General features: G+C 70.0%; 36 protein-coding genes and 1 pseudogene. 17 read left to right on the top strand and 20 right to left on the bottom strand.

Features of this window, described 5'->3' with window-relative positions:
* Both ACWD02_RS41765 and fdxA read left to right on the top strand, forming a co-directional pair.
* A pseudogene (locus ACWD02_RS41765) lies at window positions 1–226 on the top strand (2-oxoacid:ferredoxin oxidoreductase subunit beta); the annotation flags it as partial.
* The gene (gene fdxA, locus ACWD02_RS41760; RefSeq protein WP_451221827.1) at window positions 223–543 is read left to right on the top strand and encodes a ferredoxin; all 321 of its coding nucleotides are present in this window, start codon (window positions 223–225) and stop codon (window positions 541–543) included. The pseudogene ACWD02_RS41765 and the gene fdxA, both read left to right, overlap by 4 nt.
* A gap of 5 nt (window positions 544–548) precedes the next feature.
* Here fdxA and ACWD02_RS41755 read toward each other — a convergent pair whose 3' ends face one another.
* The 4 genes from ACWD02_RS41755 to ACWD02_RS41740 form a co-directional block, all read right to left on the bottom strand.
* Window positions 549–1274 (bottom strand): class I SAM-dependent methyltransferase, encoded by a 726-nt coding sequence (locus tag ACWD02_RS41755; protein ID WP_451221824.1) that lies wholly within the window; start codon window positions 1272–1274, stop codon window positions 549–551.
* A 171-nt stretch (window positions 1275–1445) separates the two neighbouring features.
* Window positions 1446–3872, bottom strand: a complete 2427-nt coding sequence (locus tag ACWD02_RS41750; protein WP_451221821.1) for a SpoIIE family protein phosphatase — start codon at window positions 3870–3872, stop codon at window positions 1446–1448.
* A 173-nt stretch (window positions 3873–4045) separates the two neighbouring features.
* Entirely contained in the window at window positions 4046–6457 is a 2412-nt protein-coding gene (locus ACWD02_RS41745) for an MFS transporter (protein WP_451221818.1), read from the bottom strand.
* Window positions 6458–6674: 217 nt separating this feature from the next.
* Window positions 6675–7118 carry an SRPBCC family protein gene (locus ACWD02_RS41740; RefSeq protein ID WP_451221815.1) on the bottom strand — a complete coding sequence of 148 codons (444 nt, stop codon included), beginning with the start codon at window positions 7116–7118 and terminating at the stop codon, window positions 6675–6677.
* 153 nt (window positions 7119–7271) lie between these two features.
* Here ACWD02_RS41740 and ACWD02_RS41735 point away from each other — a divergent pair, with 153 nt between their 5' ends.
* Entirely contained in the window at window positions 7272–8306 is a 1035-nt protein-coding gene (locus ACWD02_RS41735) for an Rv2578c family radical SAM protein (protein ID WP_451221812.1), read from the top strand.
* 22 nt (window positions 8307–8328) lie between these two features.
* On the top strand, window positions 8329–8721 hold the full coding sequence (locus tag ACWD02_RS41730; protein WP_451221809.1) for a RidA family protein: 393 nt from the start codon (window positions 8329–8331) through the stop codon (window positions 8719–8721).
* Here the strand turns inward: ACWD02_RS41730 and ACWD02_RS41725 are convergent.
* The gene (locus tag ACWD02_RS41725) at window positions 8718–9287 is read right to left on the bottom strand and encodes an adenylosuccinate lyase (RefSeq protein ID WP_451221806.1); all 570 of its coding nucleotides are present in this window, start codon (window positions 9285–9287) and stop codon (window positions 8718–8720) included. The genes ACWD02_RS41730 and ACWD02_RS41725 overlap by 4 nt on opposite strands.
* A gap of 350 nt (window positions 9288–9637) precedes the next feature.
* Between ACWD02_RS41725 and ACWD02_RS41720 the strand changes: the two genes are divergently transcribed.
* From ACWD02_RS41720 to pssA, 9 genes are all read left to right on the top strand, one after another.
* Window positions 9638–11419: a 3-hydroxyacyl-CoA dehydrogenase family protein gene (locus tag ACWD02_RS41720; RefSeq protein ID WP_451221803.1), complete on the top strand. Its 1782-nt coding sequence runs from the start codon at window positions 9638–9640 to the stop codon at window positions 11417–11419.
* A 145-nt stretch (window positions 11420–11564) separates the two neighbouring features.
* The gene (locus tag ACWD02_RS41715; protein WP_451221800.1) at window positions 11565–12368 is read left to right on the top strand and encodes a TetR family transcriptional regulator; all 804 of its coding nucleotides are present in this window, start codon (window positions 11565–11567) and stop codon (window positions 12366–12368) included.
* A 402-nt stretch (window positions 12369–12770) separates the two neighbouring features.
* Window positions 12771–14108, top strand: a complete 1338-nt coding sequence (ccrA, locus tag ACWD02_RS41710; protein ID WP_451221797.1) for a crotonyl-CoA carboxylase/reductase — start codon at window positions 12771–12773, stop codon at window positions 14106–14108.
* A gap of 17 nt (window positions 14109–14125) precedes the next feature.
* A complete protein-coding gene (locus tag ACWD02_RS41705) occupies window positions 14126–16153 on the top strand; it encodes a protein meaA (RefSeq protein ID WP_451221794.1) in 2028 nt (675 codons plus the stop codon).
* Complete coding sequence (locus ACWD02_RS41700) at window positions 16150–17115, top strand: HpcH/HpaI aldolase/citrate lyase family protein (protein WP_363209448.1); 966 nt, start codon at window positions 16150–16152, stop codon at window positions 17113–17115. Before ACWD02_RS41705 ends, ACWD02_RS41700 begins: the two co-directional genes overlap by 4 nt.
* Before the next feature lies 1 nt (window position 17116).
* The gene (locus ACWD02_RS41695; protein WP_451221791.1) at window positions 17117–17644 is read left to right on the top strand and encodes a MaoC family dehydratase; all 528 of its coding nucleotides are present in this window, start codon (window positions 17117–17119) and stop codon (window positions 17642–17644) included.
* A gap of 2 nt (window positions 17645–17646) precedes the next feature.
* On the top strand, window positions 17647–18852 hold the full coding sequence (locus ACWD02_RS41690; RefSeq protein ID WP_160508249.1) for an acyl-CoA dehydrogenase family protein: 1206 nt from the start codon (window positions 17647–17649) through the stop codon (window positions 18850–18852).
* A gap of 169 nt (window positions 18853–19021) precedes the next feature.
* On the top strand, window positions 19022–19678 hold the full coding sequence (locus ACWD02_RS41685; RefSeq protein WP_451221787.1) for a phosphatidylserine decarboxylase: 657 nt from the start codon (window positions 19022–19024) through the stop codon (window positions 19676–19678).
* Entirely contained in the window at window positions 19665–20519 is an 855-nt protein-coding gene (gene pssA / locus ACWD02_RS41680) for a CDP-diacylglycerol--serine O-phosphatidyltransferase (protein WP_451221784.1), read from the top strand. Before ACWD02_RS41685 ends, pssA begins: the two co-directional genes overlap by 14 nt.
* A 71-nt stretch (window positions 20520–20590) precedes the next feature.
* On the opposite strand, the gene ACWD02_RS41675 is transcribed toward pssA, so the two are convergent.
* Genes ACWD02_RS41675 through ACWD02_RS41655 form a run of 5 tightly spaced genes read right to left on the bottom strand, consistent with a single transcriptional unit; the run spans window position 20591 to window position 25478 of the window.
* Window positions 20591–21856 carry an ABC transporter substrate-binding protein gene (locus tag ACWD02_RS41675; protein ID WP_451221781.1) on the bottom strand — a complete coding sequence of 422 codons (1266 nt, stop codon included), beginning with the start codon at window positions 21854–21856 and terminating at the stop codon, window positions 20591–20593.
* Window positions 21853–22971 carry a branched-chain amino acid ABC transporter permease gene (locus tag ACWD02_RS41670; RefSeq protein ID WP_451221778.1) on the bottom strand — a complete coding sequence of 373 codons (1119 nt, stop codon included), beginning with the start codon at window positions 22969–22971 and terminating at the stop codon, window positions 21853–21855. The genes ACWD02_RS41675 and ACWD02_RS41670 overlap by 4 nt, the downstream gene beginning before the upstream one ends.
* The gene (locus ACWD02_RS41665; protein WP_451221775.1) at window positions 22964–23854 is read right to left on the bottom strand and encodes a branched-chain amino acid ABC transporter permease; all 891 of its coding nucleotides are present in this window, start codon (window positions 23852–23854) and stop codon (window positions 22964–22966) included. The genes ACWD02_RS41670 and ACWD02_RS41665 overlap by 8 nt, the downstream gene beginning before the upstream one ends.
* Window positions 23851–24669: an ABC transporter ATP-binding protein gene (locus ACWD02_RS41660; protein WP_451221772.1), complete on the bottom strand. Its 819-nt coding sequence runs from the start codon at window positions 24667–24669 to the stop codon at window positions 23851–23853. The genes ACWD02_RS41665 and ACWD02_RS41660 overlap by 4 nt, the downstream gene beginning before the upstream one ends.
* The gene (locus ACWD02_RS41655; protein WP_451221769.1) at window positions 24666–25478 is read right to left on the bottom strand and encodes an ABC transporter ATP-binding protein; all 813 of its coding nucleotides are present in this window, start codon (window positions 25476–25478) and stop codon (window positions 24666–24668) included. The genes ACWD02_RS41660 and ACWD02_RS41655 overlap by 4 nt, the downstream gene beginning before the upstream one ends.
* Before the next feature lie 264 nt (window positions 25479–25742).
* Between ACWD02_RS41655 and ACWD02_RS41650 the strand changes: the two genes are divergently transcribed.
* Complete coding sequence (locus ACWD02_RS41650; RefSeq protein ID WP_451221766.1) at window positions 25743–26942, top strand: PucR family transcriptional regulator; 1200 nt, start codon at window positions 25743–25745, stop codon at window positions 26940–26942.
* A gap of 180 nt (window positions 26943–27122) precedes the next feature.
* Here the strand turns inward: ACWD02_RS41650 and ACWD02_RS41645 are convergent, their stop codons facing one another.
* The gene (locus ACWD02_RS41645; RefSeq protein WP_451221763.1) at window positions 27123–28274 is read right to left on the bottom strand and encodes a glycerate kinase; all 1152 of its coding nucleotides are present in this window, start codon (window positions 28272–28274) and stop codon (window positions 27123–27125) included.
* A gap of 283 nt (window positions 28275–28557) precedes the next feature.
* Between ACWD02_RS41645 and ACWD02_RS41640 the strand changes: the two genes are divergently transcribed.
* Window positions 28558–29619: an ADP-ribosylglycohydrolase family protein gene (locus tag ACWD02_RS41640; protein WP_451221760.1), complete on the top strand. Its 1062-nt coding sequence runs from the start codon at window positions 28558–28560 to the stop codon at window positions 29617–29619.
* Between the two features lie 63 nt (window positions 29620–29682).
* A complete protein-coding gene (locus ACWD02_RS41635; RefSeq protein ID WP_451221757.1) occupies window positions 29683–30174 on the top strand; it encodes an NUDIX domain-containing protein in 492 nt (163 codons plus the stop codon).
* Between the two features lie 21 nt (window positions 30175–30195).
* Here ACWD02_RS41635 and ACWD02_RS41630 read toward each other — a convergent pair whose 3' ends face one another.
* The 9 genes from ACWD02_RS41630 to ACWD02_RS41590 all read right to left on the bottom strand — a co-directional run bounded on the left by ACWD02_RS41630 (window position 30196) and on the right by ACWD02_RS41590 (window position 43889).
* On the bottom strand, window positions 30196–30699 hold the full coding sequence (locus ACWD02_RS41630) for a methylated-DNA--[protein]-cysteine S-methyltransferase (RefSeq protein WP_451221754.1): 504 nt from the start codon (window positions 30697–30699) through the stop codon (window positions 30196–30198).
* A 24-nt stretch (window positions 30700–30723) separates the two neighbouring features.
* Window positions 30724–32196, bottom strand: a complete 1473-nt coding sequence (locus ACWD02_RS41625) for an AlkA N-terminal domain-containing protein (RefSeq protein WP_451221833.1) — start codon at window positions 32194–32196, stop codon at window positions 30724–30726.
* A 139-nt stretch (window positions 32197–32335) separates the two neighbouring features.
* Window positions 32336–33664, bottom strand: a complete 1329-nt coding sequence (locus ACWD02_RS41620; RefSeq protein WP_451221751.1) for a cation:proton antiporter — start codon at window positions 33662–33664, stop codon at window positions 32336–32338.
* A 2-nt stretch (window positions 33665–33666) separates the two neighbouring features.
* Window positions 33667–35016 carry an NAD(P)/FAD-dependent oxidoreductase gene (locus ACWD02_RS41615; protein WP_451221748.1) on the bottom strand — a complete coding sequence of 450 codons (1350 nt, stop codon included), beginning with the start codon at window positions 35014–35016 and terminating at the stop codon, window positions 33667–33669.
* A 212-nt stretch (window positions 35017–35228) separates the two neighbouring features.
* Window positions 35229–37523, bottom strand: a complete 2295-nt coding sequence (locus ACWD02_RS41610) for an MMPL family transporter (protein WP_451221830.1) — start codon at window positions 37521–37523, stop codon at window positions 35229–35231.
* Window positions 37524–37692: 169 nt separating this feature from the next.
* Window positions 37693–39180 (bottom strand): AMP-binding protein, encoded by a 1488-nt coding sequence (locus ACWD02_RS41605; RefSeq protein WP_451221745.1) that lies wholly within the window; start codon window positions 39178–39180, stop codon window positions 37693–37695.
* A gap of 46 nt (window positions 39181–39226) precedes the next feature.
* The gene (locus ACWD02_RS41600; protein ID WP_451221742.1) at window positions 39227–39739 is read right to left on the bottom strand and encodes a flavin reductase family protein; all 513 of its coding nucleotides are present in this window, start codon (window positions 39737–39739) and stop codon (window positions 39227–39229) included.
* A 36-nt stretch (window positions 39740–39775) separates the two neighbouring features.
* A complete protein-coding gene (locus tag ACWD02_RS41595; RefSeq protein ID WP_451221739.1) occupies window positions 39776–40834 on the bottom strand; it encodes an LLM class flavin-dependent oxidoreductase in 1059 nt (352 codons plus the stop codon).
* Window positions 40835–41078: 244 nt separating this feature from the next.
* Window positions 41079–43889 (bottom strand): helix-turn-helix transcriptional regulator, encoded by a 2811-nt coding sequence (locus ACWD02_RS41590; protein ID WP_451221736.1) that lies wholly within the window; start codon window positions 43887–43889, stop codon window positions 41079–41081.
* A gap of 478 nt (window positions 43890–44367) precedes the next feature.
* Between ACWD02_RS41590 and ACWD02_RS41585 the strand changes: the two genes are divergently transcribed.
* Window positions 44368–44835 carry a DUF1579 family protein gene (locus ACWD02_RS41585; protein WP_451221733.1) on the top strand — a complete coding sequence of 156 codons (468 nt, stop codon included), beginning with the start codon at window positions 44368–44370 and terminating at the stop codon, window positions 44833–44835.
* Window positions 44836–44969: the final 134 nt, after the last annotated feature.

Genomic DNA, 44969 nt, shown 5'->3' with positions numbered 1-44969 from the left:
CGACGCGCACTCGACCTCGCCGACGCTGGCCTTCGCGCTCTCCCGCCTCGCCGATCCGGACACCCTGCACCACACCCCGATCGGCGTCTTCCGCAACGTCGAACGCCCCGTCTACGACACCCTGATGTCCGACCAGCTCGACACCGCCATCGAGCAGAACGGCAAAGGCGACCTGACCGCCCTCCTCACCGGCAACGACACCTGGACCGTGGAGCGATCCTCATGACCTACGTCATCGCCCAGCCCTGCGTCGACCTCAAGGACAAGGCCTGCGTCGACGAATGTCCCGTCGACTGCATCTATGAGGGCGCGCGGAAGATGTACATCCAGCCCGACGAATGCGTCGACTGCGGTGCCTGCGAACCCGTCTGCCCGGTCGAGGCCATCTTCTTCGAGGACGACACTCCCGACGAGTGGCAGGACTACCGGAAGACGGACCTCGAGTTCTTCGCCGAGCTCGGCTCCCCGGGCGGTGCATCGCAGCTCGGGTCGCTCGACCGCGACCACCCGGTCGTCGCCGCGCTGCCCGCCCCGCCCCTCTGACAGGCTCAGCCCGCCCGCCCCACCACCAGCCACTTCGACGGCAGTTCGATCCGTGTGCCGTCCGGGGTGAACTCGGTTGTTGTCAGCGGGAGTTCGCCTTTCGCGAACACCGTGAGGCCCGCCGCGGCGACGTACTTCGGCACCGCGGCGTCGGCGACCTCGCCCGGCGCGATGCCGTGCGCGAACACCGGCGCCAGCTTCGGTGGCGGGCCCTCGGGGCTCTGGGCGAGGCCCCGCAGGATCGGCCCCGCGGCCTCGGCGAGCTCCACGACGAAACCTCTGCCGCGCTCGCCGAGCAGCGTCGCGATGCCGTTCACGAGTGGCTGGCGGTCGTCGGGATCGCACTGGTGGAGCACGCCGCGCATGTAGACGTTCGCGTCGCCGATCTCCGCGTGCAGCTGCTCGGCCTCGGCCTTCTCCACTGCGTCGACCTGCCGGAACTCCACCTGCCCCGCCGGGTCGGCGTCCCGCGCGTGACGCAGCGCGGCGGCGGACAGGTCGGCGCCGAGGACGCGCGGGTAGCGGTCGGCGATGAAGCGCGTCTGGGTGCCGTTGCCGCAGCCGAGGTCCAGGACGGGCAGGCCCGCCGCCACCATGTGCGGTTCGAAGAGGGCGAGGTGGATGCCTGCGGTGAGCACGGGTTCCGCGTCCCAGAAGACGGCTCCCGCTTCGCCGGGGGCGTCCCGCCAGAACCCCTCCCAGGCATCCCTGTACCGACTCGTGACGCTCATGCCCAGCTCCCCAGGATCGCGACGACGACCGCCGAAGCCGACGGCAAGATCGGTCTATCGCGCCCGGGGTGCACGGACAAGTCACCGGCGCAACCAATCCCGCGCCTTCGACACCTTTCCGCCGTGCGTACGCCCCCGCGGAGCGCCCGGAGCCCTTACCCGCCGGGCCCCTCAAGCGCGCGGCGGTCCCAGCTCGAACCACACGGTCTTGCCGGAGGCCGTGCGGCTGGTTCCCCACTCCTTGGCAAGCACGCTGACGACCCGCAGCCCGCGCCCGAACTCGTCGCCGGGGCCCGCGTTCAGCAAGGTGGGCAGGGTGTGGTCGTCGTCCTCGACCTCGCAGATCAGCGTGGCCCCGGAGCGGACGAGTCGGAGCTCGACGCCGCCGCCGCGCGCGTGCCGTACGGCGTTGGTGACGAGCTCGCTGACCAGGAGCTCGGTGGTCTCGGCGAGGGCGTCGCGTGACCAGCCGCGCAGCTGGTCGCGGACCAGGTCGCGGGCCCTGCTCACCTCGCTCGGGTCGAGTGCGAGCCGCCAGCTCGCGACGTCCTCGTCCGCGATGCCGTTCAGGCGTGCCATCAGGAGGGCCACGTCGTCCTTGCGCCCGCCGCGCGTGTTGAGCGCGCGGATGATGGTGTCGCAGGCGGCGTCCATGGAGGCGGCCGGGTGGGCCGCGGACTCGGTGAGCGTGGCGAGGCCGACGCCGATGTCCTCGCCGCGGACCTCGACGAGGCCGTCGGTGCACATCAGGAGCCGGTCGCCGGGCGCCACGCGTACGGTGACCGCCTCGAAGGGCACACCTCCCACGCCGATGGGCGCCCCCGTCGGCAGTTCGAGGAGTTCGCTGCGGCCGTCCTCGGCGCGGACGAGCACGGGCGGGATGTGGCCCGCGTTGGCGAGGTGCAGCTCGCTCGCGATGGGATCGTAGACCGCGTACAGGCAGGTCGCGAGGTAGTGCTCGCCGAGCCGCTGCGCCAGGTCGTCGAGGTTGCGCAGGAGCTGGGCGGGCGGCAGGTCCAGGGCGGCCATGGTCTGTACGGCGGTGCGCAACTGGCCCATCATCGCCGCCGAGTTGAGTCCGTGGCCCATCACGTCGCCGACGACGAGCGCGGTGCGCGATCCGGGCAGCTTCACGGAGTCGAACCAGTCGCCGCCGACCCGGCCGAGGAGCGTGCCCGGCAGATAGCGGGTGGCGATGTCGCAGCCGGTCATGCGCGGCTCGATGTGCGGCAGCATGCTGTCCTGGAGGGTGTCGGCGACGCTCTCCTGGTAGGTGTACATGCGGGCGTTGTCGAGCACGAGGCCCGCCCGGGCGGCGAGTTCGGCGCCGGTGACGCGGTCCATGTCGTTGAAGACGGGCCGCTCCCGGTGGCGCAGCAGGATCATGAATCCGAGCACCACATTGCGGGCCTTCAGGGGTACGACGAGCATCGAGCGGTGGTTGATGAGCGGGCGGATGTCGCGCTTCTCGAACTGCGAGGCGATGGCGTTGCCCATCTCCTCGGTGATGCGCGGCACGAGGACCGGATCGCCCGAGGTCATGCACTGGAAGAACGGGGTGTGCGACGGGAAGGGCATGGATTCGCCGACGGGTACGACGTCGTCCCAGCGGCCCGGCTCGTCCGTGTGCTCCACGGCGACCCTGTGCCACATCGTGGTCTCGTCCGGTGGCCCCTCGGGGAAGCCCTCGCCCGCGACGACCTGTTCGCGCAGATACGTGCCCGCGACGTCCGTGAACCGGGGCACGACGGCGCGGCTGACCTCGATGATGGTGCGCGAGAGGTCGAGCGAGGAGCCGATGCGTCCGCTGACCTCGTTCAGGAACTCCAGGTGTTCGCGTACCGCCGCGTACTCGAGGTCCTCGCCCTCGTCGCTGGTGCCGGGCTCCGGCGTGCGGCCGTCGGCGGCGGCCTGCTGTGCGCGCAGCCTGCGGGCCTTGCGCTCGGCCCGCCGTGGCACGCCCCAGTCGGGCGTGACGGGCACGCGGTCGTGCTTGCTGAACTCCAGGACGGGATAGCCCAGTTCGAGGATCTGCGCCACGATGCGGGAGCTCTCGCCCACGCTCATGCTGGGCAGGATCTCGGGCAGCCGCCCGGCCAGCTCGTCCGCTCCGGGGAAGTCCGTGTGCAGGGCGAAGCCCGGCGCGATCCGCTCGACCTGCCCCGGCTCGGGATCGTCCTCGTCGGCCAGCCGGTCGGCGTCCGCCGCGAGGACGAGCAGCCGTTCCGGCCCGGGGCCGATGAGGGGGTACGCCCACCACAGGACGTCCACCCTGTGGTCTTCGCCGCCGGGCACGGAGAGCCGCGCGCGCCCGGCTGCGGGGTACGAGATGCGTCCGTCGAGGGAGGTCTCCAGGTCGGGGCCCAGGCCGTCGTACTCGCCGTAGTCGGCGTGGCCCGCGGGGATCGCGCCCGCCACCGGGAGCAGGTCGCCCGCCGGGCTGCCGACCGCCACCTCTTTCGCGTACCCGAAAAGTCTGCGCGCGCCGGTGCTCCAGTGCGACACGAGGCCCGCGCCGTCGATGACGACCACGGCGAGTGGGATCCGGCCGGCCACGGCATGCTGCGCCACCGGCCCGTCCGGGGTGCCGTATTCCATGGCCAACGCTCCTTCCGGCGGCACCGCGAAGGCCTGCGCCGCCCCAACCACCGTACGACCGGCACAGGTTGCCGTGCGGTGCAATAAGGGAATTGGGCCTCACGGGGGCGCCTCCGGCGGGTATTTTCTCTCCCTCCCGCCGGAAGGGCCCTTTCCCTCCCGTCAGAGGGGCCCTAGTCCTCGTGGCCCAGCTGGAGATCCCGTTCCGTGCGTCCCCCGCCCGCGACCTGGAGCACGGTCGCCACCGGCGGATAGCCCGCGGCGATGACCGTGTACTCGCCGGACGACAGGTCGATGAACCGGAAGGTGCCGTCCTCCCTGGTCGTGAGGGTGTCCACGACGTTGCCCGCCGCGTCGAGCAGCGTCACGCGGGCGTCCTCCACGGGGCGGCCGCCGGTGGCCCGCACGGTGCCGCGCAGGACGGCACCGCCTGCGAGCTCGACGTCCTGCCGCGTCTCGCGCGAGGCCTGCACGCTGACGGGCAGGGCCGCCGGGCGGAAGGCGGGTGCGCTGGCGGCCAGGGTGTACTCGCCGGCCACCAGCTCCGTGATCACATAGCCGCCTTCGCGCCCGCTGCGGGTGGTGGCGACGACCTCACCGCGGACGTCGGTGAGGGTCACCGCGGCGTCCCTGACCGGGGTTCCGTCGGCGGTGACCACGCTGCCCGCCAGGCGTCCCGCGCCGCCGAGCACCACGTCGAGCTCCACGGGACGCTCGCCGACGGTGACGGTGACCGCCTGCGGCTGATGGCCGCCCGCGGCCGCGATCAGGACGAACGATCCCGAGCCCGGCGTGGAGAGCGCGTAGCGCCCGTCGTCGCCGCTCGCGCCGCGGCCGATCTGCCGGCCCCCGACGTCGATGAGGGTCAGGGCGGCGCGGGGCACGACGGTGCCGTCCGGATGCTGCACGGTGCCGCAGACGGGTACTCCGGCGGCGTAGGAGGTACGGGCCTGGGGGACGGGTGTGGCTTCGGCGGTGGGGGCGTCCTGGGACGCTGCGCTGGACAACAGGGGGGTCTCCTTGAGGAAGAAGGTGATCAGCATGCCGAGGGCGAGCACCGGCACCAGGTACAGGAAGATGCGGGGCATCGCGTCGGCGTACGCCTGGATGTAGCCCTCGCGCAGCGGGGCGGGCATCGCGTGGACGAGCTGCGGGGTGATGGCCTCGGGGTCCGGAAGGCCGGCCCCGGCCGGGAGGCGGTCGGCGAGCGAGTCCGCGAGGCGGTCGGCGAAGAGCGTGCCGAAGATGGCGGCGCCGACACTGCCGCCGATCTGCCGGAAGTAGTTGTTGGCGCTGGTGGCCGTGCCCAGGTCGGAGGGGCGTACGGCGTTCTGCACGGCGAGGATGAGCACCGGCATGACCAGGCCGACGCCCGCGCCCAGAACGGCCATCCAGATGCTGTAGTGCAGTCGGGGCGTGTCGGCTTCGAGCCGGGAGAGCAGGTACATGCCGATGACGGAGAGGATGCCGCCGATGACCGGGTAGATCTTGTAGCGCCCGGTGTGGCTGATGAGCTGGCCGGAGAGGATCGAGGCGCCGACCACGCCGCCCATCATCGGCAGCATGAGCAGTCCGGACTCGGTGGCGCTCGCCCCGTCGACCATCTGCAGGAAGGTCGGCAGGTAACTGGCCGCCCCGAAGAGGGCGATGCCCACGACCATGCCGACCAGCGCGGTGATGTTGAAGACCGGGTCGCGGAACAGGCGCAGCGGGATGATCGGTTCTGCGGCGAAGCTTTCGGCGACCACGAAGAGCACGATCGAGGCGAGGGCCCCCGCCGCGAGACCCAGGATGACGCGTGAGCCCCACTCGTACTCGGTGCCGCCCCAACTGGTCAGGAGCACCAGGCAGGTGGAGGCGGAGGCGAGCAACAGCGCGCCGAGCACGTCGAGTCGGGCCTTGACCGCGCGCTTGGGCAGCTTGAGCCCGAAGCTGACGACGAGGAGGGTGACGAGCCCGAAGGGCACGTTGAAGTAGAAGCACCAGCGCCAGGTGACGTGGTCGGTGAAGAAGCCGCCGAGCAGTGGTCCCGCGACCGACGCGAGGCCGAAGGCGGCGCCGATCAGGCCCATGTAGCGGCCGCGTTCGCGGGGCGGGACGATGTCCGCGATGATCGCCTGCACGCCGATCATGAGTCCGCCCGCGCCGATGCCCTGGATGGCGCGGAAGGCGATGAGCTGGTCCATCGTGCGCGACCAGCCGGCGAGCGCGGATCCGACGATGAAGACGACGATCGCGAACTGGAAGACGCCCTTGCGTCCGAAGAGGTCGCCGAGCTTGCCGTAGATGGGCAGGCCGATCGTGGACGTCAGCAGGTAGGCGGTGATCGCCCAGGACATCTTGTCCAGGCCGTGCAGCTCACCGACGATCTTCGGAAGCGCGGTGGCGACGATCATCTGCTCGAGCGCGGCGAGCAGCAGGGCGAGCATGAGCCCGACGAAGACCATCCGGACACGGCCGGGACTGAGTCCCGCCGTCGCCGACACGTGCTCCTGGGGTGGTGGCGGCTCCTCGACGCCCGGAGGCACCGCCACCACCGACAAGTCCCCCTGCTCGGCGCCCTTCACCAGCGTCGTGCCGCCCACGTCCTGCTCCCCTCGTCTGCGCCTGCGCCGCATTTCTCGCATTACGCGACAACTGCGAGCAAGCGCGACGAGTCGCCCCTGTCGGGGGTCCGGCACACGTATGCGCCGGTCGGAGCCCTACGCCGTACAATTGGCCCGAACAGAAAACCACTCGAAACGGTGAGCGTGACAACAACCCTGTTGGGCTACCGGAGTTGAGGTCCGGCCTGACGCCGTCCTACTTCTCGACCTCGGCGGCGAGCTTGCCGAGCACCTCGTCGTAGATCCGCCCGAGGCCCTTGGGCGCGAAGGTCTTCTCGAAGAAGCCGCCGATGCCGCCCGCGCCGTTCCACACGGTGGAGACGACCACGCGCGCCTTGCCCTCCCCCGCCGGGGTCACGGTCCAGGTGGTGACCATGGAGGAGTTGCGGTCCTTCTCGACGAGCTCCCCGTCGGTCGGCTCGCTGACCTCCAGGAGGCAGTCCCGGATGCGCTTGCTGGTGGCCTGCAGCTTCCAGTGGACGAGCGTCCCCTCGCCGTCGCCGCCCTCGCGCACCTCGAACTCGCTGAAGTGCTCCGACAGGATCTTCGGACGCGTGCCTTCGTAGTCGGCGAGCGCGTCGAAGACGTCCTCCGGCTGCGCCGCGATGATCCGCTCCGTGGTCGCCTCGACCTGCGCCATGGCACTTCCTCCAGCACTCGGTTGTTCAGGGTGATCCCCGGAAGCCAACCACCCTGCGTACCGGGCCCCCAAATCGGGGTCGCCGAGGTATCCCCTCGCACGATCAAGGGAACATGTGTTCTATTCTGTGGTCAGTGCTACCGAGGAGGCGTCATGCGCTGGGAGAACCTCGCCGACGGGCCGTCACGAGGTGTCGCGGATGCCGCGCTGTTCGGCGCGGACGCGGTCACCACGAGGACCTTCGACACCCCCGAGTTCCGTGGGATCACGTTCCACGAGATCCGGGCCAGAACGATCGTGAACCGGGTGCCCGGGGCGTCCCGCATGCCGTTCGAGTGGACGGTCAATCCGTACCGGGGCTGTTCGCACGCCTGCGTCTACTGCTTCGCGCGCAAGACGCACAGCTATCTGGACCTGGACACGGGGCTCGGCTTCGACAGCCAGATCGTGGTCAAGGTCAATGCCCCCGATCTGCTGCGGCGCCGGCTCGCCTCGCCCCGCTGGCTCGGCGAGCACATAGCGATGGGCACAAACGTCGACTGCTATCAGCGGGCGGAGGGGCGCTATGGCCTGATGCCCGGGATCATCGCCGCCCTGCGCGATCACGCGAACCCCTTCTCCATCCTCACGAAGGGCACGCTGATCCTGCGGGACCTCGACCTGCTGCGGCAGGCCGCCGACGTCACCGACGTCGGGATCTCGGTGTCCGTCGGCTTCGTCGACCAGGAACTGTGGCGCACCGTGGAGCCGGGCACGCCCGCCCCACAGAGGCGTCTGGACGTCGTACGGACGCTGACCGAGCACGGCATCGGGTGCGGGGTGCTGATGGCGCCGGTCATCCCCTTCCTCGGGGACCGGTCCGAGCAACTGCGGGCGACCGTGCGGGCCATCGCCGCCTCGGGGGCGACCTCGGTGACCCCGCTGGTGCTGCACCTGCGGCCCGGGGCGCGCGAGTGGTTCATGACCTGGCTGCAGCGGCACCACCCATACCTCGTGCGGCGCTACGAACGGCTGTACGCGGAAGGCGCCTACGCACCCAAGTGGTACCAGCGGCGCATCACCCGCCAAGTGCACGAACTGGCCGAGGAGTTCGGCATCGGCCCCACACGCGCGGAGGCCACCCGCCGCATCCGCACCCCCGAACCCGAGCCCGCCACACCCGGCGGCACGCAGCTCACGCTGCTGTGAACCCATGCTCCAGGATGGGCACATGAGCCGACTGACCCACATCAACGCCCCCGAGGGCGTCTTCCCCGCCACCGCGTACACGCACGTCGTCATGGGCACCGGCCGCTTCGTCGCGATCTCCGGCCAGCTCCCCCTCGACCAGGACGGAGAGCTGGTCGGCGAGGGCGATCCGGCCGCCCAGGCGCGGCAGGTCTTCGACAATCTGCGGCGCTGCCTGCTGGCAGCGGGCGGCGGCTTCGACGACGTCGTGAAACTGACGTACTACGTCACGGACATGGCGCACATGCCCGCGATCCGGGCCGCGCGAGACGTCCACATGGATGCGGCGCGACTTCCGGCGTCCTCCGCGGTGCAAGTCGCCGGGCTTGTCTCGCCGCGGTTTTTGATGGAGATCGAGGCGTACGCCGTCCTCTAGTCCGGCAGTCGGGCGAGGGCCGCGGACGCCGCTGCCGCGAGCCGCGGGTAGCCGCATGCCTGTGTCAGGACGGGCCGGGCCCGCGGGTCCCCCAGCGCCCCCAGGCCCTCCACGCACGCCAGCGCGATTTTCCCGTACGGGTCGTGCGGGGCGAGCCTGCGCTTCAGCGTGGTGATGAGGGCGGGTGCGGATTCGGGCGCGCGCAGCTCGGTGAGCAGACGCACGGGGTACAGGGCGTAGGCGACGCGCAGCTCATTGGTGGCCAGGGCGGCTGCCGCCCGTGCCGTACGAGGATCGCCCAGCCTGGCGAGGGCGTACGCGGCGGCCGCGCACCGCGAGGGGTCCCGGTGGTTGAGGAGCAGCACGAGGGACTCGAAGGCCCGGCTGTCCCCCGCGGTACCGAGCCGGACCGCCGCGAGCTCCCGTGCCCACAGTGGCTGACCCGCCGCGGCGAGCACCTCAGCCAGTTCCTCCACGTCGCCGGTCGCGACCAGCCTCTCGTAACTCTCCGAGACTCCCGCCTCGCGGCGTAAGCGTTCCGTCACCGTGCGCAACTCCACGTCCATGACGGGGAGCCTATCCGCGATGCAGATCACAAACCCTGGGGACTGGCGCGCTCGTTACTCGCCGGTTAATCTCATGTGAGCGGGGCACACTCCCCGTCAGCAGTATCTGAATCTCGCAGCGGCCTGGTGACGCAGCCGGTGCGAGCGAGTGTTTGTCGGTTCGGTGCCTCGAGCACCTCAGCTCCACCCAGTACGACGTGGCTCCGGGACAGAGCCGGTCGACTCCTCACGGGCGTGTGCGTCATGCCGCCCGGTCACGACACACAGCAGCTCACCCTCCGTACGCCGCGCCGCCGTTGCCGCGCACCGCGTGCACCCCTCAGTCGTCACTCACTTCCTGGAGTCCACGCATGGACACTCCCCTGAACACTGTCGCCGTGATCGGTCTCGGCACCATGGGCACCGGTATCGCCGAAGTCCTGGCCCGCGCGGGACGCGAGGTCATCGGCATCGACATCAGCGAGGCCGCGGGCGCCCAGGCCGTCGCCGCCATCGAGTCGTCCACCGCGCGGGCCGTGCGCCGTGAGCAGCTCACCGAGGACGAGCGGCGTGACGCGCTCGCCCGCATCCGCACCTTCACCGACCTGCAGGCCGCGGCGGACGCCGACCTGGTCATCGAGGTCGCCCCGGAGTCGTACGAGATCAAGCAGCAGATCATCCGGGAGCTCGACGGTGTCGTGCGCCCCGGGACGATCATCGCGACCGGCACGAACGCGCTGTCCGTGACCCGCCTGGCCGCCGAGTCGCAGCGCCCCGAGCGCGTCCTCGGCCTGCACTTCTTCAACCCGGCCCCGGCGATGAAGCTGGTCGAGGTCGTCTCGTCCGTGCTGACCGCGCCCGCGGCCGTCGCCTCCGTCACCGACCTGGCGTACGCCCTCGGCAAGGAGCCCGTCGCGGTCGGCGACCGGCCGGGATTCGTCGCCGACGGCCTGCTGTTCGGCTACCTCAACCAGGCCGCGGCGATGTACGAGGCGAAGTACGCCTCCCGCGAGGACATCGACGCGGCGATGCGTCTCGGCTGCGGCCTTCCGATGGGGCCGCTCGCCCTGCTGGACCTGATCGGCGTGGACACCGCCCGCACGGTCCTGGACGCGATGTACTCCGAGTCCCACGACCGTCTGCACGCACCCGCGCCGATCCTCAAGCAGCTCAGCGAGGCGGGCCTGACCGGCCGCAAGGCGGGTCGCGGCTTCTACTCGTACGAGGCGCCCGGCAGTTCGGCCGTCGTGCGGGACGTGCTGACCCCGCCGGAGGACGGGCGCCACGGCGGTGGGCGCACCATCCGCTCGGTCGGTGTCGCGGGGTCGGGGACGATGGCCTCCGGGATCGCCGAGGTCTTCGCCAAGGCCGGTTACGACGTGGTGCTCGCCGCGCGCAGCGAGGAGAAGGCGGAGAAGGCCAAGTCCCGTATCTCCAAGTCGCTTTCGCGCTCCGTCGACAAGGGGCGGATGACGGCGGAGACCGCGGCCAAGACCCTGGACCGCATCACGCCGGCGGGTACCTACGACGCGTTCGCCGACGTGGACCTGGCGCTCGAGGCGGTCGCCGAGGACCTGGAGATCAAGCAGCAGCTGTTCGCCGCCTTCGACAAGGTCTGCAAGCCGGGCGCGATCCTCGCGACCACGACCTCGTCCCTGCCGGTCGTCGCCTGTGCCCGTGCCACCTCGCGTCCCGGCGACGTGATCGGCATGCACTTCTTCAACCCGGCACCGGCGATGAAGCTGGTCGAGGTGGTCCGCACCGTCCTCACGGACGACGACGTGCACGCGACGGTCCGGCAGGTCTGCTCGACGATCAAGAAGCACCCGGTGGACTGCGGCGACCGCGCCGGTTTCATCGTGAACGCGCTCCTATTCCCGTACCTCAACAACGCGGTCAAGATGGTCCAGGAGCACTACGCGACGCTCGACGACATCGACGCCGCGATGAAGCTCGGCGGCGGCTACCCCATGGGCCCCTTCGAGCTCCTGGACGTCGTCGGCCTCGATGTCTCGCTGGCCATCGAGAAGGTCCTGCACCGCGAGTTCCGCGACCCGGGCCTGGCCCCCGCTCCCCTGCTCGAACACCTGGTGGCCGCGGGCTGCCTCGGCCGCAAGACCGGCCGCGGCTTCCGCGAATATGCCCGACGGTAGGCCGGAAGCGGACGGGGGCGCGCCTGACGGCAGAGCGCACACGGACTGGGGCGGGCTGCTCGAACCCTCGGGCGGCCCCGTCCCGCCGTCGCTCGGCCCCGTCCCGCCAGAGCACTCGGCTGCGCATATGCAGTACGTTCGGGTCATGCCCAAGGCCGCCAAGTCCTCACGTACGCCCGCTACGCCCGACGCTCCGGAGAGCGCGGCGGGCAGCCGCGCCGCCGCCCAACGCCTCAAGATGCGCCGGGAGCTGGCGGCCGCCGCGATGGAGCTCTTCGCGTCCAAGGGGTACGAGGCGACGACGGTCGACGAGATCGCCGCGCAGGCCGGGGTCGCACGCCGGACCTTCTTCCGGCACTTCCGCTCCAAGGAAGAGGCGATCTTCCCGGACCACGACGACACGTTGATCCGGGCGGAGGCGGTCCTGAACGCGGCGCCGCCGCACGAGCACCCGCTCGACACGGTGTGCCGGGGCATCAAGGAAGTCATGAAGATGTACGCGGCGTCGCCCGCCGTGTCCGTCGAGCGCTATCGCCTGACGCGTGAGGTGCCCACGCTGCGCGAGCGGGAGATCGCCTCGGTGGCTCGCTACGAACGGCTCTTCACGCGCTATCTCCTGGGCCACTTCGACGAGCACGCCCACCACGACGGCAACGACGATCCGCTGCTCGCGGAGGTCGCGGCGTCGGCGGTGGTGACCGCGCACAACCACGTCCTCCGCCGCTGGCTCCGCGCGGGCGGCCAGGGCGACGTGGAGACCCAGCTGGACCATGCCTTCGCCATCGTCCGCAGGACCTTCGGTTCGGGCATCGGGGCGGGGCGTGACACCACCACCACTCCGGCGGCCTCGGTGAGCACCGGCGGCGATGTCCTGGTCACCGTGGCCCGGACGGACGCACCGCTGGACGAGATCATGCGGACGATCGAGAAGGCTCTGCGGGAGTCGTAGGTCCCACTTTCCACCCTTTTGCCCTCGCCTTCCGAAGGGGCGCTACCCGCCGGTAGCGCCCCTTCTGTCATGCCGCCACACCCTCTGACCTGCACTGATCGATCATCGCTCAAAAATTGATGGCACTCAGTGTCTTGCCCCCTGGCACGCGGTGTCATACGTTGATGTTGTCCGGGCGGCCGGCGTGCAGAGAACCTTCGTACGCCGGCTGTCCCCACAAGCCACGGCTCGTGCGCCCGGACGCCTGCGTCACAGGCAACCTCCCGCGCCACACCAAGCGCTGCCGAGTCACACCCTTCGCCGAACCGACGGCACACCCTCACAAGCACCAGCAGCACCCGACGTAACCCTCAAGAGCGTGTTCCCCTCAAAGGGGGCACGAACTTCGCCGGAGGCATCACCGTGAAGGAAATCCTGGACGCGATCCAGTCGCCGGACTCCACTCCCGCCGACTTCGCCGCTCTTCCGCTCCCCGAGTCCTACCGCGCGATCACCGTGCACAAGGACGAGGCGGAGATGTTCGCCGGGCTCGAGACCCGCGACAAGGACCCCCGCAAGTCGATCCACCTGGACGACGTGCCGGTCCCCGAACTCGGCCCGGGCGAGGCCCTGGTGGCCGTGATGGCCTCCTCGGTCAACTACAACTCCGTGTGGACCTCGATCTTCGAGCCCGTGTCCACGTTCAGCTTCCTTGAGCGCTACGGCCGGCTGAGCGAGCTCACCAAGCGCCACGACCTGCCGTACCACATCATCGGCTCCGACCTGGCGGGCGTCGTCCTGCGCACCGGCCCCGGCGTGAACGCCTGGAACCCGGGCGACGAGGTCGTCGCGCACTGCCTGAGCGTCGAGCTGGAGTCGAGCGACGGCCACAACGACACGATGCTCGACCCCGAGCAGCGCATCTGGGGCTTCGAGACCAACTTCGGCGGACTCGCCGAGATCGCCCTGGTCAAGTCCAACCAGCTCATGCCCAAGCCGGACCACCTGAGCTGGGAGGAGGCCGCTTCCCCCGGCCTGGTGAACTCCACCGCCTACCGCCAGCTCGTCTCGCGCAACGGCGCCGGCATGAAGCAGGGCGACAACGTGCTGATCTGGGGCGCGAGCGGCGGGCTCGGCTCGTATGCCACCCAGTTCGCGCTCGCCGGCGGCGCCAACCCCATCTGTGTCGTCTCCAGCCCGGAGAAGGCGGCCATCTGCGAGGCCATGGGCGCCGAGGCGGTCATCGACCGCAACGCCGAGGGCTACAAGTTCTGGAAGAACGAGCACGAGCAGGACCCCCGCGAGTGGAAGCGGTTCGGCAAGCGCATCCGCGAGCTCACCGGCGGCGAGGACGTGGACATCGTCTTCGAGCACCCGGGCCGCGAGACCTTCGGCGCCTCCGTCTACGTCACGCGCAAGGGCGGCACGATCGTCACCTGCGCCTCGACGTCGGGCTACAACCACGAGTACGACAACCGCTACCTGTGGATGTCCCTGAAGCGGATCATCGGCTCGCACTTCGCGAACTACCGCGAGGCCTGGGAGGCCAACCGCCTCATCGCCAAGGGCAAGATCCACCCCACCCTCTCCCGCGTCTACTCCCTCGAGGACACCGGACAGGCCGCCTACGACGTGCACCGCAACCTCCACCAGGGCAAGGTCGGCGTGCTCGCCCTCGCACCCCAGGAGGGTCTCGGCGTGCGCGACCCGGAGATGCGGGCCAAGCACATCGACGCGATCAACCGCTTCCGGAACGTCTGAGGGCTGAGGGTTCGCACATGACAGAGCGTCAGAAGGACCGGCCGTGGCTCATGCGGACCTATGCCGGCCACTCCACGGCCGAGGCGTCCAACGAGCTGTACCGGCGCAACCTCGCCAAGGGTCAGACGGGCCTCTCGGTCGCGTTCGACCTGCCCACGCAGACCGGCTACGACCCGGACCACATCCTCGCCCGCGGTGAGGTCGGCCGGGTCGGGGTCCCCGTCTCGCACGTCGGCGACATGCGGCGCCTGTTCCAGGACATCCCCCTGGACCAGATGAACACCTCGATGACGATCAACGCCACGGCCATGTGGCTTCTGGCGCTCTATCAGGTGGTCGCGGAGGAGCAGGGCGTGGACATCACGCAGCTCCAGGGGACGACGCAGAACGACATCGTCAAGGAGTACCTCTCGCGCGGGACGCACGTCTTCCCGCCGGGCCCCTCCCTCCGCCTGACCACCGACATGATCACGTACACGGTGGCGCACATCCCCAAGTGGAACCCGATCAACATCTGCAGCTACCACCTGCAGGAGGCCGGGGCCACTCCGGTGCAGGAGATCGCGTACGCGATGTCCACCGCCGTCGCCGTCCTGGATGCCGTGCGCGACTCCGGCCAGGTGCCGGAGGAGAAGTTCGGTGATGTCGTCGCCCGTATCTCCTTCTTCGTGAACGCGGGCGTCCGCTTCGTCGAGGAGATGTGCAAGATGCGGGCGTTCGGCCGCATCTGGGACCGGATAACCCGCGAGCGGTACGGCATCACCAACCCCAAGCAGCGCCGGTTCCGCTACGGCGTGCAGGTCAACTCGCTCGGCCTGACCGAGGCGCAGCCCGAGAACAACGTCCAGCGCATCGTCCTGGAGATGCTGGCCGTCACGCTGTCCAAGGACGCACGCGCGCGTGCCGTGCAGCTGCCCGCATGGAACGAGGCCCTGGGACTGCCGCGGCCGTGGGACCAGCAGTGGTCGCTGCGCATCCAGCAGGTGCTCGCCCTGGAGAGCGACCTCCTGGAGTACGAGGACATCTTCGAGGGCTCGCACGTCATCGAGGCCAAGGTGGAGTCCCTCGTCGAGGAGTCGCTCGCCGAGATGGACCGCATCGAGCAGATGGGCGGCGCGATGGCCGCCGTCGAGTCCGGCTACCTGAAGTCCCAGCTGGTCTCCTCGCACGCCGAGCGCAGGGCACGCATCGAGTCGGGCGAGGAGAAGATCGTCGGCGTCAACGCCTACGAGTCGACCGAGCCGAACCCGCTCACCGCGGACCTGGACACCGCGATCATGACGGTGGACCCGGCGGTCGAGAACCGTGTCGTGAACGCCCTCAAGCACTGGCGCGACACCCGCTACCAGCCGCCGTTCAACCACCCGCGCCCCTGCAAGGCCCTGGAGAAGCTCAAGGAGGTCGCCGCGGGCACGGGCAACCTCATGGAGGCCACCCTGGAGTGCGCACGCGCCGGTGTGACGACCGGGGAGTGGTCCGGCGCCCTGCGGGAGGTCTTCGGGGAGTTCCGGGCGCCCACGGGCGTCTCCAGCGCTCCGGTGGCCGTCACCGCGGAGGCCGGCACGCCGCTGGCCCTGGTCCGGGACAAGGTCGCCAAGACCGCCGCCGACCTCGGCACCGGCAAGCTGCGCTTCCTGGTCGGCAAGCCGGGCCTTGACGGACACTCCAACGGGGCCGAGCAGATCGCGGTGCGTGCGCGTGACGCCGGCTTCGAGGTCGTCTACCAGGGCATCAGGCTCACGCCCGAGGAGATCGTGGCCGCCGCGCTCGCCGAGGACGTGCACGCGGTGGGCCTGTCCATCCTCTCCGGCTCGCACGCGCAGCTCGTGCCGGACGTCCTGGTGCGCCTGCGCGAGGCGGGCGCGCCCGACATCCCCGTCATCGCGGGCGGCATCATCCCCAACAGCGACGCCGAGGACCTGAAGGCGGCGGGTGTGGCCGCCGTGTTCACCCCCAAGGACTTCGGCATCACCGAGATCATCGGCCGTATCGTCGACGAGATCCGGAAAGCGAACAAGCTCGACCCTCTGGAGGTCCCCGCATGACCGCGCCCATCAACCGCCTTCGTCCGCGCCGCTCCTGTCTCGCGGTACCGGGTTCGAACCCGCGCTTCCTGGAGAAGGCCCAGGGCCTCCCCGCCGACCAGGTCTTCCTGGACCTGGAGGACGCCTGCGCGCCGCTGGCCAAGCCCGAGGCCAGGCACACCATCGTCAAGTTCCTCAACGAGGGCGACTGGACGGGCAAGACGCGCGTCGTGCGCGTGAACGACTGGACGACCGAGTGGACGTACCGCGACGTCGTCACGGTCGTCGAGGGCGCGGGCCAGAACCTCGACTGCATCATGCTGCCGAAGGTGCAGACCGCCGACCAGGTCGTCGCGCTCGACTTCCTGCTCACGCAGATCGAGAAGACGATGGGCTTCGAGGTCGGCAAGATCGGCATCGAGGCGCAGATCGAGAACGCGCAGGGCCTGAACAACGTCAACGCCATCGCGCAGGCGTCGCCGCGCGTCGAGACGATCATCTTCGGCCCGGCCGACTTCATGGCATCGATCAACATGAAGTCCCTGGTCGTCGGCGAGCAGCCGCCCGGCTACCCGGCCGACGCCTACCACTTCATCCTGATGAAGATCCTGATGGCCGCGCGCGCCAACAACCTCCAGGCGATCGACGGCCCCTACCTCCAGATCAAGAACGTGGACGGCTACCGCGAGGTCGCCAACCGTGCCGCCGCGCTCGGCTTCGACGGCAAGTGGGTCCTGCACCCCGGCCAGGTCGACGCCGCGAACGAGGTCTTCTCGCCTTCCCAGGAGGACTTCGACCACGCCGAGCTGATCCTGGACGCGTACGACTACTGCACCTCCGAGGCGGGCGGCAAGAAGGGCTCGGCGATGCTCGGCGACGAGATGATCGACGAGGCCAGCCGCAAGATGGCGCTCGTCATCTCCGGCAAGGGGCGCGCCGCGGGCATGACGCGCACCTCCAAGTTCGAGATCCCGGAGGCCTGACATGCAGTTCGGCCGCACCTACGAAGAGTTCACCGTCGGGGACGTCTACAAGCACTGGCCGGGAAAGACGGTCACCGAGTACGACGACCACCTCTTCTGCCTCCTGACGATGAACCACCACCCCCTCCACATGGACAGCAACTATGCGGAGAAGACGACGGACTTCGGGAAGAACGTCGTCGTGGGCAATTACATCTACTCGCTGCTTCTGGGCATGTCCGTGCCGGACGTCTCGGGCAAGGCGATCGCCAACCTGGAGGTCGAGTCGCTCAAGCACGTCGCGCCGACCTTCCACGGCGACACGATCTACGGCGAGACCACGGTCCTGGACAAGACTCCGTCGAAGTCCAAGTCGGACCGCGGAATCGTCTACGTGGAGACCAAGGGCTACAAGCAGGACGGCACGCTGGTCTGCGTGTTCCGCCGCAAGGTGATGGTCCCCACCGAGACGTACATCAAGGAGCGCGGCGGCGAGCAGCCCGGCCGCCCGGAGCTCCTGGACACTCCCAAGAAGACGCAGGAGAAGTAGCCATGAGCCGACTCGCGCAGACCGCAGGTCTCACGGACATCCAGCAGGAGATCCTCTCCACCGTCCGGGACTTCGTCGACAAGGAGATCATTCCGGTCGCCACGGAGCTCGAGCACCGCGACGAGTACCCGCAGCAGATCGTCGACGGTCTCAAGGAGTTGGGGCTCTTCGGGCTCATGATCCCGGAGGAGTACGGCGGTCTGGGCGAGTCGCTGCTCACGTACGCCCTGTGCGTCGAGGAGATAGCGCGTGGCTGGATGTCGGTCTCCGGCATCATCAACACCCACTTCATCGTCGCTTACATGCTCAAGCAGCACGGGACGCAGGAGCAGAAGGACACCTTCCTGCCGCGCATGGCGGCCGGCGAGGTGCGCGGCGCGTTCTCCATGTCGGAGCCCGCGCTCGGCTCCGATGTGTCCGCGATCACGTCCAAGGGCGTCAAGGACGGCGACGAGTACGTCCTCAACGGTCAGAAGATGTGGCTCACCAACGGCGGTACGTCCACGCTGGTGGCCGTTCTGTGCCGGAGTGACGAAGGACACCCCGAGGGCACGGCCCCCCACAAGTCGATGACGACCTTCCTCGTCGAGAAGGAGCCCGGCTTCGGAGAGGTCCGACCCGGCCTCACCATCCCGGGCAAGATCGACAAAATGGGCTACAAGGGGGTGGACACCACCGAACTCATCATGGATGGACTGCGAATTCCAGCCAATCGTGTGCTCGGCGGGACCACCGGCCGAGGGTTTTACCAAATGATGGACGGTGTCGAAGTCGGCCGTGTGAATGTCGCGGCTCGTGGTTGCGGTGTCGCGCAGCGTGCATTTGAGCTCGGCGTCTCGTATGCCCAGCAACGTCACACTTTCGGCAAGGCGATCGCTCAGCACCAGGCGATTCAGTTCAAGCTGGCCGAGATGGCTACCAAGGTCGAGGCCGCCCATGCGATGATGGTGAACGCAGCACGCAAAAAGGACTCCGGGGAACGAAACGACCTCGAAGCAGGGATGGCGAAGTACCTCGCGTCCGAATACTGCAAAGAAGTCGTAGAGGACGCGTTCCGGATTCATGGCGGTTACGGCTTCTCGAAGGAGTACGAGATCGAGCGTCTGTACCGTGAGGCCCCCATGCTGCTGATCGGCGAAGGTACCGCCGAGATCCAGAAAATGATCATTGGACGGCGACTGCTCGAAGAGTATCGATTCCAGGGCTAGATGCCCGATTTGGGGTGTTTTCATCGAGAAGAAGGTCACACCCTGTCAACACTCTTCGGCCGTCGACTCCGCTTCCTGGCTTGCCCAGTTGTGGCTCGCAACCGATACCATCCGGAAAAAGCCGCCGTCCCCCGTTCATGCGCGGCATCATCCGCTACGAAGGTCATCCATGCCCCACAGCCAAACCTCTGCACCACGCGACAGCCTCGCTGGCGTACGCCTTGCGCGCGGAGCATCGCCGTGGCTCCTGCCGACTGTCGCCACCGCGGCACTCAGCCTGGTGCGCGCGCGTCGCTCCAAGGGCGCCGCGGCCGTAGCTGTACCCGCCACCGCTCTGGCGGCGGGCATGCTGTGGTTCTTCCGCGACCCCGAGCGCGACATCACCCAGGGCCGGGTCATCTCGCCGGCCGACGGTGTGGTGCAGAGCATCATGCCGTGGAAGGACGGGCGCACCCGCGTCGCGATCTTCATGAGCCCGCTGAACGTCCACGTCAACCGCGCGCCCCTCGCGGGCACGGTGACGTCCGTGGAGCACATCCCCGGCGGGTTCGTCCCGGCGTTCAACAAGGAGAGCGAGAACAACGAGCGCGTTGTCTGGCACTTCGACACCGAGCTCGGTGACATCGAGATGATCCAGATCGCGGGCGCGGTCGCGCGACGCATCGTCCCTTACGTGCCCCAGGGCACGAAGGTGGAGCAAGGCGAACGGATCGGCCTGATCCGCTTCGGCTCCCGCGTCGACATCTACCTCCCCGAGGGTGTCGAAGTGGACGTCGAGGTCGGTCAGAAGACCGTGGCTGGGGTGACTCGAATTGACCGTGGTTGATCCTGAGACACAAGCGGGCTGGGTGCCCGAGGCGGCCGAGGACGAGGCCGACGAGGAGATGCCTCTCTCACTCCGCCTCTCGATAGCGGACACCCTCACGCTCGGTAACGCCACGTGCGGGTTCATGGCGGTGTACTTCACCACCACCGGCATCCTCATCCCGCACCTGCAGGGCAGCAACGAAACCGGCATGGCGCGGCACTCCGCCGCGACCGCCGTGATCCTGATGCTCTGCGCGGCCGTCTTCGACCTCTTCGACGGGCTCGTGGCACGCAAGCTGCGGTCCTCGCCGATGGGCGCCGAGCTCGACAACCTGTCGGACCTGATCAGCTTCGGTCTGGCCCCCGCGTACTTCGTGCTCGTCTACGGCATGGTCGCCGACGACGCGCACCAGAGAGTGGCCGCGGTCGGAGCGATCGTCGTGCTGTTGGCGGTGGTGCTGCGGCTCGCGCGGTTCAGTTGCGTGACCGTGAAGGACGGCACCTTCCAGGGCATGCCCTCGCCCTTCGGCGCGCTCACGGTCGTCTCGATCGTGCTCCTGGAGCTGCCCTTCTGGGCGACGCTCATGGCGATCATCGGTACGGCTTGGCTCATGGTGAGCCGGGTCGAGTACCCCAAGCCGCGGGGTCCGCTCGCGGTGGCGATGCTCGCGTGGATCGTCGCGGCCATGGGGCTGCTCGCGGCCTGGGCGTTCGACGCCCCGGGCGGCCTGCTGCTCCTGCAGACCGGCTGCGCGCTCCAGGTGGTCCTCGGCGCGGTCATCCCGCTGTTCGCCACGGCCCGCCGGGTGAACAACTTCCGGGACAACCGGCGTGAGGCACGTGCGGCGCAGCTGCCGTAGCAGTTCTGTACATCCACCAGAAGGGGCCCGAACCAATTGGTTCGGGCCCCTTCCGGTCGTTCAGGAACCTCTCAGGCGCCGGGGGTGAATCCCTCGGCCGCCTGGGCCGCGCCCGGCTCCCTTGCCACCTTCATGCCGCCCGTCACGCCCTTGTCGGGGCGCAGGATCACGCTCTCCTTCGAGGAGGGCGCCTTGGGGTCGCTGAAGTCCTGGGTGACGCCGAAGCCGGTGTCGAAGGAGTCGATGGTCAGGAGAGCCTTGTCGACGCCCTCACGGGTGAGGTCCTTGCTCTCGCAGGCCTTCTTGAGGGCCTCTCCGAAGATGGACGCCGCGGTCCAGCCGGCCGTCACGCCGTTGTCCAGGGAATCCTTGGGGTAGGCCGCCTTGTAGTCGCTGACCAGCTTCTTCGCCGCGGGGGTGTCCGCGCCGATCGGGAGGGTCGGTGAGGCCACGTAGTAGTTCTTCGCCAGGGCCGGGCCCGCCTGCGTGCCAAGGAGCTGGGGTGCGAACGCCGAGTTGTTGCCGATGATCGGCACGTCGAACTTGCCCGCCGCCGCGACACCCACGAGCGAGGCGGCCTGGCGCGGACCCGCGCTGATCACCACGGCCTTCACCCCGGCCTTCTTCAGGGCCGCGACCTGCGCCGTCATGTCGTTGTCGGTCGCCTTGATCTTCTGCTCCACGACGGTGAGGCCCGACTTCTTCGCCATGTACTGCGAGCCCTTCAGGGCGTTCTCGCCGTAGTCGCCCTCGAAGTAGACATGACCGAGCTTGTCGCCCTTCTTGAGGCCCTTCTCCTTCATCAGGAAGTCGATCGCGTTGATCGTCTCCAGGTCGTACGTCGAGCCCACGACCCGCACGTACGGGCTGCCGAGGAGGTTCGCCGACCAGGCCTGCGGGAGCACGAGGCTCTTGTCCTTGTCGATCCGCTGCTTGACGGCGGCGACGAACGGGGAGCCGATGAACTGGGCGAAGCCGAGGACGTCCGGCTCCAGCTCGGTGTAAGCGGCGACCGCCTTCTGCGGGTCGTAGCCGTGGTCGCGGACGGTCAGCTTCAGCTTGCGGCCGCAGATGCCGCCGTCGGCGTTGGTCTGCTTGACGTAGAGCTGCTGGGCCTGGGTGACGCTCTTGCCGAGGGTCGCGTAGACGCCCGTCATGTCGGTGAGCACACCGAGTTCGATCGTCTTGGCGGAGACTCCGACACCGGACTTGACCCCGCCCGCGCCCTCCTTGTCGCCCTCGTCGTCCCCCGCCTTGGAGCTGCAACCCGCCACCGCGAGCAGCGCGGCGAGCGCCGTGGCCGTCGCGGTGGCCCTTTTCAGCGTGCGTGAACTCATTGTTCCTCCCCTGGAGTGTGGCCGGACTTCGGCCTGGTGCGCCGGGCGGCGATGCTGGCCAGGCCGCCGGGCAGGAACAGCACCACCGCCACGACGGCGGCGCCGTACAGATACCGGGACGCCTCACCCGGTGTGATCCCGCCACTGCCGGGGGCCGCGACCAGGGGCAGCGCGTCGCTGTACCGGGTCAGGAGCTGCGGCAGCAGGGACACCACGGCGGCACCGGCCACCGCGCCCGCGACCGAGCCGAGGCCGCCGATGACGATCATGGCGAGGTATTCGAGGGACAGCGTCATGCCGAAGTAGTCCGGCACGGTGCGCTGGAAGACGAGGGCGAGCAGGACGCCCGCGAGGCCCGCGTACATCGACGAGAGGACGAAGACGCCTGCGCGGTAGCGGGCGACCGGCACCCCGATGACACCCGCGGCGATGCGGTGGTCGCGGATGGCGTTCATGGCACGTCCGGGGCGTCCGCGCAGCACGCCGCGGGCGAAGAGCCCGCAGCCGACGAGGAGGACGAGGCCCGCGTACCAGAGCTTCTCCGAGGCCCCGAACGGCACGGCCGCCACGACGAGCTCGCTGTCGTCGAAGGTGATGCCGAAGACGCTCAGGGGCGGTACGTCACGTCCGTTGGAGCCGCCCGTCAGGTCGTGCGCGTTGAAGAGCACGTGCTGCCCGATGAAGATCAGCGCGAGGGTCGCGATGCCGAGATAGGCGCCGCGCAGACGTCCCGCGATGGGGCTGAAGAGCCCGCCCGCGACCCCCGCGACGGCGACGGCCAGGGCGGCGGCGATCCAGGTGGGGAGGCCGAGCCCGGTCAGGCCGTCCTCCCCGTCCCCCGCGAAGACGCAGTATCCGTACGCGCCGATCGCGAGGAAGAAGGCGTGGCCCATGGAGAGCTGGCCGGTCGCGCCGGTGAGGAGGTTCAGGCCGATCGCGCCGATCGCCGCGGCCATGGCGAAGAGGCCGGCCTGGAGCCAGAAGCGGTCGAGGTAGAAGGGCAGGGCGAGCAGGATCACGGCGCCCGCGACCCACAGGTACATGCGGGGGCGGCGGGTCAGCCTCGTACGGCCTCGGGAGCGCAGCTCCCGTCCACGGGCCAGGACTTCAGACACGGGCGAGCTCCTTCGTGCCGAAGAGTCCGGCGGGCCGGATGAGGAGGATGACGGTCATCACGAGATAGGGCGCGAGGTCGCCGAGGCCCCGCCCCAGGAAGGTGAGTTCGCTCTGGTACCCGGTGGCGAGGGATTCGGTGACCCCGACGACGAGGCCGCCGACGAGCGCGCCGGTGGTCGAGTCGAGGCCGCCGAGGATCGCGGCGGGGAACGCCTTCAGCGCGGCGAGGGAGGTGGCCCGTTCGAGCCCCGGGGTCGGGAAGACGGTGAGGAAGAGCGCCGCCACGGCGGCGAGGCCGCCCGCCACCGCCCACGCGCCGAGCGAGACCCGGCCCAGGCGCACGCCCATCAGGGCAGCGGTCTCCGGACTCTCGGCGGCGGCACGCATCGCCACGCCCCAGGAGGTGTAGCGGAAGGCGAGCAGGAAGGTGGTGATGAGGAGCGCGGCGGCGACGAACGCGGCGATGCGCGTGTGGGCGATGGAGACCGACCCGATGGTGAGCACCGAGTCGCCCCAGGGGTCGCCGAGGGCGAGCACGTCGGTGCCGAGGCGGCGGGTGAGTTCGGTGGTGAGCAGGATGTCGACGCCGATCGTGACGATGGCGAGGACGCTGTGATCCGAACCGCGGTAGCGCCGCATGACGAGGTACTCGATGGCGGCGCCGACGACGGCGGCCCCCGCGATGCCGACGAGCACCGCGGGCCAGAAGCCGATGTCGTCGTGGAGGGAGGCGATGAAGTAGCCGCCGGCCAGGAGCAGCGAGGCGTGCGCGAAGTTCACGACCTCGGTGGCCCGGAAGATGACGACGAAGCCGAGTGCGATGAGGGCGTATACGGAGCCCATCGAGAGGCCGTTGAGCAGGAGCTCGACGAAGGTGTTCACGAGGTTGCCCCCTCCCCCAGGTAGGCGCGCACGACCGCGGGGTCGTTCTGTACGGCCGCCGGGGCGCCGTCCGCTATGCGCCGGCCGAAGTCAAGTACGGTCACCGCGTCCGCGAGCCGCATCACCACCCCCATGTCGTGTTCCACCAGGACGATCGAGATTCCGAGGCTGTCGCGGACGCCCGCGATGACGGCGGCCGTGCGTTGCCGCTCGTCCGCGGTCATGCCCGCGACGGGCTCGTCGAGCAGGAGCAGCCGGGGCTCCATGCACAAGGCGCGGGCCAGCTCGGCGAGTTTTTGCTGCCCGTACGGCAAGGAGCCGGCCGGGGCGTGCAGTTGATGTTCGATGCCGACGAACGCGGCTATCTCCCGCACCCGTTCGCGATGGCTGCGCTCCTCGCGTGCCGCCGACGGGAGTCGCAGGCCGGCGGCCAGGAACCCGGTGCGGGTCAGCCGGTGGCGGCCGAGCATCAGGCTGTCGGCGACCGTCGCGCGCGGCGGCAGGGCGAGGTTCTGGAAGATCCTCGCGACGCCGAGGTCGGCGATGCGGTGCGGAGGCATCGTCGTCAGATCGTGCTCACCGAAACGGACACTGCCGCCGGTGGCGCGGTACACGCCGGACAGGACGTTGAAGCAGGTGGACTTCCCCGCGCCGTTGGGGCCGATGACGGCGTGCACGGTGCCCGGCCTGACGGTGAAACTGATGGCGTCAAGGGCGGTGAGACCCGCGAAGCGGACAGTCAGGTCCCGCACTTCCAGGGCGGGTACGTCTTCGTCCGGCGGTGTCGCGTCCGTTGCCGGGTGCTCTTCGGTCATCGTCGGCCCGCCCATCGGTTCAGGACCGGCAGCGCGCTGACTCCGCGCGAGGCGTCGGCCGCGGCGGTCTCGTCGACCACGCCCAGGTAGCGGCGGCGTACCTCGTCGGACGCGGCCAGCTCGTCCGCGGCGCCCGCGAGTGCCACTTCGCCCACGTCCAGGACGTACGCGCGTGAGGCGAGGCGCAGGGCCAGCGCGGCGTTCTGTTCGACGAGGAGGACCGAGGTGCCCTGGCCGTTGATCTCCTGGATGGTGTCGGCGATGCGTGCCGCCATCAACGGGGCGAGCCCCAGGGAGGGTTCATCGAGGAGCAGCAGCTTCGGTGAGGCCATCAGCGCCCTGCCCACCGCGAGCATCTGCTGCTCGCCGCCCGACAGGAGACCGGCCCGCTGGCCCGCGCGCTCGGCGAGCACCGGGAAGAGTTCATGGACGCGGTCCAGGGCCCTGGCCTTCGCGGTCCGGCTTCCGGTGGACCCGAGCGCACCCGACCGGAGGTTGTCGGCGACGGTCATCCGGGCGAACACCCTTCTGCCTTCCGGTACTTGCGATACTCCGGCGGCGACCACCCGGTCCGCGTGCAGCTGGTCGATGCGCCGCCCGCCGAAGTGGATGGAGCCGGTGGTGAGCGCCCCCCGGTGAAACGCGAGGGTGCGTGAAATGGCGCGCAGGAGCGTCGACTTGCCCGCGCCGTTGCCACCGAGCACGGCGACCACGGCGCCGTCCGGCACTTCGAGCGACACCTGGCGCAGTGCGCGTACCGGCCCGTATCCGACCGACGCGTCCGCTACGACCAGTCCGGAACCACCCACCTGGGACCCCCTGTCCTCTGCCTGCCCTGTTCGTGTCGCTCGGCCGTCCGTGCCGCTCGGCCCGCCGCGTGGCGCTCAGCCCAGCACCGCCGCGCCCGCCCGTCCACGGCCTGTCCCCGAATCGCTGCGGGTGACCAGCGGGACCGGCCGCCGGTTGTGCACGGGCACAACACCCCGTGTCAGGGGCCTGCCAGGGGTGGCCGAGCGGTGGCATCCTCCCCAGCACCAGGGCACGGCGGGCAGCGGTGACGGGGGTAGGAATCCATGAGCGGACGCAGGCCTCGGACCGGCCACGACTGGAAGGTGCTCGAGGAGGCGTGCGTGGCGCTCAAGCCCCGCATCCCCGAGCTGGTGGACGAACACCTGCGGCAGCTCTTCGAACACTCCCCGGTGTACGCGCGGGTGCTTCCGCACGACCAGCAGTGGCGCGAGGCGGAGGAAGCGATGCGGATCGGCATCGAGACCATCTCGGCGCCGCGCGCGTCGCCGCGCCGCGATCTGGAGTACGCGGAGGAGGCAGGCAGGCGCCGGGCCCAGCAGGGGCTTCCGCTCGACCTGGTGGTGCACTCGTACCGCAACGCGGGCTATCTGGTCTGGGACTCGCTGCTCGAAGGCACCGTGGGGCAGGACCCGGAGAAGCTCGCCGTCCTGATGCGGTCGGCGACGATGGTGTGGGCGGCGGTCGACGCGCAGGCGGCGGCCGCGTCCGAGGCGTACCGGGCGACGGAGATGGAGCTTCGGCGCCGTACCGACGAGCAGCTTCAGGCGCTGCTCGACGCGCTCCTGGAGGGGCAGTCCGCTCCGGGGCTCGCCGCGCAGGTGGCCGCGGGGCTCGATCTGCCGGAGCGCGGGCCGTACGCGGTGGTGGTGCTGCGCGCCGAGCGGCGGGACGGGCGGGCCGCGTTCCACCGGCAGATCGAGCGGGCCGGGTTCCGTTTCGTCTGGCGGATGCGGACGGACCGGGAGGTGGGGGTGGTGGCGCTCGGCGCGGAGGAGGGCCTTGACGAGCTGACCGCGGCGCTCGACGGGCGGTGCCCCGGGCCCGGTGGCATCAGCCCCGTGGTGGCGGGGCTCTCCGACCTCGGCCATGCGCGGCGGCTCGCCGAGCTGGCGCTTCGTACGTGTCCGCCGGACGCGACCGGGATCGTACGGCTCGACCAGCGGATGCCGACGGCGCTCGTGGTGAGCCAGCCGGAGCTGGCGGGGCGCCTTGTGTCGGACGTGTTCGGGGAGGTGCTCGCGCTGGAACCGGCCGACCGGGCGGTGCTCCTGGAGACGCTGGACGCGTGGCTGGCGTGCGAGGGGTCGGCGGGGCGGGCCGCGGGGCGCCTCTACTGCCACCGGAACACGGTCTTCAACCGCTTGCGCCGCCTGGAACAACTGACCTCGCGGTCGCTGGCGCGGCCACGGGACCTGATGGAGATGACGCTGGCCCTCGATGCGTATCGGCTTGCGCCTGGCTAGGACGGTGGGGTTCCCCGGCCGGGGGCGCCCGCCAAGAATCACCGGCTCCGCCGAGCTCGTCCTCAAACGCCGGACGGGCTGAAAACCCCCAGCCTGCCCCGCGCCCCGCAAGGGGCGCGAGGAACTGCGCGACAAGCCCCCACCGGGCCCCAGGTGTAGCACCACCCCCCAGCGAAGCGTCTAGCTCAGGAAATCGCGGGCGATTCCCTCCGCCACCGTTTCCAGGATGGGGCCCGCCTCGGCGATGCAGCGGGCGACGTCCGGCTCCACGTCGGTGAGGGCGTAGGCGCGGCGGATGCCTGCCTTGCCCAGGGCCTCGGCCGGGAGTGCGAGGCGGCCGCAGACCGCCACGACCTCGACGCCCGCCGCGCGGGCCGCCGCGGCGACACCCGCGGGGGCCTTGCCGTGGAGGGTCTGCTCGTCCAGCGAGCCCTCCCCCGTGATCACCAGCGAGGCACGCTCCAGCGCCGGCGCGAAACCGAGGACGTCCAGCATGACCTCGATCCCGGGGCGGAAGCTCGCGCCGAGCCCGACCAGGGCCCCGAAGCCGATGCCTCCCGCCGCCCCCGCTCCCGGGGACTCCGCGTGCTTCAGGGCGGCGGAACCCACCGATTCGGCAAGGACCTGCGCGAAGTGCGCGAGAGCCGCGTCCAGCTCGGCGACGTCCTCCGGGCTCGCCCCCTTCTGCGGGCCGTACACCGCCGGAGCGCCCTTCGGTCCTGTCAGCGGGTTGTCCACGTCGCTGGCGAGGACCAGGTCGACCGAGGCGAAGCGCTTGTCGAGCCCGGAGAGATCCGCCGTGGCCAGCGTGGCGAGCGGGCCGCCTCCCGGCGCCACCGGCGCCCCTGCCGCGTCCAGGAAGACCGCGCCGAGCGCGGCCAGCATGCCGGCCCCGCCGTCCGTGGTCGCACTGCCCCCGACACCGAAGACGATGGTCCGAGCGCCCGCGTCGAGCGCGGCGCTCAGCAGTTCCCCGGAGCCGTACGTCGTGGACGTGAGCGGTGCGAAGACACCCTCGGGCAGGAGTTGGAGGCCGGACGCCTCCGCCATCTCCACCACCGCGGTGCCGTCCCGCAGCGCGTACGCCGCGGTGACCTCGTCGCCGAGCGGCCCCGTCACCCGTACCTCACGGCGCTCGAAACCGGCCGCGACCGCCGCGGCGACCGTGCCGTCGCCGCCGTCCGCCACCGGCAGGGCCTCGACCCGCACCCGCGGGGCGACGCGGCGAAGCCCGGCCGTCACCCGCTCCGCGACCTGCACGGCCGTGAGTGAGCCCTTGAACTTGTCCGCGGCGATGAGCACATGCCCCGCCGTCCCAGCAGCGTCCGCCACCTTGCATCCCCTTGCTTTCCGGGCCTTGCTCGCGTCAAGGCAGTCGCGCCGCTGCGACCATAACCGCAGGAGGGGCCGCCTGCCCATGGCCGTCCGCATATCGGAGCCCCGGACCCCTCCCTTAAATCACCCTAAGAGGGGTGATAGTGGTGCGTTGAGCTCCTCGGAATGATCGATCAGGGCAGCTCGGCCTACTTCGAGAACCAGACAAACGTGTCACGCTCCGCGCCGAACCCGTCACATTGACCGCGCACGGCCGCCCCGAATTCGGTAGACCGGACGCATGACCCCAGCACATACGGAACTCGCCGACCGTGTTCTCGGCGGCTGGACCGGCCGGATCGCGGGCAACATGCTCGGCAAGCCCATCGAGCGGGGCGACTACTGGACGCGCGAGCGCATCGAGCGCTATCTGCGGCAGGCCGACGCCCTGCCGCTCACCGACTACCTGCCCGAACCCCCTTCCTGGGTCGAGGAGTTCCAGCTACGGCCCGAGTGGCAGCAGTGCGTGCGCGGCAAGGTGCACGGCAGCTGCCGTGACGACGACATCGACTACGCGATCCTCGGACTGCACCTCCTGGAGACGCACGGGTTCACGTTCAGCACCGAACAGGTCGGTGAGCTGTGGCTGCTGCGCCTGCCCTATCTGCAGACGTTCACCGCGGAGCGCGCCGCGTACCGGAATCTGGCCAACGGTCTCAAGCCGCCGCTCACCGCGACGTACGACAACGCCTGTCAGGAGTGGATCGGCGCCCTCATCCGTGCCGACATCTTCGGCTGGACGAACCCCGGCGCACCGCGCCGCGCCGCCTCCCTCGCCCGCCGCGACGCCGTGCTCTCGCACACCGGCAACGGCGTCTACGGGGCGATGTGGGCGGCGGCGCTCGTCGCGGCCGCGTTCTCGGCCGCCACCGCGCGTGCCGCGCTGGACGCGGCGTTCGGCGTGATCCCGTCGAGCTGCCGGCTCGCCCGTACGGTGCGCCGGGTCGTCACGCTCCACGAGGCCGGGCTCAGCTGGGAGGAGACGCTGGCCACCGCCGAGTCGGAGACCACCGGACTCGGCTGGGTCCACGCGGTGCCGAACTCGGCCGTCCTGGCCGCCGGGCTCCTCTACGGCGACGGCGACTTCACCCGCACCATCGCCCTCACGGTGCGCGGCGGCCTCGACACCGACTCGAACGGCGCGACCGCCGGGTCCGTCGCGGGGGTGCTGTGCGGGGCCAAGGCCATCCCGGCGCAGTGGCGGGACCCCCTGGAGGACCGGGTGCGCAGTGCCGTGTTCGGCTTCGACGGGGCGCGGATCAGTGAACTGGCCGCGCGTACCGTTGAGTTGGTGCAGGAGTAGGGCGGAAGTGGCGGGGGTGTGGTGGCCCGGGAGCCGGGCCCGCGCCACGTCTACCCTTTTCACGTGACCATTCAGGATTACGCCACGTACATCGCGGGCCTGCCCCGCATCATCGCCGGGGCCGCCGCGCTCTTCCGGGACTCCGAGGGCCGGGTGCTGCTCGTCGAGCCCAACTACCGTGACGGGTGGGCCCTGCCCGGCGGCACCGTCGAGTCGGACGAGGGCGAGACACCGCGGCAGGGCGCGCGCCGCGAGACCGCGGAGGAGATCGGCCTGGACGTCGAGCTGGGCGCGCTGCTCGCGGTGGACTGGGTGCCGGGTGTCGCGCGGCCCCCGCTGGTCGCCTATCTGTATGACGGCGGGGTGCTCGGCGACGACCGGCTGAAGTCGATCAGGCTCCAGGAGGACGAGCTGCTCTCCTGGCGCCTGGTGGCCCGCGAGGACCTGCCCCGGTTCCTGCCGGGCGAGTTGGGGCTGCGGGTGCGGGCCGCACTGGAGACGCTCGACGCGGGGACGGGGACCGTGGAGCTGGAGAACGGCGTGCGGGTCGGCTGAACCAGAGAGCCGAGGTCGGAGTCAGAAGAGGGCGTCCTCCCTGCGTGGTGTGGTCGCGCCCTCGAAGGCCAGCAGCTGCTGCTTGCGGTCGAGTCCGCCGCCGTAGCCGGTCAGGGAGCCGCCCGAGCCGATCACCCGGTGGCAGGGCACGATGACCCCGATGGGGTTCTTGCCGTTGGCGAGGCCGACGGCGCGTGAGGCGTTGGGCTTGCCGAGCAGGGCCGCGAGCTCGCCGTACGTACGTGTCTCGCCGTACGGGATCAGCTGGAGCTGCTGCCAGACGGTGCGCTGGAACGGCGTGCCGTCCAGGCGCATCGGGAGGTCGAACTCCTTCAACTCGCCCTCGAAGTACGCCTCCAGCTGGCTGGTCGTCTCGCCGAACGGGCTCGCGTCGCGGTCGCCGAAGGTCTCCTCCGCGGGGCGGTGCCGCTGCTCTGTCATGTAGAGGCCGCTGAGGACCCCGTCGGTGGCCACGAGGGTCAGGGGGCCGTAGGGGCTGTCGATGAGTGTGTGCTGACGGTGCACGGGGCTTGTCCTCTCGGGCGGCTTTCAGGCCGGGATGTGGTTGATGGGGTGGGCGTCGGTGGCCCACAGGTACTGGACCGCGTACGCCCGCCAGGGGCGCCAGGCCGCGGCCCGCCCGGTCAGCGCGGCCGGGGTGTGCGGAAGGCCGAGCTCCTGCGCCGCGCGGCGGATCCCCAGGTCGGTGGGGAGAAACGCGTCGGGGTCGCCGAGCGCCCGCATGGCGATGACCTCGACGGTCCAGGGGCCGAAGCCGGGCAGTGCGGTGAGCCGGGCGCGGGCCTCCTCCCAGCCGCTCTCCACGCCGAGCCGCAGTGATCCGTCGGCGAGGTGGCGTACGAGCGTGGTCAGGGTGGTGCGGCGGCTGCGCGGCAGCGCGAGTGCCTCCGGGTCGAGCGCGGCCAGGGCTTCCGGCGCGGGGAAGAGGTGGGTGAGGCCGCCCTCCGGGTCGTCGATCGGCTCGCCGTGCGCGGTGACCAGGCGGGCGGCGTGGGTGCGGGCGGCGGCGGTGGACACCTGCTGGCCGAGTACCGCGCGTACGGCGAACTCCGCCTCGTCGACCGTGCGCGGCACCCGGCGCCCCGGCGCCTTGGCCACCAGGGGGGCGAGCAGCGGGTCGGCGCTCAGCTGGGCGTCCACCGCGACCGGGTCCGCGTCCAGGTCGAGCATGCGGCGGCAGCGGCTGATGGCGATCGTGAGGTCGCGCATGTCGGTGAGGCTGAGGCGGCAGGCGATGTGATCCGGGGCGGGCGTGAGGGCGACGACCCCGTGGCCGTACGGGAGGCGGAGCGTGCGGCGGTACGCGCCGTCGCGCCACTCCTCGACGCCGGGTACGGCGGTGGCGATGAGGTGGCCGAAGAGGTTGTCGGGGTTGAGCGGGGCACGGAAGGGGAGGCGGAGCGAGAGCGCGCCGGGGACACTGACTCTGCCGGCTGCCTTCGGGGCGCGGTCCCTCAGCTCGCCGGGGGCGAGGGCGAAGACCTCGCGGACGGTGTCGTTGAAGGTGCGGATCGAGGCGAATCCGGCCGCGAAGGCGATCTCCGCCATGGGCAGGGCGGTCGTCTCGATGAGGAGGCGCGCCGTCTGGGCGCGCTGGGCCCTGGCCAGGGCGAGGGGGCCCGCGCCGAGTTCCGCGAGGAGCTGGCGTTCCACCTGACGGGTGCTGTAGCCGAGGCGTCCCGCGAGACCGGGGACTCCCTCGCGGTCCACCACGCCGTCACCGATGAGCCGCATCGCGCGGGCCACGAGGTCGGCGCGCTGATTCCACTCGGGGGACCCCGGGCTGCTGTCGGGCCGGCACCGCTTGCAGGCCCGGAATCCCGCCTGCTGGCAGGCTGCCGCGCTCGGATAAAAGCTCATGTTCTCGGGCTTCGGGGGGACCACGGGGCAGCTGGGGCGGCAGTAGATTCGGGTGGTGGTGACGGCGGTGTAGAACCAGCCGTCGAACCGGGCGTCCTTCGACTGCACCGCACGTACGCAGCGCTCGGCGTCGGAATGCATCGAGGGGAGCGGCGGAGAACTCGTGGTCATGCCTCAAGGATCGGGCATGGCGGGTGGGGTGGCTGGCGAGAATCCGACATGGATGTCGAGGGCGGGGCGCTGCCCCGCCCCCCCCCAGGTCAGGGTGCTTCCTCCCGGGTCAGGGTGCCTCCTCCCGGGCCCGGACCGGCGTCATGTCGCTCTCGCGGAGGCGTTCCTCCGCCGTGTGTTCCACGTGTCCCATGGCCAGACGCAGGAGGGGCGGTGCCATCAGGGAGGTCACGATGGCCACCAGGACGACGATCGTGTAGACCTCCTCGGTCAGGACGCCGAGCCGCAGGCCCGCCATCGCGACGATCACCTCGATGACTCCGCGCGCGTTCATGCCCGCGCCGATCCCGATCGCCTCCCAGCGGCTGAGCCGGCCCGCGAGCGAGCCGATCAGCGCGCCCGCGAACTTTCCGGCGACGGCCACGAAGAGAACCACGAGCGCCGACAGGAGGACCGTGGGGTCGGCGAGGGCGGACAGGTCCATGCGCAGGCCCGCCGTGGCGAAGAAGACGGGGGCGAGCACCGAGAGGACCACCGTCCGCAGGGGCGCGAGCGCGACTCCGTCCACGGCTCCGCTGGAGCGGATCAGGATGCCGCAGATGAACGCCCCGAAGACCGCCTCGAGCCCCATCGCGTGGGTGGCTGACGCGGCCAGCAGGATGGCCACGACGACTCCGGCGGCCCTGACACCCGGCTCCTGTCCCTTGCCGATCAGGGTGAGGAACTTGCGTACGACGGGTCGGCCGATGGTGGCGGCGAAGGCGATGACCAGGGCCAGGAAGGTCAGGGGAAGGCCCAGGTCACCCACCGCGAGCCCGGTGGTGGCCATCGCGGACACCACGGAGAGCATGATCCAGCCGGCGACGTCGTCGACCACCCCCGCCGCCAGGATCAGCTGCCCGACGTTGCGGTGCAGGAGCTTCATGTCGAACAGCGTCTTGGCGATGACGGGGATGGCGCTGACGCTCATGGCCACGCCGAGGAACAGCGCGAAGACCGTGCGGTCGGTGGAGTCCGGCATGAGTTCGCCGGGCAGGGAGTAGCCGACCAGGACGCCCAGGCCGAGCGGGACGAGGAAGCCGGCCGCGCTGATCTGCGCGGCCACCCTGCCCCGCCGCCGCACCACACCGAAGTCCAGCTCGATGCCGGTGAGTCCGACGAGCAGGACCAGGCCCAACTGCGCGAACGCGTCGAGGAGATGGGCCTGGTTCACGTCGGTCGGGAACAGCCAGCCGGACAGGTCCGGCCACAGCTGATGCAGCACCGAGGGGCCGACGAGCACCCCCGCGCACAGCTCGCCCACGATGGACGGCATGCCCAGCCGGCGGGCGAGGCGTCCCAGGGCCAGGGCGAGCAGGAGCAGGAGGCCCACCTGGAGCAGCAGCACCACGAGTTGGTGCTGGCCGAGCGGCGCCACGAGGCCGGATGCGATCAGCATGCTCAGATGGTCGGAGCCGAGGCGCGGAGGCTGCCCAGGTAGGGGTGCCACAGGTGGGTGGGGTCGTCCTCCACGGTGGCGACGAACTCCCGCATCTCCCGCAGGATCTGCGGGTCCTCCTCCCACATGTCGCCCTGCAGCAGCTTGAGGACGCCGATGCGGTAGCGCGGGTCCTGCACGAAGGCGGCGAAGAGGACGTTGAGGCGGTAGTAGATGGAGATGAAGTCGTACCAGTTCTGGGCGCCTTGGCGCTGCGCCTTCTCGTACTGCCGGAAGCGCTCGTGGGAGAAGTCGCCGGCCTCGAAGGCCGCGATGATGTCCTGCGACGCCAGGCGCGCGGTGTTGAGGGCGATGCTGACGCCGCTGGAGAAGATGGGGTCGACGAACCGCGCGGCGTCGCCGATCATGACGAAGCGGTCGCCACAGATCTGCTTCAGGTGATAGCTGTAATCACCCTCGGTCTTGAGCGGGCGAATTCGCTCGGCCTTCTGGAGTTCCTCGTACAGGTCAGGGCGGGATTTCACGCAGTCCCAGAAGAACTTCTCGCGGTCGGTGTTCGCTTCCTTGAAGCGGTTCTTCTGGGTGACGACACCGAAACTGGTGACGCTGTCGGTGATGGGGATCTGCCAGACCCACGAGTCATTGATCGGCAGGAAGTGCACGAAGATGTGGTCGATCTCTTCGGGGTCGATGGCGAGTGCCTTGCGGTCCACGCCCTCGAACCACGCGTGCACCGCGTACTGGTCGAAGATGGGGTCGGGTTCCTTCAGCTTCAGCTGACGGCCCAGCAGCGTCTGCCTGCCGGTGGCGTCGACCAGCATGCGGCCGGTTATCGGGAATTCCTTGCCGCCCGCACGGCACATGACGCTGACGCCGTCCGGGTCGTCGAAGTCGGCGCGGGTGACGCGGACGCCCTGGAACACCTTGGCACCGAGGCTCTCGGCGTTCTTGAGCAGGATGAGGTCGAACTTCCCGCGGTCGACGTGGAAGGTGTACTCGCGGTCCACGCCGGGCTGGGCGCGCTCACCGAACCTGACCTGGGCGGTCCAGTCGTAGGACATTCCGGTGAAGCCGTTGGTGGGGATCTCGCGGTCCTCGGCCGTCGTCCAGGCCGCCCCGTACTTGCGCGGGAATCCGGCGCGCTCGACCTCGGGCATCACGCCGGTCTCCAGGAGCACCGCCGTGGTCGCCGGCACCAGGGACTCGCCCACATGCGGGCGCGGGAAGTTCTCTCCCTCGATCACGGCCACCGAAAGGCCGGCCTTGGCGAGGTAGGCGGCGGCCGAAGAACCGGCCGGTCCGCCGCCCACGATCAGGACGTCGAAATCCGCGTTCATAAAACCTGCTTCCATTCCCGGGATCGAAGGCGCACGGCCCTTATTCGACAACGCCTTGATCGTAGGATGGTGACTTGGGGCCGTCAGCCCCTAACAGACCTGTGAGCGCCCCTAACAGGACGGCCCACGCCCCTAATTGGCGGTCCTTTTCTTTAGGGGGAGGGCATGAAAAGCGCCCGCCCCCCGGGGGATGTGGGGCGGGCGCCGACAAGGTGGGGGCGGTGCGGTTATTCGCGTCCGCCGCCCGGTGAGGTGACCGCGGGCTCCGCGTGCACGGGCTGCTGGGGCAGCTGCTCCAGCTTGCGCAGCTCGCGGCCTTCGACGTCGACGTCCGGCAGCAGGCGCTGCAGCGGACCGGGGAGCCACCAGCCCGCACGGCCGAGCAGGCACATGACGGCGGGCAGCATGGCCATGCGGACGACGAACGCGTCGAAGAAGACGGCGGCCGCCAGCGCGTACCCCACGGCCTGGACCATCGTGGACTCGGCGAGCGTGAAGCCGCCGAAGACGCTCATCATGATGACCGCGGCGGCCGTCACCACTCGGGCGTTGTACGAGAAACCGGCGACGACGGATTCCTTGGTGCCCGCCCCGTGGACGTACTCCTCGCGCATCCTGGTCACCAGGAAGACCTGGTAGTCCATGGCGAGTCCGAACACCACGCCGATCATGAAGATCGGCAGGAGGTTGACGGTGACGCCGAGGGAGCTCATGCCGAGGACGTCGGTGAGCCAGCCCCACTGGAAGACGGCCACGACCGCGCCGAAGGTGGCGCCGACGCTCAGCAGGAAGCCCAGCGCGGCGGTGAGCGGGATCAGGACCGACCGGAACACGATCATGAGGAGCAGGAAGGCGAGCCCGACCACCAGGATCAGATAGGGCACCAGGGCGTCCGAGAGCTTCTTGGACATGTCGATGTTGAGTGCCGTCTTGCCCGTGACCGCGACGTCCGCCCCGGTCTCGTCCTGGACCGCACTGCCCTTGTCGCGGATGGCGTCCACGAGGTCGTTGGTGGACTCGGTGGTGGGGCCGCCGGTCGGCACCACGGTCAGCAGGGCGGTGTCGCCGGCCTTGTTCACGACGGCCTGGTCGACGGCTGCGACGTGATCGAGTCCCTTGACGTCGTTGTACATCCGGTCCGCGACGGACTTGGCGTCGGTGCCTTCGGGGCTGTCGATGGCGACGAGCAGCGGGCCGTTGAAGCCGGGGCCGAAGCCGTCGCTGAGCAGGTCGTACGCCTCGCGCTGGGTGGTGTGCGCGGGTTCGGTGCCCTCGTCGGGCAGGCCCAGGCGCATGGAGAACGCGGGGATGGCGACGACGGCGAGGCCGACGAGGGTCACCAGGAGGACCGGCAGGGGGCGCCGGGCGACCAGGTTGCCGAAGCGCTTTCCGAGGGGCGGCGTGAAGCTGAACAGCGTTCCACCCGGCAGGACTTGGTCCTTGTCCTGCGTGGTCTCCGCGGGCGCCTTCCCCCCTGCGGCCTGCTGTTCGGCCGTCTTCGCGCGGGCTCCCGCGCGCCGCCCCGCGATGGCCCTCTTGCCCGCGAAGCCCAGGACCGCGGGCAGCAGGGTGAGGGCCACACAGACGGTGATGGCGACGGATACCGCGGCCGAGAGCGCGATCTGTGTCAGCGGCGGCAGCTGCACCACGGAGAGACCGCAGAGGGCGATGATCACGGTGAGGCCCGCGAACACCACGGCCGTGCCCGCCGTACCGACCGCGTGCCCGATGGCTTCCTCGGGTGTCCTTCCGGACCGCACCTCGTGGCGGTAGCGGAACATCACGAAGAGCGAGTAGTCGATGGCGAGCGCGAGGCCGATCATGATCGCGAGGACCATGGCGTCCTCGGTGAGGTCGATGAAGCCGGTCGCCGCGTAGATGCCGCAGACGCTGATGCCGAGGCCCACGAAGGCCAGAAGCAGGGGCAGTCCGGCGGCGACGAGCGAGCCGAAGGCGATGATGAGGGTCACGGCGGCGACCACCACGCCGACCATCTCGGTCAGACCGCTGCCCTGCGGCTTGATCGCGTCGCCGCCCATCTCGACCTTGAGGCCCGCGTCGCGGGCGGGGTCGGGGGCCGCCTTGAGGGCGTCCCTGTCCTTCTCGGTGAGGTCGCCGGCCGGCACCTTGTAGCTGACCTGCGCGAAGGTGATGCGGCCGTCCTTGGAGACGAGATCGCTCGCGTAGTCGACCTTGGCGACGTCGGGGGCGCGCTTGAGGGTGGCGACGGTCTCGTCGATCGCGGCCCTGGCCTCCGGCCCGTCCGTGAGCTTCTCGCCCGGCGGGGCGGCGAAGACGACGCGGGCCGTGGCCCCGTCTGCCGCTGCCTGCGGGAAACGCTCGGCGAGCAGGTCGTTGGCCTTCTGCGACTCCGTACCAGGGACGCGGAACTCCTCCGAGGTCGGGCCGGACAGGGTGACGGCGCCGGTGATGGCGGCGGCGAGCAGCCCCAGCCAGACAAGTGCAACCAGTTTCCGCCGCCGGAACGACAGGCGGCCCAGCCTGTAGAGGAAGGTAGACACAACACCCATCCATCGATAGCTAGTGAACAGTCATTTCGGAGCCTACTCTCGTAATTGACGCCTGGTAAGGCGTTCGGCAGGAAAGAAATGGGATGTGACGCTGCGTCATAACTACTCCAACGCATGCCAGTTCACCCGCCGCGGCGGGTGAACCAGGGGAAAGCCCTTGCTACGGAAGCAGAAGCAGCGCAGCCCTGTCGATCTTGCCGGTCGCACCCCGGGGCAGCGCCTCCCGCTCGATGCGCAGGTCTTCGGGGATGGCGGCCCGCGTGAGCCGCTGCGCGCAGTACCGGCGCAGCTTCAGCACCCCCAGTCCGGCGCCGGGGACGGCGCGGACGAAGGCGCGCAGCCTGTGTCCTGCGAGCTCGTCCGGGACGGCGACGGCCCCGGCCTCCACCACGTCCGGGTGGTCGAGCAGGACCTGTTCCACCTCTTGGACGTTGACGCGTGTGCCGCGCACCTTCACCTGGAAGTCGTTGCGGCCGACGAGGGTCAGGCACCCGTCGGCGTCGCGGTGCACGATGTCACCGCCCGCGAAGTACACGCGCGGCACACCGGTGGCGTCGTCACGGGTGACGAAGCCGCCTCTCGCCGCGCCGGAGCCGAGGTAGCCGCGGCCCTGGAACGGCGTACGGACGACGAGTTCACCCGTGCCCGCACCGGACAGCGGCAGCCCGTCCGCGCCGAGGACCAGCGCGTCGACGCCAGGCAGCGGAGTACCCAGCGGCAGCGGCTCCCCCGCGCTCATGGCCGTGCGGTCCGCCTCGTACAGGAAGCTGTCGTTGGTCTCCGTGCAGCCGTACACGTTGCAGAAGCGGGCCTCGGGGAAGAGCTCCGGCATGGCGGCGAGCACCTTCGGCGGCATCGTGTCGCCGGTGAACAGGACGTGGCGCGGGGTGGCGAGACGCGCGGGCGCGGTGGGCTCGGCGTCCAGGAGCAGCCGGTAGAGCATGGGCACGCCCTGCACGAGCCGGACGTCGTGCCCGTCGATCAGATTCCGCAGGTAGGTGCCGTCCCCGGCCCGGTCGGCGTCCACGCGCACGACGCTGCCGCCGGCGGCCAGGGTCGTCCACACCTCCAGGAGGGACAGGTCGAAGTTGAGCGGGGCATAGCTGAGCACCGGGGTGCCCGGACCGATGCCGAAGCGCCGGGCGGCCCAGGCGATGAACGCCTCAACGCCGTCGCGGGGAAGGGGTACGACCTTGGGCACACCGGTCGACCCTGAGGTCGTGAGCATCAGCCCCACGCCGTCGGGCACGGCCGGCTTGACAGCGTGTACCGGAAGCGGCTCGACCTGCCGGGCCGTCACATCGCCCATACGGCCCGATGGTTCGGGTGCGATAATCCACTGCGCACCAGCCCGGCTCACGAGCTCGCCCAAGGTGTCCTCACCCAGCTCCGCGGACGGCAGCAGCACCGGCCGGTCGTCGGCGAGGCAGGCGATGGTCAGCCCGACGGTCGCAGCCGAGGTCGGCGCGTACACGCAGACCGGGGCGTCGGCGGGGACGTGCGCGTCACGCAGCGCCTCCCCGAACGCCGCTGTCTGCGCCGCCAGTTCACCGTACGTGACGACACCGGCGCCGGTGATCAGCGCCGGGGCCGTCGGCGTACGCCCGGCATGCTCCTTGAAGGACGCGAGGAAAGTGCGGGACGGCACGGTCGAGTCAGCCCAATCCGTCTGGTGGGTACGGCACTTGCACGGGTCAGAAAGTGCCGTACCGGCTGTGTGCGAAGACGAGCGGCCGCTGGTCGCCGAGGGCGCCCGCGGAGACGACTTCACCGATGACGACGTGATGGTCACCGGCGTCGACGACACGCGCGAGGGTGCAGTCGAGGTAGGCGGCGGCGTCGGCGAGGACGGGCGCGCCGGTCCAGGCGGTGGTCAGCCGCTGGCCCGCGAACCGGTCCACGCCGGTGGCACAGAACTGGCGGGCGATCCGCTCCTGGCCGCTGCCGAGGATGCTCACGGCGAAGTGGCCCGCGGCCTCGATGGCCGGCCAGGTCCGTGACGTCCTGCTGATGCAGAACAGGACCAGGGGCGGTTCGAGCGAGACCGAGGTGAAGGAGTTGATCGACACGCCGGCCGGTCCTTCCGGCGTGTCGGTCGTCACCACGGTCACGCCCGTCGCGAGGTTGCGGAGCACGGAACGCAGGTGCGCTGGTGGCACGACGGGTGTCATCTGGCGCGACGCACCGCGCATGTCCGGCTGTGGCACGTACGTGAGTCCTCTCCTCGGCGGCGTGGGCCCGGCTCAGCCGAGCATCGGCCGCGTCTTCTCCGCGAAGAGGCGCAGGGTGCGCTCCATCATCGCGTACGGCTGTCCGCCGAAGTCGACCTGCCACAGGATGGTGTCCATGCCCAGGGCCTTCTGCATCTCGTCGACACGACGGGCCGCGGTCTCCGGTGAACCGATGATGCCGTTGCCGCCCGCGCCCTTGCCGCCGGCCTCGACGGACTTGGACAGGGCCTGGCTGTAGCCCTTGTAGTCGGGGGAGTCGACGGTCAGGACCGACTGGGCCGCTTCCTTCCAGACGTCGATGTACTCCTGGAGGTACGGCTGGGCCGATTCCATGGCCTCCTCGTCGGTGTCGGCGAGGACCAGCGGCACGACCATGGAGGTCTGCGGCGTGCGGCCGGTGTGGCCGTGGTGCTTCTCGAACTCCTCGCGGTAGGCGCTGACCAGGCCGTTGACGAACTGGAACGTCTCCGGCTGGGGGGACGCCGTCACGAGCAGGTTGTAGCCCTGCTCACCGGCCCAGCGGAAGCTGCTCTCCGACATGACCGCGCAGATCCACACCGGCGGGTGGGGGCGCTGGATCGAGGCGGGGAAGGAATTGGCGTTCTCGTAGCGGTAGTACGGGGTGTTCTCGGTGACGTTCTCCTGCGTCCACAGCCGGACGACGGAGTCGACCGTCGTACGGAAACGCACGATGCTCTCGTCCATGCTCACGCCGAACGCGTCGAACTCGTAGGGCAGGAAGGCGCGGGCGAAGCCGACGTCCAGGCGGCCGCCGCTCATGACGTCGACCTGCGCGGCCTCGGCGGCGATCTGGATGGGGTGGTGGAAGGATGCCTGGATGCCGCCGGTAAGCAGCCGGATGCGCTGGGTGCGGGCCGCGACGGCGGACAGGAAGGCCAGCGGGCTGGGGCAGTAGCCGCCGGCGCTGTGCAGGTAGTGCTCGGTCATCTTGATGTGGGAGAAGCCCAGTTCGTCGCCGAGCTCCGCGACGCGCAGCACGTCGGCGAAGTACTCGGGAGCCGAGCGCACCTCCGGGCGGCAGTCGGGAAGCAGCGAGATGCCGTAGTTCATCGAACCCTCCTGGGGGCGCGGGGTGTCGGATCTGCGGGCCGGTACGTCGGAGGCGGCACAGCCGTGTCGCCGGCGGAAGCTCGGCTACGCCAGGCGAACCTATGCAGCGACGGTGGTCCCGTCAGCCCCCTACCGGGGAATCAGGACCCCCTTAACTGCCGTACGAGACACAGGGGTTGGGGGGAAAGCGGGGGCGGGTGGGGGAGCGTGGGAAAAGGTGGGGGCGTGTGGGAGGAGGTGGGGGTCACTCTGCCGGGATGGCCGACTGCAGGGCGGGGCCGAGGTCGGAGCGCTGCTTGACCGACAGCTTGCGGTAGATGCGGGTCATGTGCTGCTCCACGGTGCTGACGGTGACGTACAGCTTCTCGGCTATCTGGCGGTTCGTGTGGCCTTGGCCCGCGAGGACCGCCACGCGTTTCTCGGCGGCGCTCAGGACGGTGACGGTGGAGGTCTCCGGCGCGGCGGCGGGGCCGGCGCCAGGACGTTCGGCGCCTCCCGTCATGGGGATCAGCATGGCCTTGAGCGGTCCCGCACCGCACTGGTTGGCCAGTTTGAGGGCGCGCGCCGCGGTGACCTCCGCGTGGTCGTGCTCACCGAGTGCCTTGTAGGCGTGCGACAGGCCGACGAGCGCCTGGGCGAGACCCAGGCGGTTGCCGACGTGCTGGGATCGCTTGGCGGCTTCCTTGAGCGGGGTCACGGCGGCCCGCGCGTCCTTGGTCGCCGCCCAGGCCCGCAGGGTAAGTCCCCAGGCCTCGTGCTGATCGGGCCCCAGAAGGCTCTGCTGTTCCTTCAGGAGGGCGACGGCCTGCTCCGTCTCCCCCAGGCAGAGGTGTGCGTGAGCGGCGTTGGTGCGCCAGGAGAAGACCGCCGGGCTGTCGAAGCGCCACCGGGCGAGGGTCTCACCGACGGCGTTGAAGTCCCGTAACGCCGCCTTGAACTGACTGGCCGCCAGGTAGTAGTGGCCGCGTGCGTTGAGGTAGGCGACGCCGAAGAGCGTCTGGGACGCGGCGGGCGGCATCTTCATCGTCAGATACGTGGCGGCCTTCTCGTAGTGGCCCATGGCGGTGGCGGTCTGGATGAGCAGGGAGAACGGCAGACCGATCACCACGCCCCAGCTCTCGGGGGCCACCAGCGCGAGGGCGGCCTGGGTGACCTGGGCGGATTCGGCGAGCTCGCCCCTGCGCAGGTGCACGGCCGCCTTGAGGGTCATGAACAACGCCCGCCACATGGGGGTGTGTTCGACGGTGGTGGCGCCAAGAAGGGAGTCGCACCAGGAGGCGGCAACGTCGAGGCGGTCGCCGAACACCATCGTCATGAGCGCCGATGTGACCGGCAGGAGCGTCTTGTCGTCGAGGTGCGTGGTGAGGAGGATCTGCTCGGCCTTCTGCACGGCCGCTTCCAGGTGGCCCTCGCGCAGCACGGCTTCGAGCATGGCCACCGTCTGGTGCTGCGGGGCCCACAGCGAGGAGGCGACCGTGGAGGACGGGTTCGGCGGCTGGGCGGGGCGCCCCATCACCTCGTCGGCGAGACCGGGGAAGAAGTACGGCAACCACAGTGCCGCCGAGTCGAGTTCGGGCAGCCCGTCGGGCTGCCCGGTGGCCGCCTCGCCGTTGCGGCGGATGTCCCGCAGGGTGTCGAGGGCCTGGTCCAACTGGCCGTCCCACAGCAGGTAGTGGAAGGTGCGTACGGCGTCGTCGCCGGTGAGCACACCCGCGCCGACGGCCTCGACGAGCTCGGGCAGATAGCGCTCGACGGCACCCGCGGGGTTGCTGCGCCACTCGGCGCTGATCAGCATGGAGGCGAGCCCGGCGCGCTCGGCGGGGTCGCCGCAGGCGCGATGGGCACAGCGCAGATAGCGGACGGCGGCGCTCGACCGGCCTTCCGCCAGGGCTTGTTCGGCTGCGATGCGCAAGGTGGCCGCACACCAGGGCTGCTGTTCGCCGGAGGCCAGGATGTGCCTGGCGACGACGGAGGCGGCTTCGCCGGCCTCGTGCAGCAGGTGGGCGGCCTGTGTATGGAGTTTCTTGCGTTCACCGCCGCTCATGCTGCTGAGCACGGCGGAGCGGGCGGCCCCGTGGCGGAAGCGGCAGCCCTCCACGAGGCCGGTGGAGCGCAGGACGTCGACGGCCTGGGCGAGCAGGGAGAGATCGTGGCCGAGGAACCTGCCGAGCAGAGGGAGTGTCGCCTGCTGCCCCAGGATGGCGATGCCCTGGGCCGTCTCCTGGACCAGGCGTGAGTCACTGCGGTGCAGCAGGTCGAGTACGGCACGTCGGTGGGCGCTGCCCGCTGCGGGCAGCCCGGATATCAGGTCCGGCTTGGACTGGAAATCGTCGATGAGCGCCTTGACGAGGAGCGGGTTGCCGCCACTCATCCGGTGGATGGGGCCTGCGAGGTGCCCTGCCGTGCTCGGCAGGAGTTCCCCGGCGATGGCGGCCGCGACCCCCGCTTCGCTCAGGAGCTCGACCCGTACGCGGGAACAGCCGGGGGAACGCAGCAGCTCGGACCTGACGTCACGGGGAATCGGGGCGAGGAATTCCGCTTCGCTGAGGACGAGCAGGACCCGGGCCGAGTGCAGTCGGCGGGCCAGGTGGAGCAGGCACTGCAAGGAGGCGTCGTCCGCGAACTGGGCGTCGTCCACGAGGATGACGACGGGCCGGCTGCGGGCCAGGTCTCTGAGCGCTTCGCACACGACGCGAGAGAGCGACAAGGTGCTACATCGTCCACCGGGCGCGGCCCGGTCCGGCACGAGACCGTCGGACGTCTCCTTCATCCAGCCGACAATGGCTTCCTCAATGCACGGCGCGCAGGTTTCACAGGCCTGGAAGATCTGCTCGAGAACACCCAGGAACATGGACTGTTCGGCACGTGAGGCATTGGCGCTCAGGACGGCGGCGCCCCGGCTCTCCGCGTACTCCGCGAAGGTGTGCAACAACGTTGTCTTTCCACTGCTCAACGGACCGCTCACCAAGGCGACCGAAAACTGCCCCGCCATACTCCGCTTCAGTAAGTGATGAAGTTCCATGAACGGAGCATCACGCTCGGTGAGCTCCAGCATCAATCCAGCTTGTCCCATGGCTCCCCCGTTCCTACGGCTTGGACACTTCTTGGCAGACATGACCGGCCGATGTGACAGTGGATGGAGACCAGCACCGTGACCTGAAGTCTGCCGTGTTGATCAAAAGCACTTCACCGCGAGTGACAATGACCGAAGCCAGTCGTCGGTGTCGCCACTCAACCGAGAGCACAGTAGCATTTGGTTGACCAGTCACGGAACCCGCAATTTCGCTACCACGGGCCTGGTGACAGATACCCCGAACTGCGCCTAATTACTGGCATCGACAACACTACTGATCGCGAGCGAAGCGGAATTCAACTTTCCTTTTGTCGCCCCTTACGCCCCTCCCCCTACCCCGCGCCGACCCCCTACTGGGGCGCGGACACTTAGGGGTGACGTACGGGTATGGGGAGGCACCGCCCACGACGGACACTCGGCGTACATCCCTGTCCTCCCTCACCCCTTCCGGAGTGGACTTATGGCCGACGCGAGCGCGGGTTTCACCGGTGCGGTACCGGCGCCCGAGCAGATGCACGAGCTCGACTTCATGCTTGGCACAATGTCATGCGTTCTCAATACCGGAACAAAGATCACCGGAGAGATCAAGCCAGTCCTGAGCGGCCACTATTACGAGTTCGAATTGACGGCGAACCGGACGAACGGTGAGCAGCTCAGCGGCAGATGGCTGCTCGGATGGAACTCCACGGACGCGGTGTTCACCAGCTACTACTACGACGACACGGGAATGCAGGGATTCTCCACCGCACCCGGCTGGCAAGACGGTGAGCTGCCCTTCCAGGGCCGCTACACACTCGCGGATTCACACGTCGAAGTGCGCACCGTCTTTCGACGGGTCGACGAGGACAACTTCGTCATACATGAATCCATGCTCAAGAATGGCGAGTGGGTTCTGCTGGACACCCAGGACTGCCACCGCACGCGCTGAGCGTTTCGCTTCGGCGGCACAACGGGCTGTGATCGACCCCCGGGGGTCGACACGGAACCCCGCCGTGCCCACGTACGGCTTGGTGGCGCCGGGGAGCAGCCGCTCGAGCTCGGACGTGGCGCGCTGTTCCTCGC

The sequence above is a fragment of the Streptomyces sp. NPDC002853 genome, assembly GCF_053591915.1.
This window is presented reverse-complemented; position numbering and strand designations above follow the sequence as displayed.

Excerpts from the sequence above, each read along its gene's own strand:
- ACWD02_RS41725 (WP_451221806.1), bottom strand. The coding sequence starts at position 9,287 with ATGGACGTGGAGTTGCGCACGGTGACGGAACGCTTACGCCGCGAGGCG.
- ACWD02_RS41700 (WP_363209448.1), top strand. The coding sequence starts at position 16,150 with ATGACCGCGCCCATCAACCGCCTTCGTCCGCGCCGCTCCTGTCTCGCG.
- ACWD02_RS41750 (WP_451221821.1), bottom strand. The coding sequence starts at position 3,872 with ATGGAATACGGCACCCCGGACGGGCCGGTGGCGCAGCATGCCGTGGCC.
- ACWD02_RS41590 (WP_451221736.1), bottom strand. The coding sequence starts at position 43,889 with ATGCTGGAGCTCACCGAGCGTGATGCTCCGTTCATGGAACTTCATCAC.
- ACWD02_RS41695 (WP_451221791.1), top strand. The coding sequence starts at position 17,117 with ATGCAGTTCGGCCGCACCTACGAAGAGTTCACCGTCGGGGACGTCTAC.
- ACWD02_RS41755 (WP_451221824.1), bottom strand. The coding sequence starts at position 1,274 with ATGAGCGTCACGAGTCGGTACAGGGATGCCTGGGAGGGGTTCTGGCGG.
- ACWD02_RS41720 (WP_451221803.1), top strand. The coding sequence starts at position 9,638 with ATGGACACTCCCCTGAACACTGTCGCCGTGATCGGTCTCGGCACCATG.
- ACWD02_RS41660 (WP_451221772.1), bottom strand. The coding sequence starts at position 24,669 with ATGACCGAAGAGCACCCGGCAACGGACGCGACACCGCCGGACGAAGAC.
- ACWD02_RS41585 (WP_451221733.1), top strand. The coding sequence starts at position 44,368 with ATGGCCGACGCGAGCGCGGGTTTCACCGGTGCGGTACCGGCGCCCGAG.
- ACWD02_RS41595 (WP_451221739.1), bottom strand. The coding sequence starts at position 40,834 with ATGAACTACGGCATCTCGCTGCTTCCCGACTGCCGCCCGGAGGTGCGC.
- ACWD02_RS41685 (WP_451221787.1), top strand. The coding sequence starts at position 19,022 with ATGCCCCACAGCCAAACCTCTGCACCACGCGACAGCCTCGCTGGCGTA.
- ACWD02_RS41730 (WP_451221809.1), top strand. The coding sequence starts at position 8,329 with ATGAGCCGACTGACCCACATCAACGCCCCCGAGGGCGTCTTCCCCGCC.
- ACWD02_RS41740 (WP_451221815.1), bottom strand. The coding sequence starts at position 7,118 with ATGGCGCAGGTCGAGGCGACCACGGAGCGGATCATCGCGGCGCAGCCG.
- ACWD02_RS41650 (WP_451221766.1), top strand. The coding sequence starts at position 25,743 with ATGAGCGGACGCAGGCCTCGGACCGGCCACGACTGGAAGGTGCTCGAG.
- fdxA (WP_451221827.1), top strand. The coding sequence starts at position 223 with ATGACCTACGTCATCGCCCAGCCCTGCGTCGACCTCAAGGACAAGGCC.
- ACWD02_RS41620 (WP_451221751.1), bottom strand. The coding sequence starts at position 33,664 with ATGCTGATCGCATCCGGCCTCGTGGCGCCGCTCGGCCAGCACCAACTC.
- ACWD02_RS41640 (WP_451221760.1), top strand. The coding sequence starts at position 28,558 with ATGACCCCAGCACATACGGAACTCGCCGACCGTGTTCTCGGCGGCTGG.
- ACWD02_RS41690 (WP_160508249.1), top strand. The coding sequence starts at position 17,647 with ATGAGCCGACTCGCGCAGACCGCAGGTCTCACGGACATCCAGCAGGAG.
- ACWD02_RS41615 (WP_451221748.1), bottom strand. The coding sequence starts at position 35,016 with ATGGAAGCAGGTTTTATGAACGCGGATTTCGACGTCCTGATCGTGGGC.
- ACWD02_RS41715 (WP_451221800.1), top strand. The coding sequence starts at position 11,565 with ATGCCCAAGGCCGCCAAGTCCTCACGTACGCCCGCTACGCCCGACGCT.
- ACWD02_RS41675 (WP_451221781.1), bottom strand. The coding sequence starts at position 21,856 with ATGAGTTCACGCACGCTGAAAAGGGCCACCGCGACGGCCACGGCGCTC.
- ACWD02_RS41625 (WP_451221833.1), bottom strand. The coding sequence starts at position 32,196 with ATGCATTCCGACGCCGAGCGCTGCGTACGTGCGGTGCAGTCGAAGGAC.
- ACWD02_RS41735 (WP_451221812.1), top strand. The coding sequence starts at position 7,272 with ATGCGCTGGGAGAACCTCGCCGACGGGCCGTCACGAGGTGTCGCGGAT.
- ACWD02_RS41705 (WP_451221794.1), top strand. The coding sequence starts at position 14,126 with ATGACAGAGCGTCAGAAGGACCGGCCGTGGCTCATGCGGACCTATGCC.